Annotated in this window: 46 protein-coding genes, 1 other RNA gene and 1 pseudogene; 39 read left to right on the top strand and 9 right to left on the bottom strand. The window is 45.6% G+C overall.

Annotation, left to right across the window (positions count from 1 at the left end; genetic code table 11):
- Positions 1–72: 72 nt before the first annotated feature.
- A complete protein-coding gene (locus Q0Z62_RS04025; RefSeq protein ID WP_298051137.1) occupies positions 73–882 on the bottom strand; it encodes a type II secretion system F family protein in 810 nt (269 codons plus the stop codon).
- Positions 864–1,052, bottom strand: coding sequence for a hypothetical protein (locus tag Q0Z62_RS04020; RefSeq protein WP_298051127.1), 189 nt, complete (start codon positions 1,050–1,052; stop codon positions 864–866). Before Q0Z62_RS04020 ends, Q0Z62_RS04025 begins: the two co-directional genes overlap by 19 nt.
- 924 nt (positions 1,053–1,976) lie before the next feature.
- Between Q0Z62_RS04020 and Q0Z62_RS04015 the strand changes: the two genes are divergently transcribed.
- From Q0Z62_RS04015 to Q0Z62_RS04005, 4 genes and pseudogenes are all read left to right on the top strand, one after another.
- Positions 1,977–2,741, top strand: coding sequence for an HNH endonuclease (locus Q0Z62_RS04015; RefSeq protein WP_298051135.1), 765 nt, complete (start codon positions 1,977–1,979; stop codon positions 2,739–2,741).
- A 112-nt stretch (positions 2,742–2,853) separates the two neighbouring features.
- Positions 2,854–3,405, top strand: coding sequence for a hypothetical protein (locus Q0Z62_RS04010; protein ID WP_298051123.1), 552 nt, complete (start codon positions 2,854–2,856; stop codon positions 3,403–3,405).
- A 585-nt stretch (positions 3,406–3,990) separates the two neighbouring features.
- Positions 3,991–4,224, top strand: coding sequence for a DUF4236 domain-containing protein (locus Q0Z62_RS10720; RefSeq protein ID WP_367180521.1), 234 nt, complete (start codon positions 3,991–3,993; stop codon positions 4,222–4,224).
- 125 nt (positions 4,225–4,349) lie between these two features.
- Positions 4,350–4,511 (top strand): annotated as a pseudogene (locus tag Q0Z62_RS04005) (IS3 family transposase); the annotation flags it as partial.
- A 170-nt stretch (positions 4,512–4,681) separates the two neighbouring features.
- Here Q0Z62_RS04005 and ssrA read toward each other — a convergent pair.
- Positions 4,682–5,050, bottom strand: a transfer-messenger RNA (tmRNA) gene (gene ssrA, locus Q0Z62_RS04000).
- A gap of 147 nt (positions 5,051–5,197) precedes the next feature.
- Between ssrA and sstT the strand changes: the two genes are divergently transcribed.
- Positions 5,198–6,421, top strand: a complete 1,224-nt coding sequence (gene sstT / locus Q0Z62_RS03995; protein ID WP_298051118.1) for a serine/threonine transporter SstT — start codon at positions 5,198–5,200, stop codon at positions 6,419–6,421.
- A gap of 74 nt (positions 6,422–6,495) precedes the next feature.
- On the opposite strand, the gene Q0Z62_RS03990 is transcribed toward sstT, so the two are convergent.
- The 3 genes from Q0Z62_RS03990 to ompA form a co-directional block, all read right to left on the bottom strand.
- Positions 6,496–7,161 carry an HAD-IA family hydrolase gene (locus tag Q0Z62_RS03990; protein WP_298051110.1) on the bottom strand — a complete coding sequence of 222 codons (666 nt, stop codon included), beginning with the start codon at positions 7,159–7,161 and terminating at the stop codon, positions 6,496–6,498.
- Positions 7,154–7,882 carry a bifunctional 2-polyprenyl-6-hydroxyphenol methylase/3-demethylubiquinol 3-O-methyltransferase UbiG gene (gene ubiG / locus Q0Z62_RS03985; protein ID WP_298051107.1) on the bottom strand — a complete coding sequence of 243 codons (729 nt, stop codon included), beginning with the start codon at positions 7,880–7,882 and terminating at the stop codon, positions 7,154–7,156. Before ubiG ends, Q0Z62_RS03990 begins: the two co-directional genes overlap by 8 nt.
- Before the next feature lie 92 nt (positions 7,883–7,974).
- Positions 7,975–8,571 carry an outer membrane protein OmpA gene (gene ompA, locus Q0Z62_RS03980; RefSeq protein ID WP_269901640.1) on the bottom strand — a complete coding sequence of 199 codons (597 nt, stop codon included), beginning with the start codon at positions 8,569–8,571 and terminating at the stop codon, positions 7,975–7,977.
- A 433-nt stretch (positions 8,572–9,004) separates the two neighbouring features.
- On the opposite strand from ompA, the gene gyrA reads away from it, so the two are divergent.
- The 14 genes from gyrA (at position 9,005) to cysM (ending at position 23,930) form a co-directional block, all read left to right on the top strand.
- Positions 9,005–11,674 carry a DNA gyrase subunit A gene (gene gyrA, locus Q0Z62_RS03975; protein ID WP_298051102.1) on the top strand — a complete coding sequence of 890 codons (2,670 nt, stop codon included), beginning with the start codon at positions 9,005–9,007 and terminating at the stop codon, positions 11,672–11,674.
- Positions 11,675–11,704: 30 nt separating this feature from the next.
- Positions 11,705–12,814 (top strand): 3-phosphoserine/phosphohydroxythreonine transaminase, encoded by a 1,110-nt coding sequence (serC, locus tag Q0Z62_RS03970; protein ID WP_298051098.1) that lies wholly within the window; start codon positions 11,705–11,707, stop codon positions 12,812–12,814.
- The gene (gene pheA / locus Q0Z62_RS03965; protein WP_269901643.1) at positions 12,807–13,895 is read left to right on the top strand and encodes a prephenate dehydratase; all 1,089 of its coding nucleotides are present in this window, start codon (positions 12,807–12,809) and stop codon (positions 13,893–13,895) included. The genes serC and pheA overlap by 8 nt, the downstream gene beginning before the upstream one ends.
- Positions 13,896–13,898: 3 nt before the next feature.
- The gene (locus tag Q0Z62_RS03960) at positions 13,899–14,792 is read left to right on the top strand and encodes a prephenate dehydrogenase/arogenate dehydrogenase family protein (protein ID WP_298051091.1); all 894 of its coding nucleotides are present in this window, start codon (positions 13,899–13,901) and stop codon (positions 14,790–14,792) included.
- Positions 14,789–16,108, top strand: coding sequence for a 3-phosphoshikimate 1-carboxyvinyltransferase (aroA, locus tag Q0Z62_RS03955; protein ID WP_298051088.1), 1,320 nt, complete (start codon positions 14,789–14,791; stop codon positions 16,106–16,108). Before Q0Z62_RS03960 ends, aroA begins: the two co-directional genes overlap by 4 nt.
- Before the next feature lie 13 nt (positions 16,109–16,121).
- Entirely contained in the window at positions 16,122–16,793 is a 672-nt protein-coding gene (gene cmk, locus Q0Z62_RS03950; RefSeq protein WP_298051085.1) for a (d)CMP kinase, read from the top strand.
- Between the two features lie 113 nt (positions 16,794–16,906).
- Positions 16,907–18,625 carry a 30S ribosomal protein S1 gene (gene rpsA, locus Q0Z62_RS03945; RefSeq protein WP_269901647.1) on the top strand — a complete coding sequence of 573 codons (1,719 nt, stop codon included), beginning with the start codon at positions 16,907–16,909 and terminating at the stop codon, positions 18,623–18,625.
- A gap of 3 nt (positions 18,626–18,628) precedes the next feature.
- On the top strand, positions 18,629–18,934 hold the full coding sequence (locus Q0Z62_RS03940; RefSeq protein WP_269901648.1) for an integration host factor subunit beta: 306 nt from the start codon (positions 18,629–18,631) through the stop codon (positions 18,932–18,934).
- 114 nt (positions 18,935–19,048) lie between these two features.
- Positions 19,049–19,372: a lipopolysaccharide assembly LapA domain-containing protein gene (locus Q0Z62_RS03935; protein WP_298051080.1), complete on the top strand. Its 324-nt coding sequence runs from the start codon at positions 19,049–19,051 to the stop codon at positions 19,370–19,372.
- A gap of 12 nt (positions 19,373–19,384) precedes the next feature.
- Entirely contained in the window at positions 19,385–20,599 is a 1,215-nt protein-coding gene (lapB, locus tag Q0Z62_RS03930) for a lipopolysaccharide assembly protein LapB (RefSeq protein WP_298051077.1), read from the top strand.
- Complete coding sequence (gene rfaE1, locus Q0Z62_RS03925; protein WP_298051074.1) at positions 20,599–21,528, top strand: D-glycero-beta-D-manno-heptose-7-phosphate kinase; 930 nt, start codon at positions 20,599–20,601, stop codon at positions 21,526–21,528. Before lapB ends, rfaE1 begins: the two co-directional genes overlap by 1 nt.
- Complete coding sequence (rfaD, locus tag Q0Z62_RS03920) at positions 21,525–22,505, top strand: ADP-glyceromanno-heptose 6-epimerase (protein WP_298051070.1); 981 nt, start codon at positions 21,525–21,527, stop codon at positions 22,503–22,505. Before rfaE1 ends, rfaD begins: the two co-directional genes overlap by 4 nt.
- A gap of 113 nt (positions 22,506–22,618) precedes the next feature.
- Positions 22,619–22,957 carry a DUF655 domain-containing protein gene (locus Q0Z62_RS03915; RefSeq protein ID WP_269901653.1) on the top strand — a complete coding sequence of 113 codons (339 nt, stop codon included), beginning with the start codon at positions 22,619–22,621 and terminating at the stop codon, positions 22,955–22,957.
- A 67-nt stretch (positions 22,958–23,024) separates the two neighbouring features.
- On the top strand, positions 23,025–23,930 hold the full coding sequence (cysM, locus tag Q0Z62_RS03910; protein WP_269901654.1) for a cysteine synthase CysM: 906 nt from the start codon (positions 23,025–23,027) through the stop codon (positions 23,928–23,930).
- Positions 23,931–24,027: 97 nt separating this feature from the next.
- Here cysM and mltB read toward each other — a convergent pair whose 3' ends face one another.
- The gene (gene mltB / locus Q0Z62_RS03905) at positions 24,028–25,200 is read right to left on the bottom strand and encodes a lytic murein transglycosylase B (RefSeq protein ID WP_269901655.1); all 1,173 of its coding nucleotides are present in this window, start codon (positions 25,198–25,200) and stop codon (positions 24,028–24,030) included.
- Positions 25,201–25,211: 11 nt separating this feature from the next.
- On the opposite strand from mltB, the gene Q0Z62_RS03900 reads away from it, so the two are divergent.
- The 7 genes from Q0Z62_RS03900 (at position 25,212) to Q0Z62_RS03870 (ending at position 31,355) form a co-directional block, all read left to right on the top strand.
- The gene (locus tag Q0Z62_RS03900; RefSeq protein ID WP_298051064.1) at positions 25,212–26,144 is read left to right on the top strand and encodes a histone deacetylase family protein; all 933 of its coding nucleotides are present in this window, start codon (positions 25,212–25,214) and stop codon (positions 26,142–26,144) included.
- Positions 26,145–26,229: 85 nt separating this feature from the next.
- Entirely contained in the window at positions 26,230–26,979 is a 750-nt protein-coding gene (locus Q0Z62_RS03895) for an electron transfer flavoprotein subunit beta/FixA family protein (RefSeq protein ID WP_269901657.1), read from the top strand.
- On the top strand, positions 26,980–27,909 hold the full coding sequence (locus Q0Z62_RS03890; protein ID WP_298051058.1) for an electron transfer flavoprotein subunit alpha/FixB family protein: 930 nt from the start codon (positions 26,980–26,982) through the stop codon (positions 27,907–27,909). It abuts the gene before it with no gap.
- Between the two features lie 57 nt (positions 27,910–27,966).
- The gene (locus tag Q0Z62_RS03885) at positions 27,967–29,763 is read left to right on the top strand and encodes an acyl-CoA dehydrogenase (RefSeq protein WP_298051054.1); all 1,797 of its coding nucleotides are present in this window, start codon (positions 27,967–27,969) and stop codon (positions 29,761–29,763) included.
- Positions 29,764–29,883: 120 nt separating this feature from the next.
- Positions 29,884–30,057 carry a hypothetical protein gene (locus Q0Z62_RS03880; RefSeq protein WP_269901660.1) on the top strand — a complete coding sequence of 58 codons (174 nt, stop codon included), beginning with the start codon at positions 29,884–29,886 and terminating at the stop codon, positions 30,055–30,057.
- Positions 30,058–30,184: 127 nt separating this feature from the next.
- Positions 30,185–30,562 (top strand): 50S ribosomal protein L19, encoded by a 378-nt coding sequence (gene rplS, locus Q0Z62_RS03875; protein ID WP_269901661.1) that lies wholly within the window; start codon positions 30,185–30,187, stop codon positions 30,560–30,562.
- Between the two features lie 52 nt (positions 30,563–30,614).
- Positions 30,615–31,355 (top strand): CoA pyrophosphatase, encoded by a 741-nt coding sequence (locus tag Q0Z62_RS03870; protein WP_298051049.1) that lies wholly within the window; start codon positions 30,615–30,617, stop codon positions 31,353–31,355.
- Between the two features lie 24 nt (positions 31,356–31,379).
- On the opposite strand, the gene rsgA is transcribed toward Q0Z62_RS03870, so the two are convergent.
- Both rsgA and Q0Z62_RS03860 read right to left on the bottom strand, forming a co-directional pair.
- A complete protein-coding gene (gene rsgA, locus Q0Z62_RS03865; protein WP_298051045.1) occupies positions 31,380–32,321 on the bottom strand; it encodes a ribosome small subunit-dependent GTPase A in 942 nt (313 codons plus the stop codon).
- A complete protein-coding gene (locus Q0Z62_RS03860) occupies positions 32,308–33,567 on the bottom strand; it encodes a M48 family metallopeptidase (RefSeq protein WP_298051042.1) in 1,260 nt (419 codons plus the stop codon). Before Q0Z62_RS03860 ends, rsgA begins: the two co-directional genes overlap by 14 nt.
- A 35-nt stretch (positions 33,568–33,602) precedes the next feature.
- On the opposite strand from Q0Z62_RS03860, the gene orn reads away from it, so the two are divergent.
- From orn to uvrC, 13 genes are all read left to right on the top strand, one after another.
- Complete coding sequence (orn, locus tag Q0Z62_RS03855; protein ID WP_269901665.1) at positions 33,603–34,151, top strand: oligoribonuclease; 549 nt, start codon at positions 33,603–33,605, stop codon at positions 34,149–34,151.
- Between the two features lie 184 nt (positions 34,152–34,335).
- Positions 34,336–35,334: a 1,2-phenylacetyl-CoA epoxidase subunit PaaA gene (gene paaA / locus Q0Z62_RS03850; RefSeq protein ID WP_298051037.1), complete on the top strand. Its 999-nt coding sequence runs from the start codon at positions 34,336–34,338 to the stop codon at positions 35,332–35,334.
- 15 nt (positions 35,335–35,349) lie between these two features.
- The gene (gene paaB / locus Q0Z62_RS03845; RefSeq protein ID WP_269901667.1) at positions 35,350–35,634 is read left to right on the top strand and encodes a 1,2-phenylacetyl-CoA epoxidase subunit PaaB; all 285 of its coding nucleotides are present in this window, start codon (positions 35,350–35,352) and stop codon (positions 35,632–35,634) included.
- Positions 35,635–35,642: 8 nt separating this feature from the next.
- A complete protein-coding gene (gene paaC, locus Q0Z62_RS03840; RefSeq protein WP_269901668.1) occupies positions 35,643–36,407 on the top strand; it encodes a 1,2-phenylacetyl-CoA epoxidase subunit PaaC in 765 nt (254 codons plus the stop codon).
- Positions 36,408–36,421: 14 nt separating this feature from the next.
- A complete protein-coding gene (paaD, locus tag Q0Z62_RS03835; RefSeq protein ID WP_269901669.1) occupies positions 36,422–36,907 on the top strand; it encodes a 1,2-phenylacetyl-CoA epoxidase subunit PaaD in 486 nt (161 codons plus the stop codon).
- 2 nt (positions 36,908–36,909) lie between these two features.
- Positions 36,910–37,992: a 1,2-phenylacetyl-CoA epoxidase subunit PaaE gene (paaE, locus tag Q0Z62_RS03830; RefSeq protein ID WP_269901670.1), complete on the top strand. Its 1,083-nt coding sequence runs from the start codon at positions 36,910–36,912 to the stop codon at positions 37,990–37,992.
- Between the two features lie 82 nt (positions 37,993–38,074).
- Positions 38,075–39,751, top strand: coding sequence for a phenylacetic acid degradation protein PaaN (gene paaN / locus Q0Z62_RS03825; protein WP_298051028.1), 1,677 nt, complete (start codon positions 38,075–38,077; stop codon positions 39,749–39,751).
- A gap of 11 nt (positions 39,752–39,762) precedes the next feature.
- Positions 39,763–40,545, top strand: a complete 783-nt coding sequence (gene paaG / locus Q0Z62_RS03820) for a 2-(1,2-epoxy-1,2-dihydrophenyl)acetyl-CoA isomerase PaaG (RefSeq protein WP_269901672.1) — start codon at positions 39,763–39,765, stop codon at positions 40,543–40,545.
- 1 nt (position 40,546) lies between these two features.
- Positions 40,547–40,996, top strand: coding sequence for a hydroxyphenylacetyl-CoA thioesterase PaaI (gene paaI, locus Q0Z62_RS03815; protein WP_298051024.1), 450 nt, complete (start codon positions 40,547–40,549; stop codon positions 40,994–40,996).
- A gap of 23 nt (positions 40,997–41,019) precedes the next feature.
- Positions 41,020–42,336, top strand: coding sequence for a phenylacetate--CoA ligase PaaK (gene paaK, locus Q0Z62_RS03810; protein WP_298051021.1), 1,317 nt, complete (start codon positions 41,020–41,022; stop codon positions 42,334–42,336).
- 101 nt (positions 42,337–42,437) lie between these two features.
- Positions 42,438–42,869, top strand: a complete 432-nt coding sequence (gene acpS, locus Q0Z62_RS03805; RefSeq protein WP_298051016.1) for a holo-ACP synthase — start codon at positions 42,438–42,440, stop codon at positions 42,867–42,869.
- Between the two features lie 33 nt (positions 42,870–42,902).
- On the top strand, positions 42,903–43,925 hold the full coding sequence (gene nagZ / locus Q0Z62_RS03800; protein WP_298051132.1) for a beta-N-acetylhexosaminidase: 1,023 nt from the start codon (positions 42,903–42,905) through the stop codon (positions 43,923–43,925).
- Positions 43,864–44,730, top strand: an 867-nt coding sequence (gene uvrC / locus Q0Z62_RS03795; RefSeq protein WP_298051013.1) for an excinuclease ABC subunit UvrC, incomplete at its 3' end; no start/stop codon positions are given. The genes nagZ and uvrC, both read left to right, overlap by 62 nt.

The following is a 44,730-nucleotide window of genomic DNA, read 5'->3' as shown; positions in this document are numbered from 1 at the left end:
CAGCAGGAACCCACCGAAGCGACTCAGAGGCGGCTCAATGCCGCGCCTGAGCGCCGTAGGAATCCTTGCCCTTTAGGCGGGGAGGATGTCAAGTAAAGCAACCCCTAATGAGCTGCCTTCACGTACATGTAAGGTGGCCTCATTGACGGCTTGACGCAGATAGGCATTTTGAATGGTTTTATTGGCAGCATCCAGAGCTTGGAGTAAGGGCACACTACTATTTGTGAGTATAGCTAATGTGGATGCAAAACGAGCCACATCTAAACCTTGAATATACTGGCCTATCAACGGTGCTTGCAAGCATTTTTTATCCCAAGCTAAGCGCAGCGATGGTTGTCGCAATGCCATGCGCCACACGATGATGGCAAGTGCCGTGAGTAGACCCAGTAGCCAGCCCCATTGCTGGATTAAATCACTGACCCAAAGCATCACTAGGGTCAAGGGGGGGAGGCTTTGCTTGGTTTGCGTAAAGGCGCCTACCACTTGAGGAACCACGTAGCTTAGGAGAAAAATAATAATCGCTACTGAGACAATACTGACAATAATGGGGTAAATAAACGCTGATAGCAGTTTATTGCGCAAGGCATTGCGCTGTTCAATGTAGTCAGCGAGACGCGTTAAGATCTGATCGAGCTCTCCAGATTGCTCGCCCGCATCAATTAAGGCACAGTAGATAATAGGAAAAATGTGAGGGAATTTGGCTAAGGCTTCTCCAAAACGATGCCCACCTCGGACTTCACTTCGTATAGAGCTCAGAACATCACGAATGTGTTTTTGTTCGCTTTGTTCAATAATTGCGGTGAGTGCTGCCTCTAATGGTAGTTGAGCACTTAATAAACTAGCTAGTTGACGTGTGAGCCAACCTAGGTCTTTATCCTTGATTTTTTTTGAGAACTGAGGGTGAAGACGCGGTGGCGAGCTGCTAAGTGTAATGGCAGCAAACCTTGCTGCTGTAACTGTAAGTGAGCGGTATCGATGGACTCTGTTTCGATAAAGCCTTTATGTTTTTTACCTTGGGCATCTAGCGCGTGATAATAAAAGCGTTGCGTCATATCAGCTCTCATCCATACGCGTCACACGCTTTAATTCCTCTAGCGAGCTAATGCCTTGTTCAACCCAGCGCAAACCATCTTGATACAGGCTGTGCATACCGTGTTGCTGAGCGTAATGACGTAATTGGCTTTCATCGGCACCAGCACCAATTAAACGACGTAATTCATTACCTAATACAAAAAGTTCATGAACGCCTGTTCGTTGGCTGTAGCCTGTATGTGCACATTTCTCACACCCTTGACTTAGCCAACGCGCGGTCTGATCGGGGGCAGGCGTTTTGCAACTGGGGCAGAGTTTACGTAGTAAGAGTCAGATTGACAGTATTAGGCTTTGATTATTTTTCTCATGGGCCTGTGAGCATTGGCAGGTTTAGCTGTACTGAGGCTAAGTAAGATAGGCGTAAAAAAGCCCCTGTTGGAAATGGGCGGATGTATTGGTGCAATTTGAAATCAAAGCACTGAGCCTAGGGGTTTGTGAGTTATTTATCAGTCCCTGTGGCTTTTATATAAATCTCAACATTGTTTTTTATTTTTTTGAGCTATGGAGAAAACGTTTATGCGTGTCACCAGTATAGAGCACATTCCTAGACCTTTTTTCTACACAAGTGTGATTTAAAATCGAGAAAATTAGTGGTATGAACCGTAATAAACAGGCTCAGGTGGGATAGGGCATTTATGTAATAAGCACAGCAGCTCTAAAAATTCAGAATAATACATCACAATCTACTGTAATCGACATTACTGAATAGCAAATTCGTCATATTAGATATATACGTAGTTTCTGAAGGACCATAAATTTTGGATAAAAGCCTAACCTATAGATTAAATACTTATAGATTTGCTATTATGTTGTAATAAGATAAGCTCTTATTCCTAAGATCAGATAAGTAAATTTAGAGTATTTGGAGATAAATTTTGAGTATTATGAGATATAGTTTTGACCCACGCTTTGTAAGTTGTAATAATGCTTTTCTTGTAACAGGAAAGGCTCAGGACGAAGAGTTAGATAAAAAAAATAGAAAATTACTAAAGCAAAATAAGACAGGTCACTGGGAAGTAAAAGAGGATCGTATCAACAAGGGCGATCTGATGTTTTTAATTTTACCAGATCAAATAGCAAAAGACGGCTACCCAAGAAAGCTATATGGTGGGAAAGTAAATCATGTTGAGTATAGCTTGGCTGACGGAGTGGTTTTTTCTGTTGATAAGTTTTTTTATTTAGAGACGATTTATAGTCATTTAAAACAGTTTCTTCTAGGAAAAGTCCCAGCTCAAGGTAATCATGTGCTTGGGGTATGGAGTGGGCCTATAAATTTAGATGCTTTTGGATTATTTGAAAATCTAGGGGGTTACCAGTTTGAGTCTGCTGAAGGAAAGAAAAGGTTAGCCATGCATGTTGTGATTGAGAGAAATGCATATTTAGCTAGGCGAAAAAAAGATTTAGTACTTAAAAAAAATGGCAAGCTATCTTGTGAGGCCTGTGGCTTTGATTTTGCAGGTTTCTATGGAGAGATTGGGCAAAGATTTTGCGAGATACACCACAGAGTGCCCTTGTCAAAGTCTAGGGAAACAGTCACAACTCTAAATGATCTAGCTGTTCTTTGCGCAAACTGTCATAGGGTTATTCATCGTACCCATCCTATGATTACTGTTGAACAGTTAGCAGAAATAGTAGCCAATAAAGATTAGGGATGGTCACGTCTATCGAAATCATCAATTTTTGATATAGACTTTAGAGTAATTAGTTATTATTAAATATGACTGAAGTTTTTTATAGAAATTAATTTTTAGGTATTCAATTATGGGATTAGATAAAGAGACGGATGTTAGTGATAAAAAACTTGATTTTTTGAGGTATGAAGTTGGCTTGTTATCCTTGCAGGCTGCGCTTTCTACTAGAAATAAGAATTATCCTATTTATAGTGACAACTGTTCAGGAAGCAGCAAAAAAATTTTAAAAAAAAGGTTGAGACAAGAGCTTTATAACCTTGAGGTAAAATATATTGATGGTAAGGTTACGTCTGATCAGCACTGTAATAATATTGAATTATTAAGTAAAAAAATTACAGAAGAATTTAAAGATATATTGTACGGAAATTGTTTTCGTTTTGGTGTTTCACAAAAAATACTTAATCTTTATCTAAAGTACTTGTGGACAATGGGAATTATTGCTGAGCCTCCTCATTGTCCTCTTGATGGTATTATTAGTACTAAGGCTGATTTATATTATATATGGACAGAGAGTGATAGTAGGATTGATTACGAGTCCATCATATTTGATTTTTCGAAAATTGCTTATCCTAAAAGTTGTGCTGTTTGGGAGCTGGAAAATTTTAAGCGTAGAGATCAGTAAAAATATCTTAGCAAAGCGGCTCTTAAATACATCAGTAATAAAAAATTATCTACTATTGACTTAGGTTTTAGGATGACTAGTTCTAATTGGTTATGATTATATTTCTACACAATAATATTATTTAAAAGGAGCTGGTCATGAGTGGTATTGCTAATTTTTTACCGCTTTAGCCGATTTTGGAGAAATACTCGCTGCTGTTGTAGCTTATTTAGCTTTATATAGAAAATCTAAGCCACAATTTCTGATTTATTACAGACGAAATCCAAATTACCAAACTATTATTAATTTAGTTATGGAAATATAGGGCAGGGAAGTGCAATTAATATTACTTTCTCAATTGATATTCCAGTTGGCTGTTATGGGCTTGCTAGCTTAGATTGGAAAGGTAGATTAATGCCAAGAAAAGGATTTACTATGTTGGCCCCATGTCAAAAATAAATTTTTGATGGAGGGCCATTTTTGGGTATTCAGAGGGAATTCAACGGTAGCCTAATAGTTCGGGCTTCATATGAGTACAAAAATCCTATTGGTTGCTTAAGCAATGACAGCGAAAGCTTTACCCTTAGTGTTGATCATCTAGTAAGCATGTCAATTAGAAAAAGCGCGGGGCCATTTCGTTTTAATTTATCTAAATCTGGTGTAGATATTTCAGTTGGTGTAAAAGGATTGAGGCTTGGCACAGGGCCTAGGGGTAATTATGTTCATATGAGACGGAACGGTATTTACTGTAGAGCCACTTTATCTTCTGAAAAAATGCACCATCTGTTAGGAAATTCAATGAAAAAATCCCGTTGTACCGATAGCCAAGCCAAATCATGACCATTTTGAAGCCAGCTGAAGCCGATTCCAGGGCTGTGCCTGAGCAATATAACGTTTTATAAATGGCGCAATGTGCTGTGCGGCACTACAATGTGAGAATTCGTCTGGTCTGTATGGTATTTAGTATTAAACAGATCTGGCCGGTGGGTTTTATGCATGATCAGCTAGCGGATGGTCGGAGTATCCGACTATTTAACGTCGTGGATGATTTTAACCGTGAAAGCTTGGGTATTAAAGTGTATCTCTCCTTACCTGCCGAACGGGTTATACATGCGCTAGATCAAATAAAGGGGGTATTTAACTATTCGGAAAAAAGCGCCTCTAGCTTAACTCGGCTGTTCCTTGTCGGAAGTGAGAAAGCTGACCAAAATGCTGACCAAACCACCCCAAATAGCCCAAAAAAAAGCCAACTTTCTCAGTTGGCGATTTTTTAAGGTATTGATTTTGCTAGGGTTTTTGGTGGAGCCGGGGGGAATTGAACCCCCGTCCGCAAGCCCTCTGCAGGCAGTTCTACATGTGTAGTCGAATTATTTTAAGTTTTAGCCGCAAGCCATGCCATTCAACAGGCCATCTTTTGGCGATCCACATCGTTTTAGGTCTAGTTCGTGTGGCCCGAATTAGACCGATTCTTTGTGAATGACGCTGCTGTTAGTTTCCTAACCTAACCCAAAGACAAATTAGTGCAGCGACTCTGAACCGGTTATTAAGCGGCTAGAGCGAAACGCTCATCATTTGCGTTTATAGTTTTCCAGTGGATTTACGAGCGAACTGGTGCTCGACATGCCCTGCTCTGTTTCGTGACCCACGTCGAAGCCAGGTCGGCCCCATGTGTTCATTATCTAGCAGATATATACATTGTACGTGAAAAATGACGGTTTGTCTAAATTAGCAGTGCTATTATGCGAACACGTCGGGTGAAAACACCATTATTTATTTTTTGGCCTTTAAGGGCTATTTTTGTACGGAGCTAGACATGAGTACGTCTGCTAACCACGGGCCGGTGCTGCGTTATATTAAGCATGGCAGCTTAGTAAGCCAAATTGCACTGGGCTTAGTTGCTGGTATTGCCTTAGCTTATTTTTTTCCTAGTGCTGCCCAGTCTGTAGCGTTGCTGGGGGAGCTATTTGTTCGAGGCTTAAAGTCTGTTGCACCGCTATTGGTCTTTGTTTTAGTGTTGTCCTCCATTGCTAATCACCGCAAAGGAACCAATAGCAATATGGGGCGGGTAGTGGCTTTGTATTTAGTCGGGACCTTTCTAGCAGCCTTGCTGGCCGTGGTAGCCAGTTTTTTATTTCCTGTGACAATTCAGCTAAAAGAGGTGGAGCAAATCCTAACGCCTCCGGAAAGTATTAGCGAGGTCTTGCTCACCGTATTATTAAATGTGATTGATAACCCAGTTCATGCGTTATTAGAAGCAAACTACATGGGGATTTTAGCTTGGGCGATTGCATTAGGAATTGCTTTGCGTAGTGCGGGAGAAACCACTAAAGAGGTGGCGCGTAGTCTCAGTGATGCGGTGACTTTTGTGGTGCGTCTGGTGATTCGTTTAGCGCCCTTAGGTATTTTCGGCTTAGTTGCAAGCACCATCGCGACCACTGGTTTTAGTGCATTAAAAGATTACACCTTGGTACTGTCTTTGCTATTGGCGTGTATGGTTGTTGTGGCGTTGGTAATTAATCCGTTGATTGTATGGACTCAGATTCGTCGCAATCCATATCCTTTGGTCTTTACGTGTTTGCGTGAAAGTGGGGTTACGGCATTCTTTACGCGTAGTTCTGCTGCGAATATCCCCGTTAATATGGCCTTATCCAAACGCTTGCGATTAAACGAGGACATATATTCCGTTTCTATTCCTCTCGGTGCCACGATTAATATGGGTGGGGCTGCAATTACGATCACAGTCTTAACGTTGGCCGCGGCTAATTCGTTAAATATTACGGTGGATATGGGTACGGCTTTGTTACTGAGTGTGGTCGCAGCTGTAGCGGCTTGTGGGGCTTCAGGCGTAGCTGGTGGTTCATTGTTGCTTATTCCGTTAGCGGCTAGTTTGTTTGGTATGCCCAATGAAATTGCTATGCAGGTCGTAGGGGTTGGCTTTGTGATTGGGGTAGTGCAAGATTCGGCGGAAACCGCACTGAACTCATCCACAGATGTATTGTTTACCGCTGCGGCTTCTATCCATGAAGAACAGCGTTAGTTGATGTTTTAGTCATTTAAAATAAAAAAATGCGATAGTGCCAAAGCTATCGCATTTTTTTATTTAAACCCAAATTATTTTTGAATCCATTCAAGTACAAAGGGTAGGATTTCATTTGCGTGGTTGGCTACGCTATCAGCCTGCCATGAAGGTATGGCCTGATCAAAATTACAATATCCATAAGCGGCGACTAAGGTTGTCATGCCAGCGGCTTTTCCGGCTACGATGTCACGCTCATCGTCGCCTACATATATGCAGTTGGCGGGCTGAACTTTAGTTTTCTCACAAGCGAGAAATAAAGAGGCTGGGTGGGGTTTTAGGTGTGCAGTACAGTCTCCCCCTACCGTGACAGCACTGCTTTGATCTAAGCCAAAATGGGTCATAATAGGTTGAGTGAGACCGAGTGCTTTATTGGTGACTACACCCCAAGCAATACCCATGTCGTTTAATTGCCCAATTAGCTCGTCTACGCCATCAAATAAAGTGCTGTTGATCGTGGAATTAGCGGCGTAATGTTCAAGAAATAGGTGTTTTTGGATTTCAAAGTCCGGGTGGTCTGTATCGAGGTCCAGAGAGGCCTTTAGCAAGCCGCGAGCCCCCATAGAGGCGTAAGGGCGTAGAAAGTCTAAAGAGAGAGGCTCTAGGCCTTGTAGGGTACGTAAATAGTTGGCACTAGCAGCAAGATCGGGGGCTGAGTCCACCAGCGTGCCATCGAAATCAAAGAGAACAAGTTTAGTCATGGGATTCGCTTTTTGCCTTTGGTTTTTGAGTTGCCATTAAATAGTTCACTGAACTGTTTTGGCTCAAGGTGTAGTGTTTGGTTAGCGGGTGATATTCCAAACCTTTGAGCTCGTGCATAACCAAACCGCTTTGACGCGCAGAGCGAGCAAGCTCACTGGGCTTGATAAATGTCTCGTAGTGATGTGTTCCTTTGGGAACTAAATTCAACAGATACTCAGCCCCTACGATGGCATATAAAAAAGATTTGGGATTGCGGTTCAGAGTGGAGAAAAAGACCCAACCACCTGGTTTCACCATTTGAGAGCAGGCTCGAATGATTGAGGCGGGGTCAGGGACGTGCTCTAGCATTTCCATGCAGGTCACTACATCAAAGGCCTCTATGTGCTCTGCGGCCATGCTTTCTGCACTGATGTGCTCGTATTTCACTTTAACGCCAGACTCTAAACTGTGTAAGCGAGCAATTTTTAGGGATTTTTCGGCTAAATCTATGCCGGTGACGTCAGCCCCTTTAGCTGCCATTGATTCCGTAAGAATTCCGCCTCCGCAACCTACATCAATAATTTTTTTGTTCTGTAATCCACCTGCTGTTTGGCTGATCCAGTCTAAGCGAAGAGGATTGATTTCGTGTAGGGGCTTAAATTCGCTGGTAGGGTCCCACCACCGTGAGGCTAAAGCACTGAATTTCTCGATTTCAGCAGGATCAACGTTTACAGTAGACATAATACAGACCTATAAAAAGAATAAAGGCTCCTGATTAGGAGCCTTTATTGTATCGCTTTAAGCGAAAACAGTGCCGTTAAAACTGAAACGGATTACTGTTTGCGCGAACCAACGATTTCGATCTCTACGCGACGGTTTTGTGCGCGGCCTTCACGTGTAGCGTTAGTTGCTACAGGCTCAGATTCGCCTTTACCTTCTGTGTAGATGCGATCTGCAGGAATACCTTTAGAAACTAGGTACTCTTTAACAGAGTTAGCACGACGCTCAGACAATTTTTGGTTGTAAGCGTCAGGACCTGTTGAGTCAGTGTGACCAGTAGCAATCAATGTTTCTAATTCAACTGCGGAGGCTTGCTCAGCAACTTGGTTTAGAACTTGACGGCCTTCAGGCTTCAGTGTGGCTTTGTCGAAGTCAAAGAAAGTGTCGGCATTCAAAACAACTTTAGTTGATGTAGGAGCGACAACAGGGGCTTCTGGAGCTTGCGCTACAGGAACGCCGTCACAACCGGCGATGCCTGTTGCAGGTGTCCAGAAGTTGTTACGCCAGCACAATTCGTTTGTGCCGTTTTTCCATACGTCGCCAAATGGGTTTTGCCAGTTATTGACTTCACCGGTCTGTGCGGACACAGCACCAGTGGCTGTGGCTGCCGCAAAGGCGAGTGCAAGTGCGATTTTGGAGGGTTTATTCATGTTTCTCCTCGTTTGAGCTGATGCTGTTAAGTGACCGCAGCGAACCCCTGCCGCTTAAATTCAATGGTCGTTAAACGGTACCAGTTTAGCAACGCTAAGATTGGATCAAAGAATTGCGCTGGGTTTCATGCGTGTTAGCCAGAATGTTAAGACATTTCTGTCCAGTTCGCTAAGCGCAGAGGTGGTATATCGTGCAGATCGACCTAATAATGGTCGATAATTGGCATTATTGTTGGTTTTAGGCAACAAGGCAAGCTCTGAACAAATAATGAGCAGTTATTCACTTTTTTTGGTGTTTTTTGTCTACAGCCTTCCTTTTTTACGGCAAATTTTGGGGGTAGTACAATCAAGTACGAGTGTGATGGTAGAATTTCTTATTCGCCCTTATACGGCCTGCATCTTGCTTAACTTATATCTATAAAGACAAATTAATATGGATTCCTTTGCTAAGGAGACCCTTCCAATTTCACTGGAAGAGGAAATGCGTCGCAGTTATTTAGATTACGCGATGAGCGTAATCGTAGGGCGTGCGCTACCCGATGTGCGTGATGGCTTAAAGCCCGTGCATCGCCGTGTCCTGTATGCGATGCACGTGCTCAATAATGATTGGAACCGCGCTTATAAAAAATCAGCGCGTATTGTCGGTGACGTAATTGGTAAATATCACCCTCACGGTGACTCCGCTGTATACGACACCATTGTGCGTTTAGCCCAAGACTTCTCCATGCGTTACATGCTGGTTGATGGTCAGGGTAACTTTGGCTCTATTGACGGCGATGGCGCAGCGGCTATGCGCTACACCGAGATTCGCTTAGCTAAGATTTCTCACGAGATCCTGGCAGATATAGACCAAGAAACCGTAGATTTTGTGCCCAACTATGATGGCGCAGAAACTGAACCCGCCTTATTGCCTTCTCGTTTGCCTAACCTATTGGTGAACGGTAGCTCCGGTATTGCTGTGGGGATGGCCACGAATATTCCCCCCCATAATCTGTCCGAAGTCGTAAGCGGGTGTTTGTACTGCTTAGAAAATCCAGATTGCACGGTAGATGATTTATTTGAGTTCATCCCAGCTCCTGATTTCCCTACTGGCGGTATTATTTACGGTATGTCAGGGGTACGTGAGGGTTACCGTACTGGCCGAGGCCGTGTCGTCATGCGTGCTAAGGCGCACTTTGAAAACATGGATAAATCAGGCTCGCGCCAGTCCATTATCATTGATGCGCTACCGTACCAAGTTAACAAAAAAACACTGCAAGAGCGTATTGCTGATCTCGTTAACGAGAAAAAGGTCGAAGGGATTTCTGATATTCGGGATGAGTCCGATAAAGATGGTATGCGTTTGGTGATTGAGCTAAAACGCGGCGAAGTCCCAGAGGTAGTATTAAATAATCTCTATAAAAATACTCAGCTTCAAGAAACGTTCGGCATGAACATGGTGGCATTGGTGGATGGTCAGCCACGCCTGCTTAACCTAAAGCAGCTTGTTGAGTATTTCTTATTCCACCGTCGCGAAGTAGTGACGCGTCGTACCGTATTCCAATTACGTAAAGCTCGTGAGCGGGGCCATGTCCTAGAAGGTTTGGCTGTGGCACTGGCAAATATTGATGAGTTCATCCGCATTATTCGCGCCGCTCCTACTCCTCCTGACGCCCGTCGTGAACTCTTAGCTCAAAGCTGGGATGCGCAAATTGTGCGTGATATGTTGGCTCGTGCTGATGATAGTCAGATTCCGGGTGGTCGTTTGGCATATAGGCCTGACAATCTAGAGGATCATTTTGGCTTGCAGGCCGATGGTATGTATCGCTTAAGCGAGACGCAAGCTCAAGAAATTCTAAACATGCGCCTACAGCGCTTAACCGGTTTAGAGCAAGATAAAGTGATGGGTGAATATAAAGATGTCATGGAGGTCATTGCTGACCTCTTGGATATCTTGGCTCGTCCTGAAAGAGTCACTCAGATTATTGCTGATGAGCTGACATCACTTAAAGATGAGTTTTCCACTGAAAAAGACGTTCGCCGTTCAGAGATTGAGTTTAATGCGACTGAATTGGATGCGGAGGATTTAATTACGCCCATGGATATGGTGGTGACGCTATCCCACGAGGGCTACATTAAGAGCCAGCCACTTTCCGAGTACCGAGCTCAACGTCGTGGTGGTCGAGGCAAACAAGCAACCACAATGAAAGAAGATGATTGGATTGATAATTTATTTATCGCCAATACGCATAATTTCTTACTGTGTTTCTCTGATAAGGGTCGCGTGTACTGGCTCAAAGTCTGGGAGGTTCCACAGGGCTCTCGTAATTCGCGTGGTCGTCCTATCGTCAATATGTTCCCCTTAGAACAAGACGAGAAAATCACGGTGGTGTTATCCGTGAAAGAGTTTAGCGATGATCAGTTTGTGTTTATGGCCACATCCCAAGGCACAGTTAAAAAGACGCCTTTATCTCATTTCTCAAATCCACGTAAGGCGGGCATTATCGCAGTGGGCTTAGATGAGGGGGACTATTTAATTGGTGCCCAGCTAACCGCTGGTGAACATGATGTGATGTTGTTTTCGGATGCGGGTAAAGCCGTGCGTTTCTGCGAAACTGATGTGCGTCCAATGGGCCGTACAGCACGCGGTGTACGAGGCATGAATCTAGACGAAGGCCAGACCGTTATTTCGTTATTGGTGGCCGAAGATGAAACGCAGTCCGTACTCACCGCCACAGAGAATGGCTTTGGTAAACGCACTTCAATCAATGAGTACACCCGTCATGGGCGTGGCACTAAAGGCATGATCGCGATTCAAGGTTCAGACCGTAATGGTCACTTGGTGGGGGCGGTGCTGGTGCGTGAAAGTGATGAAATTATGCTGATCACTAACGCTGGCGTGTTGGTTCGCACTCGTGTTGAGGAAATCCGCGAAATGGGTCGAGCCACTCAAGGTGTAACGCTGATTAATGTGGATGAAAATAGCAAGTTATCAGGTATTTACCGAGTGGCTGAAAGCGATGTGGATCTCGAAGACGAAGATACAGAGCTAGAGGACACTTCTGCTGATGACTCTTTAACACCACCCGTAGCTCCTGACGCCGATACACAGGCAGATGAATAACTTATTGATGATGAAGGAATAGATAACATTATGCGTCCTTGGAATTTTTCTGCTGGTCCCTCGGCTCTACCCTTAGCTGTATTGGAACAAGCTGCGGCGGAAATGACGAATTGGCAGGGCTCTGGCATGTCGGTGATGGAAATGAGTCACCGTGGTGCTGAGTTTATGCAGATTCGTGATGAGGCCGAGCAAGATCTACGTGACTTGCTCAATGTGCCTGATGATTTTGCTGTGTTGTTTATGCAAGGCGGTGCTCAGGCACAAAACGCGATTGTTCCAATGAATCTATTGGGGCTGGCAGGACATAATCAGGCGGACTACGTAGTCTCTGGTAGTTGGTCTAAAAAATCATTCCAAGAGGCGCAACGTTATGGTGATGTGGCTTTGGCCGCTAGCTCGGAGTCGGAACAACGTATTAACGGTCAAGACCAACAGGGCTTGACTTGGTTTCCCGCTCCTAGCACGTGGCAAATTCGACCTACAGCCTCTTATTTGCATGTTTGTTCTAATGAAACGATAGGGGGCGTCGAGTTTAATGACTGGACGGCTATTGATATTCCATTAGTGATCGATGCCTCTTCTAATATTTTATCCCGCCCCATTGATTTCAATAAGGTGGATATGGTGTATGCGGGGGCACAAAAAAATGCAGGGCCTGCAGGTATAACACTGGTTATTATTCGCAAAGATTTGTTGGGTGCGGCCTCAGCTCACTGTCCTAGCGCTTTTAATTATGACGTGGTCGCCAAAAACGACTCCATGTTTAATACGCCACCAACCTACCCCATTTATATAGCGGGACTTATGTTTAAATGGCTCAAAGCGCAGGGTGGGGTAGCGGCAATCGAACAAGCTAATATCGCTAAAGCAAACCTGTTTTATGATTACTTAGACGGCTCTAACTTCTACCGTAATACCGTAGAGACAACAGCACGTTCACGCATGAATATTCCTTTTCTATTAGCTAAACCAGAGCTAGATAAGCTATTTTTGCAACAGGCTGAAGAGGCAGGTTTATTGCAATTAAAAGGTCACAAGAGCGTAGGGGGGATGCGCGCCTCCATTTACAATGCGCTACCTATCGAGGCCGTGCAGGCATTAATTGCTTTCATGAAAGGGTTTGAGGCGAGCCATGGCTAAGACGCTTTTAGAACAGCTAGGTCCTTGGCGTGAGCAAATTGATGCTTTGGATCAGCAGATTTTAACGCTGCTTAATCAGCGTGCTCACGCAGCCCTAGAAATTGGCAAAATTAAAGAAAGCTTGAATGCGAATGACAGCATTCTAAAGCCAGAGCGCGAAGCGCAAATTATTACTCATTTACAAAGCATGAATAGCGGGCCGATTACTGACGCATCTGTAAAAGCAGTTTGGGCAGAGGTTATTTCGGCCTGTCGCGGCTTGGAGCGGCAGTTGCGAGTGGCATTTTTAGGGCCTCAAGGCTCATTCTCAGAGCAAGCCGCCCTAGAGCATTTCGGTCATTTTGTGCAACCTGTTGCCTGTCAGAATTTTGATGAGGTCTTTAGGCTTGTAGAGGTAGGTGAGGCCGATGTGGGCATGGTTCCTGTAGAAAATTCCACCGAAGGTGCTGTTAACCGGACGTTGGACTTGCTGCTGAACTCATCATTGAAAGTATTGGGCGAAAGGTCCTTAGCTATTCATCATAATATTTTGACGCAGCAAGGCACTTTGGACGGGATAAGCCGGATTATGGCGCACCCTCAGGCTTTAGCACAGTGTCAAAACTGGCTCGCAAGGCATTATCCTCAGATTCAACAAGATGCGGCCTCTAGCAATGCCGAAGCCGCTCGTATAGCTGCCTCAGATCCTACTGTAGCCGCAATAGCTGGTCTTAAGGCTGCGGAGCATTGGGGGCTTCAGGTTGCGCATGCCAGCATTCAGGATGATGCTCAGAATCGTACACGGTTTTTAGCCATAGGGAATATAGAATCATTACCTTCTGGTAATGACAAGACGAGTGTGATTTTAGCTGTACCTAACCGCTCAGGTGCGGTGCATGAAATGCTCGCTCCTTTTGCCCAGCATCAGGTGTCTATGACACGACTAGAGTCACGTCCAGCTCGTACGGGCCAGTGGGAGTATTATTTTTATGTCGATTTACTAGGGCATCAAAATGAGTCATCCGTACAAAGCGCACTAGCACAAATCAAACAGCAAGTCGCTTTTTGTAAAGTGCTTGGCTCCTACCCACGTCAGGCGTAATCAATGACGAGGCAGAACAATGCATTTTTCATTCCTGTTTTAGTAGTCGTTGGTCCTGGACTAATAGGTGGTTCGGTGGCGGCAGCTCTAAAACAGGCTGGCTGTGTGGGCAAGGTAATTGGTGTTAGTCGTCAACCCAGCACCACAGCTCAGGCTTTGCATTTAGGGTTAATTGACGAAATAGCTGATTTAGTGACAGCTACGCAGCAGGCAGATGTCATTTTGCTTGCGACTCCCGTACGTGCTACCCGGACTTTGTTAAAACAAATTCAACCGCACTTGCAACCGCATACGGTGATTACCGATGCGGGCAGCACAAAGGCGGATGTGCTGGCAGATGCTTTGCAGGTTTTAGGCGATCAGGCCGCGCAATTTGTCCCAGGGCATCCTATTGCAGGTGCAGAAAAAGCAGGCCCTGATGCGGCTTTTGCTGAGCTTTATAGAAACCGTATTGTTATTTTAACGCCTCATAAAAATAATACGAAGTCTGTTAGGCAGCAAATGACACAGTTATGGGAAGCGTGCGGAGCGCGAGTCATGCTGATGCCTGCTCAGGATCATGATCGGGTGTTGGCCTCTGTTAGCCATGTGCCCCATTTTTTATCCTCTGTGTTTATGTGGCAAGTGGCTAGTGCTGCAGATGCTGATGTGCGTTTACATGTAGCAGGCAGTGGTTTTAGGGACTTTACACGTATTTCTGCCGGTTCAGCAGAGGTTTGGCGAGATATTTTTCTGAGTAATCGCGAGGCGGTGCTCTCTGAATTACAGCAGATTCGTCACGCTTTTGAGCAAGCTGAAACGGCATTACGAGAGGCAGATGAAACCGCCTTATCTGAGTTTTTAGAAAAAGCAGCGTTGGCTCGTCGTCTGTGGGGCCAAAGGAGTGGACTGGAATGAGTATAGAACAATTGGTTTTGAACCCTGTCAAAAAAGCCCAAGGTGTTATCGATCTACCTGGCTCTAAAAGTATTTCGAATCGGGCTTTGTTGCTGGCCGCTATCACTCCAGGGCTAACCACGTTAACGGGGTTGTTGGCTTCAGACGATACAAAAGTCATGCTAGAGTCATTGCACAAGATGGGTGTTAAAACCAAACTTCTTTCTGTCGATAGCTATGAAATCCATGGGGGAACTCCCTTTGAAAATACCACTGCGGATTTATTCTTAGGTAATGCTGGAACAGCGGTACGCTCATTGACAGCTGCATTGGCATGGATGGGGGGGGATTTCACTCTCTCTGGGATTGAGCGTATGCACGAACGACCCATAGGGGATTTGGTGGATGCCTTGCGTTTGGCTGGGGCTGACATACAGTATTTAGGTAAAGAGGGCTACCCTCCCTTAAAGATAGCTCAACCTACTTTAGATTTATCCCAGCCCATACGGGTTAAAGGCTCGGTGTCTAGTCAGTTTTTAACAGCCTTATTGATGGCCGCTCCGATTGCAACGGCGCAGATGCAGACTGATTTGGTGATTGAGGTTGAGGGGACATTGATCTCACAGCCTTATATTGCTATCACTGTAGATATGATGGCTCGCTTTGGTGTAAAGGTTGAACATGATACGAATTGGCAGCGCTTCACGATTGATCGTGCTGCTCAGTATCAATCCCCAGGTGTTTTGCACGTAGAGGGTGATGCATCATCAGCTTCGTATTTTCTTGCTTTAGGAACAATAGCAGGAGGGCCGATCGAGATTCAAGGGGTAGGCTCGCTTTCCGTTCAAGGTGATGTGCAGTTTGCCCAAGTTATGCAGAAAATGGGGGCTAAGGTTGAGTTTCAACCGAACTCCATGCGAGTTACAGGTAAACAAGTAGCGCAAGGTGAAAAACTACACGCTTTTGATTTAGACTTTAATTTAATACCCGATGCGGCGATGACGGCGGCAGCCTTAGCTATTTATGCTGATGGCCCGTGCTTATTACGCAATATTGCAAGTTGGCGAGTAAAGGAAACAGACCGTATTGATGCAATGCAGAACGAATTGCGCAAGCTGGGGGCGAAAGTAGAGTCTGGACCTGATTGGTTACGAGTACATCCCATAGCTGACGGAGCTTGGAAACCTGCTGTGATTGAAACCTATGATGACCATCGAATGGCTATGTGTTTATCATTAGCAGCCTTTGGTCCAGTACCTGTCACGATTGTAGATCCGGGTTGCGTTAGCAAAACTTTCCCGCATTATTTCTCTGTGTTTAACCAACTAGTTGATTAAAAAGAAAAAATAAATGAATAACAACGCCATGACACCTGTTATTACGATTGACGGACCTACCGCCTCGGGTAAGGGTACTATAGCAACGCAAGTTGCACAAAAACTGGGTTGGCAGATTCTAGATAGTGGGGCGTTATATCGACTAACTGCCTTAGTTGTAACGCGACAAGAGATTAACGAGGACGATATGGCGGCTGTTGCTCAAGCCGCTCGTCAGCTAGATGTTCGCTTTGTTGATGGCTGCTGTTTATTAGCCTCAGAGGATGTAACGCAAGCCCTTCGTGCCGAAGAAATTGGGCTGCTAGCATCTAAAATAGCGGCATACCCGGCCGTTAGAGACGCTTTGTTGGCGCGCCAGAGAGATTTTCGGCAGGGTACAGGGTTGATTGCGGATGGCAGGGATATGGGAACGGTGGTTTTTCCTGATGCCCCACTTAAAATATTCCTTGTTGCAGATGTGCAATCACGCGCACAAAGACGCTATAAACAGTTGATAGATAAGGGCGTATCTGCTAATCTTTCGGATCTATTAGCTGATTTGCAAGCGCGTGATTTACGTGATAGCAGTCGGGCGGTGGCTCCTTTAAAGGCAGCCCCAGACGCATACACGATTGACTCCTCTGCCTTATCTATTGATGATACGGTGGCACAGGTGCTGCAATATTGGGCTAACTTACAGAATTGATTGGTGTCGTAAAAAGACGGTTTTATTAGTCCTATACGATGTGTTTTCACTCCACCGGGCAATGGTGCCTGGTGTGCATTTACTAAGCCAGTAATGGCTGATGGATTTATTTAATGTCCTCCATCTCTACTACCGATGTATTAGGCGGCGAAAGCTTTGCTGACCTATTTGAAGCCAGCCTTCAATCTCAAGACCTAAAATCTGGCGAAGTTATCTCCGCTGAGGTCTTGCGTGTTGACCACAACTACGTTTTAGTTAACGCAGGTTTGAAATCTGAGTCCATGATTCCTATCGAGGAATTCTTGAATGATCAAGGCGAACTCGAAGTCGAACCCGGCGATTACGTTTCCGTTGCTATCGATGCATTCGAAAACGGTTATGGCGACACTATCCTGTCCCGCGATCGCGCTAAACGTCTATCGGCTTGGTTGTCTCTAGAACAAGCCTTGGAATCAGGCGAACTCGTTACCGGTACCATCACTGGCAAAGTCAAAGGCGGTATGACTGTAATGACCAACGGTATCCGTGCATTCTTGCCCGGTTCTTTGGTTGACTTACGTCCTGTTAAAGACACCACCCCATACGAAGGCAAAACCGTTGAGTTCAAAGTGATCAAACTTGATCGCAAACGTAACAACGTCGTTTTATCCCGTCGCGCTGTTCTTGAAGCCAGCATGGGCGAAGAGCGTCAAAAACTACTCGAAACACTCACCGAAGGTATCGTTGTTAAAGGTATTGTTAAAAACATTACTGATTACGGTGCATTCGTTGACTTGGGCGGTATCGATGGTCTATTGCACATCACTGACATGGCATGGCGCCGTGTACGTCACCCATCCGAAGTACTTCAAGTGGGTGAAGAAATCGAAGCTAAAGTTCTTAAATTTGACCAAGATCGCAGCCGCGTATCCTTGGGCGTTAAGCAACTAGGCGAAGATCCTTGGATCGGTCTATCCCGTCGTTACCCACAAAGCACACGCTTGTTCGGTAAAGTAACTAACTTGACTGATTACGGTGCATTCGTCGAAGTCGAAGACGGTATCGAAGGTTTGGTACACGTTTCCGAAATGGATTGGACCAACAAAAACGTAGACCCACGCAAAGTAGTTACTTTGGGTGAAGAGGTCGAAGTTATGGTTCTTGATATTGACGAAGATCGTCGTCGTATCTCCCTAGGTATGAAACAATGTCGTGCTAACCCATGGGAAGAGTTCGCATTGAACTTCAAACGTGGCGATAAAGTACGTGGCGCAATCAAATCCATTACAGACTTCGGTGTATTCGTTGGTCTAGACGGTGGTATTGATGGTCTAGTTCACCTATCTGATCTATCTTGGACTGACAGTGGCGAAGAAGCTGTTCGCAACTACAAGAAAGGCGACGAGGTTGATGCCATCGTTTTAGGTATTGATACAGACAAAGAGCGTATCTCCTTGGGTATCAAACAACTTGAAGGCGATCCTTTCAACAACTACGTATCCGCTAACGATAAAGGCGCACTAGTTAAAGGTACAGTTAAATCCGTCGAAGCTAAGGGTGCTGTTGTGACCTTATCTGTAGACGTTGAAGGTTACCTACGTGCATCTGAAATCTCTGCTGGCCGTGTCGAAGACGCGACAACTGCAGTTAAAGAAGGCGACGAAGTCGAAGCCATGATCATTAACGTTGATCGCAAAGCCCGTTCTATTCAATTGTCTATCAAAGCGATTGATAACGTTGAAACAGCACAAAGCATGCAGCGTATCTCCGATGCTAGCGCATCCGCAGGTACTACAAACCTAGGTGCATTGCTACGCGCTCAGCTAGAACAACAGCGTGAAGACGCTGAATAAGGTGTGACAAAGTCAGAGCTTATAGCACTGTTGGCCAGCCGCACTACGCAGCTGGCTCAAAAGGACACCGAGCTAACGGTTAAGACTATTCTTGATGCAATGACAACAGCCTTGGCTAATGGTCAACGCATCGAGATCCGAGGATTTGGTAGTTTTTCTTTATCTACTCGGTCTTCTCGGGTTGGTCGTAATCCGCGCTCAGGGGAACAAGTCCTAGTGCCCGCTAAACAAGTACCACACTTTAAAGCTGGTAAGGAATTACGTGAACGGGTTGATAATGCTTTTTTAGCACAGCAAAACGTAAACTAATTACTTATTTAGTTCAAAAAAACAGGCTCTTCATGAGCCTGTTTTTGCGTCTGTGCTAATTACCTCATTTGCCTTTACAATTGAGGGATCAAATACATTTGTTGGAGCCTGTTTATGCGCTATCTAGTTTGGGTGTTGCGATTATTAGTGTTTGTAGTGGTGCTGTTGTTTGCGCTCAAAAACACCGAGCCGGTTCAGGTTAGTTTTTTTGCTAATTATGCTTTAGCTAACGTCCCTCTTATTGTGGTGATGTTGGTGTCTTTCTTGTTGGGTTTGTTATTAGGTTTGTTATTGATGATTTTGACTATTATGCGTAAAAATCGTGAAATAGCTAAATTAAAACGTGACGTTGCCCGTTTGGAGGATAACTTAAAAAACCCGGTAACTCCGACAGACCCAGTGGCAGCAGAGACGATTGCGCCTTTGGCTCCACTCTAATCGAGGTGTAGTGTGGATTTTGAACCATGGTGGCTGTTAATTGTGCCCGTGCTGTTTGGTTTGGGCTGGATTGCAGCTCGGGTCGACTTTAAACAAATGCTCTCCGAAAGCAAGCAATTACCTGATTCTTATTTTAAAGGGTTGAATTTCTTGCTTAACGAGGAGCCCGATCAGGCGATTGATGCTTTTGTTGAGGTCGCTAAACTCGATCCTGAAACCACAGAATTGCATTTTGCTCTGGGTAGTTTATTTCGACGTCGAGGTGAAATGGAGCGGGCGATTCGAGTGCATCAAAGTTTATTAGCTCGCACAGATTTGCCACAGACAGATCGTGAAAATGCTCAGTTTGAAATAGCACAGGATTTTCTTAAGGCTGGGATGCTAGATCGAGCCGAAGAGGCTTTCGAGGCCGTATCCACAGGACGCCATGCCATACTGGCGGTACGATCTTTGATTCATATTTATGAGTCAGGTCATGACTGGCCTAAAGCCATTGAGGCAGTACGCCGTTTGCGAAGCTTGGTCGAGGAACCTGTGCCTCAATTGGTGCACTATCAATGTGAGCAAGCTGATGCGGCCCTAATGCGCAGAGAGCCTGATATAACGGCAGCAGAGGCAGCGTTGAACGAGGCCGAGCGAGCGGCAAAGGCACTGGGTGAAAAAGAAGGGAGCCGGGCTTCTAGCGCTCGTATCTTTATGCTAAGAGCTAAATTGGCAAAGATGCAGCAAGACTACCCTTTGCAACAGTTCTATTTGCTTGAGGTTTTGCGTGTGGCTCCTTTATATGGAGGCTTAGTCGCTGCTGATTTAATGCAGTGCTATGAACAACAAGGCCAAGTGCAGCTAGGTTTGGTTGAACTTCAAAAACACTATGAACGCTATCCTTCCGTAGATGTCTTTGCACAGGTATTTAAAGGGCTACGAGAGCAACAAGGCGCTGATGCGGCATGGACTTTTGCACGCCAAGCCTTAGAGCAATCTCCCTCACTACTGGGGTTGGATCGCAGTTTGCAATTGGAATTACAACATCCGGATAATCCTGCCGCAGAGCATGTGCTGGGTGGTGATCTCGCCTTATTACGTACGTTGGTACACAAGCATACTCAGCGCTTAGATCGTTATGCTTGCCAACAATGTGGCTTTGAGGCTAAGCATTTTTATTGGCAGTGTCCCGGATGCACGCATTGGGAAAGCTATGCTCCCAAGCGATTAGAGGAGATGCAGTAATGGGTTTTCCTACCTCAGAGCAACTCGCACAACTACGAATTCTAGTGGTAGGCGATATTATGTTGGATCGCTATTGGTTTGGTGAGGTAAATCGCATCTCACCAGAGGCTCCTGTTCCTGTGGTGAAAGTCGTACGAAAAGAAGATCGACTAGGGGGAGCTGCTAATGTGGCGCGCAACTGTGTGGCATTAGGTGCTCAGGCCAGTTTAATCGGCTTAATTGGTGCTGACGAGGCTGGTGCAGCAGTGCAAGAGCTTTGCCAGACTGATGGGGTAAGACCTTATTTATGTAAAGACCCGTCTGAACCTACCATCTTGAAATTACGTATATTAGGGCGTCAGCAGCAATTGTTACGGGTTGATTTTGAAAATCCGCCCAGTGCGGCAGTATTAGAACAGTTGCATCAACATTTTTCAGATGTTTTGGCTTCACATGATGTGGTTGTGTTATCTGATTATGCAAAAGGCGCTTTATCTCAAGTTGAGATGCTGATTACACAGGCTAGAGAAAAAAACATTCCTGTCTTGGTAGACCCTAAGGGTGATGATTACTCTCGTTATAAAGGCGCGAGCAGCATCACGCCTAATCGAGTAGAGATGCAGCAAGCCGTCGGAAAATGGATCTCAGAGGATCAGTTGACGCAAAAAGCTCAGAACTTACGGGATCAGTTGCGTCTAGAAGCTCTATTAATCACACGCTCCGAACAAGGAATGACCATTTATACAGATCAAGGTCGGGCTCATGCCGGAGCTCAGGCTCAAGAGGTCTTTGATGTGTCAGGAGCCGGAGATACGGTATTAGCGACTTTGGCAGTAGCTAGAGCCGCAGGGCTAAGCTGGAATGAATCAATGAACTGGGCAAACAAGGCAGGTAGTATTGTGGTGGGTAAATTAGGTACATCCACCGTAACCGCAGAGGAATTACAATGATAGTAGTTACAGGTGGAGCAGGCTTTATTGGTAGCAACCTACTAGTAGGTCTAAATAAAATTGGAATCAATAATATTTTGGTGGTAGACGATCTGCTTGAGGGCGATAAATTCCATAATTTAGTACAGGCAGACATTGCAGACTATATGGATAAGGATCAGTTTAGAAAGCTGCTATTAACAGGTGGACTACCTAACATCAGTGCGGTATTGCACCAAGGGGCTTGCTCGGATACAACAGAGCGCGACGGCCGATATATGATGGATAATAATTATCGTGTCACGCTTGAGTTATTTGAGTATTGCCAAACGTACAGAATTCCTTTTGTGTATGCCTCTTCAGCGGCTGTTTATGGGGCCGGGCCTAATTATGTTGAAGATATTCATAATGAGTCCCCATTAAATGTATACGGCTATTCAAAGTTCCTGTTCGATCAGGTGTTGCGTCGTCACTTAGGTTCACTTACGGCCCCTGTGGTGGGCTTGCGTTATTTTAACGTGTATGGCCCACAAGAAAACCATAAAGGACGTATGGCTTCGGTTGCTTTGCATAATATGAACCAGTATAAAAATGAGGGCTTTGTTCGTCTATTTGGTGGTTGGGATGGCTATCCTAATGGTGGGCAACAACGTGATTTTGTCTATATTGATGACGTAGTTAATGTAAATCTTCATTTTTTACAGAGAGAAAAATCCGGTATTTTTAATTGTGGTAGTGGCCGAGCCCAACCTTTTAACGATGTGGCGCATACGGTGGTGAATACTATGCGAGAGCTAGAGGGGTTGCCTAGCTTAGATCTAGCGCAAATGGTAGAGCAGCAGTTATTACAATACATTGATTTCCCTGATGATTTAAAGGGACGCTATCAAAGTCATACTCAAGCTGATTTGCGTCAGCTTAGAGCTGCTGGATATGAGCAGGACTTTGTTGATGTCCAAACAGGTGTGCGTGATTATGTATTAAAACAAAACGCGTAACCGGAAGATATTGTTGAAACTACGCAGAGGTTAACCCCTGCGTATATATACGAGCTAGGCAAAAAGATAACCATAGGTAAAGCTAACTAGACCTTTATCCTACGGAGATCATCATGCCTTTAGCTCGTTTTTTATTTACGCCTTTGTTCCTGGCGCGATGTATTGTTTTATGTGTGATTAGTTTTATGGCTTTGCAGGCTGTAGCTGTGGATTTGAATAAAGCGACACTTAATGAGTTACAACAAATCAAAGGTATAGGCCCCAAGACAGCAGAGCGCATTATCGAAGAACGTGAACGTAGTGGCCCTTATGACTCATTGAAAGACCTATCAGAGCGGGTAAAAGGCATTGGACCTAAACGTTTAGTGACTCTTCAGGCTTTGGGCTTGCATACGGGTGATGCTTTGCCGTTGATTCCTTCGGACAAAAACACAAAAAACAGCCCTAAATAGTGACTTAATTAGTATTATATAGGGATGAGTAGGCCATTTTGGGCCATAGGTGTTTATAGGGCTTTATATGAAAAACTATCCAACCATCGAAGACACGATTGGCATGACGCCATTGGTGCGATTACAGCGTTTGCCTGAAATCTACAATGTGGGGCGTGGCAATGTGATCCTAGCAAAATTAGAGGGTAACAATCCCGCAGGCTCCGTTAAAGACCGTGCCGCTAGCTCTATGATTCGTATGGCAGAGGCTCGTGGCTTGATTAAGCCAGGTGATACGCTCATTGAGGCAACCAGTGGTAATACAGGTATTGCGTTAGCCATGATCGCTGCTGTACGTGGCTATAAGATGATCCTGATCATGCCTGATAACTTATCAGTAGAGCGTCGCGCATCAATGACCGCATACGGCGCAGAGCTGATTCTGACGCCAGCCTCCGAAGGAGGTATGGAGTATGCGCGTGACTTAGCCCTGAAAATGCAAGCCGCAGGAGAAGGCCTAGTTCTTGATCAGTTCTCTAATGATGACAACCCTCTAGCACATATTCAAGGCACAGGCCCAGAGCTTTGGGATCAAACCTCTGGACAAATTACTCACTTCGTAAGTGCCATGGGTACTACTGGTACGATTATGGGTGTGGGTTCTTATTTAAAGTCTAAAAACCCAGATGTCGTAGTGGTAGGTGCTCAGCCCGAAGACGGGGCGCAGATTCCAGGTATTCGTAAATGGCCTGTAGAGTATCTGCCTAAAATTTATGATGCGTCTAGGGTTGATGTGGTGGAATCCATAGAGCAAGCCGAGGCCGAGCATATTGCTCGCGAGCTTGCCTCTAAAGAAGGTATTTTTGCCGGTATTTCATCCGGAGGGGCGTTGGTGGCAGCATTGCGCATTGCACAACGCACCGAGAACGCCACTATTGTGTTTATTGCATGTGATCGTGGGGATCGCTACTTGTCTACAGGCGTTTTTAAATAAACGTTGAGTTACGCTATTAAACAGGAAAGCCCTCTAGATGAAATAAATACAGGTCCATTCAACACAGACTGTCTATTTCATCTAGAGGGCTATTTTTTTAGTTATGGTGTCTTGTTGCAAGTATCTCTGCAAAATCAGCCACAGTGGTGGCGTAAAAATAGCTGCGGTTGTACGAGGTAATGGCAAAAAAGTTAGGGGTGGCTACCCGGTATTCAGCTGTGCCTTGGCTTTCCTCGGCTAAATCAATAATTCCTAACGGGGCTTGTGTCCACGTTGCTTTGCCGCTGTCTACTCGTGTGGCCGCTTGTGCTTGTTCAATTTGTGACCAGCTTAATAGGGGTTTTAGTCCTCCATCAACTAGTTTTTTTGCCGTAGTATCATTGACGGTGGTTGGGGCAAAAACGGGGAGGCCAGGTTGCCAGCCATGTTCGATAAGAAAGTTAGCTACAGATGCGATAACGTCCGGAATCGAGTGATGTAAATCAATACGACCATCGCCATCAGCATCTACGGCAAAACGCATTAAACTTCCGGGCATAAATTGTGGTAGTCCCATCGCGCCAGCAAAAGAGCCCGTCGCACTAGACGCATGTAGTTTGCCTTGATGGTCAAGCACAATCAGATCAGCAAGTTGGTCTCTAAATAATTGCCCTCGCTCGGGGCGACTATTATCAGGATAGCTAAAACCCAGTGTTAACAGGGCATCTATGACTCTAAAGTCGCCAGTGTAATTACCATATATAGTCTCTACACCAATAATAGCTACGATGATTTCTGGCGGTACACCATATTGGGCAGCAATACGGTCAATAGTAGAGGCGTGTTTATCCCAAAACTCTAGACCCGCTTTTATGCGTATAGGCTCAATAAAGCGGTTTTTATAAGTAGACCAACTGCGTTTAATGCGACCTTTGCTAGGGGCCATGAGTCGTGCGACTTGGGCATTATAAGACGCTGACTTCAGCAAGGTTTCAATGTTTGCTAACGGTATGGATTGAAGTTGGGCTAGCTCATTGGCCCAGTGTTGTAAATAAGGACTGAGTGATCCGTCGGCTTGAAAATAATCCTGTCTGCCTTGAATAGAGTCACCACTCTTGGGGTGAGAGTCTAGGGCTTTTACGACTGGTGTATTTGTTGTGGCGGTGTTATCTATAGTAACTGTTGCAGTATTAACCGGGGTAGTGTATTGCGTTGTTGTATTCGAAGTCGCGCAACCTGCTAAAAGTAACCAGTAAAAACTAGCTTGTATTAGGCGTGTTTTTCTTAACATAATTAGACCTTATGGAGACAATATATATCACTCACCCTCTATTTCGTTTACACGAAATGGGGGCAGAGCACCCTGAGGCTCCTTTTCGTTTAGATGCTATAGACACGCAATTACAACGTACTGGATTAGCTGATTTACTGCGATTTTTGCAGGCAAAAAAAGCCACGGATGAGGATTTGCTACGGGTGCACAGCCTACATCATATCGCTAATTTAAAGCAGAATGCGCCTCAGGATGGTTATTATTCTATTGATGCCGATACCCGTTTAAATGTGCATACCCTAGAGGCCGCATATCATGCGGCAGGTGCTGGGCTTTTGGCAGTAGACGAGGTTTTTTCTACGACCTCTAGGACGGCTTTTTGTGCGGTACGCCCGCCAGGGCATCATGCCTGTTTTGACCAAGCCATGGGTTTTTGTTTTTTTAATAACATAGCGGTTGCTGCAGCATATGCTTTAGAAAAATATGAATTAGATCAAGTCGTTATTGTTGATTTTGATGTGCATCATGGAAATGGAACTGAGGATATATTTGCACATAATGATAAAGTGCAGATGTTTGGCTTTTATCAGCATCCTTTATTTCCTGGCTCACGTCATTCGCCACCGGCTGCTAATATGTACAATGAACCCGTGCCAGCTGGCGCAGATTCTGCCACAATACGCCATATAGTAAACACCTATTGGCTGCCGCAGCTGCGTCAACTAAAACCAAAGTTGTTGTTAATTTCAGCAGGGTTTGATGCACACCAAGACGACGAAATGGGGCAGCTGCAGTTAGGTGATGAGGATTTTGCATGGATAACTCAGCAGATAATGCAGGCCACCACAGAAAGCACACAGGGCCGTGTTATCAGTATGCTTGAGGGTGGTTATGACCCCGCCTCATTATCTCGTAGTGTGCAAGCGCACCTTCAGGTGCTAGCTGGTCTAGTCAATGGGTAGGTATTTTTTTACGTTCAGATTTTGCATGGCGCATATAAACTAATCTGAGACGATCTATTTTTTTAGCTAAATTGGAGATAACCTGATGAAGGTTCTGGTACCCGTAAAGCGTGTAGTTGACCATAACGTCAAGGTACGCGTGAAATCCGACCAAACTGGTGTGGATATTGCTAATGTCAAAATGTCGATGAACCCGTTTGATGAGATCGCCGTCGAAGAGGCTATTCGTCTAAAAGAAAAGGGGGTAGTCACAGAGGTTGTCGCCGTATCATGTGGGGAAAAACCTTGCCAAGAAACATTGCGTACTGCAATGGCAATTGGTGCTGACCGTTCTGTACAGGTAGAGACCGATGCAGAATTACAGCCTTTAGCCGTGGCTAAATTATTAAAAGCCGTTGTTGATAAAGAGCAGCCACAGCTGGTGTTGTTAGGTAAACAAGCTATTGATGATGATGCTAATCAAACAGGTCAAATGTTAGCGGCTTTACTTGATTGGCCTCAGGCCACGTTTGCTAGTGCCGTTCAGGTAGAGGGTGATCAGGTTAAGGTTACGCGCGAGGTTGATGGCGGCTTAGAAACCATTGCATTGGCCCTACCTGCAGTGATTACAACGGATTTGCGCTTAAATGAGCCACGTTATGTCACTTTGCCCAACATCATGAAGGCAAAAAAGAAAACCATTGATGTGATGACGCCTGATGAGTTGGGTGTAGATGTGAGTCCACGTATTAAGACGCTAAAAGTTGCAGAACCAGCTGCACGTGCTGCTGGGGTGATGGTAGCGGATGTTGCGACTTTAATTGAAAAACTAAAAAACGAAGCAAAGGTGATTTAAATGTCGATTTTAGTCATTGCAGAACACGATAACGTAGAGCTTAAAGGCGCCACATTAAACACCGTCGCCGCTGCTGCAAAATTGGGTGCTGATATCCATGTGTTAGTTGCGGGTGAAAAGGTAGATGCTGTAGCCGCTGCAGCTGCACAAATAGCGGGCGTTACTCAGGTCCTCGTTGCGGATGGGGCCTCTTTAGCGAATGGTCTAGCCGAGAACGTAGCCGCTCAGGTGCTTGCTATAGCTGGGGATTACAGTCACGTGTTATTTGCTGCGACTGCTGCAGGTAAAAACGTAGCACCACGTGTTGCTGCTAAGCTGGATGTGGCTCAGATCTCTGATGTCTTGTCTGTAGAGTCATCGGACACATTTACCCATCCTATTTATGCTGGTAATGCGATTGCTACAGTGCAGTGTGCAGATAGCAAATTAGTATTAACAGTGCGTCCTACCGCATTTGATGCGGTTTCTGCTACGGGGGGTAACGCTACCACTGTGACAGTAGATGCGGTTGAGGCTAGCTCTAAGTCCTCTTTTGTCAGCCGTGAGGTTGCAGCCAGTGATCGACCTGATTTAGCTGATGCGACGGTTGTAGTGTCTGGAGGTCGAGGCTTAGGCAGTAAAGAAAATTTTGCCTTAGTTGATGCTTTGGCCGACAAGCTAGGTGCGGCAGTGGGTGCATCTCGTGCGGCGGTTGACGCGGGCTACGCCCCTAATGACTGGCAAGTGGGTCAGACGGGTAAGATCGTCGCCCCCCAGTTGTATATCGCAGTAGGTATTTCGGGTGCGATTCAACATTTGGCTGGTATGAAGGACTCTAAGGTTATTGTTGCGATCAATAAGGATCCAGAGGCCCCTATATTCAGTGTGGCAGATTACGGTTTGGTTGCTGATTTGTTTGAGGCATTACCCGAGCTAACCCAAGCTCTATAATGTTGATTAAGCCTGCAGATTGCTGCAGGCTTTTTTATTTATATCATCGGAGACTGTATGAGTTATCGTGTACCGCGTTCAGATATTCATTTTTTGCTCGAACATATTATTGATACACCTGCTTTGTTTGGTTTGCCAGGTAACGAAGAGCTATCACTGGATCTGTTCCATGCCGTATTGGATGAGGCCGCTCGTTTTATTGAGCAAGAGGTTGTGCCACTGAATCAGGCTGCGGACTTAACTCCTCCTCAGCTCCAAAATGGGGTGGTAACGACTACCCCCGGCTTTAAAAACGCTTTTTCTAACTTTGGTCAGGCAGGGTGGCAGGGTCTGCAGCATGATGCAGCGATTGGTGGTCAGGATTTATCAAAGTTGATGGGGGCTATTTTTGGCGAAAACATGAGTGCCGCGAGTGCCGCATTCGCTTTATGTCCTTTATTAACCGATTCAGTGATAGAGACGTTCACCGAGGCAGCGACACAAGAACAAAAAGACACTTATTTGCCTGCGATGCTCGAAGGTCGTTGGACTGGCACAATGAATCTCACAGAATCACAGGCTGGTTCTGATTTATCAATGGTAAAGTCAGTGGCAACGCCCCAGAATGATGGTTCATATCGAGTCCAAGGAGAAAAGATTTTTATCTCTTATGGTGATCATGACCTAGCTGAAAACATTATCCATTTAGTGTTAGCCCGTACTCCTGATGCGCCAGCAGGTATACGTGGTTTATCTTTATTTATTGTGCCTAAGTTTTTGGCACACGATCAAGGTGAATATAAAAAAGGGGCTCGTAATGATGTGTACTGTGCCTCTTTAGAACATAAGTTAGGTTTGCATGGTAGCCCAACTGCTGTGATGCTGTATGGGGACAATAAAGGCGAGGTTGGCCAAGGCGCGATAGGCTATTTAATAGGCGAGCTACATCGAGGCCTAGAGTATATGTTTATCACGATGAATGCGGCTCGTTACGCAATTGCTCTACAAGGCTTAGCGGTAGCTGATCGTGCGTTATTTAGTGCCCAATCCTATGCTGCCGAGCGTAAACAAGGGGGCGACTTAGAGCGTAAACTGCCTGCTCCTGTTTCAATTGAGTATCACCCTGATGTTGAGCGCATGTTGCAGACGATGCGAGCCTTAACAGAGGGCACTAGAGCTGTTGCCTATCACGCAGCCTGGTTGAAAGACATGGCATTAAAAACAGAGGATGAGACGCAACGACAAGACTATCAGACGCAATATGAGTTTTACGTACCTATTGTCAAAGGCTTTGCCACTGAAATGGTGAATGAGGTGACGTCCTTGGGTGTACAGGTACACGGTGGTATGGGTTTTATCGAAGAGACGGGCGTAGCGCAATATATGCGTGACTGCCGTGTTTTTTCAATCTATGAGGGTACGACGGCTATTCAGGCCAATGATCTGATTGGTCGTAAAGTGGTACGAGATGAGGGGGCGGTGGCTTTGAGTTTGGTGCAACACATTCGAGACGCCTTGCCGTTGTTGCAGCAACAGCCTAATCACAAAGCTCTCGCTTTTATAGGTTTACGTTTAGAGCAAGCTTGTCAGGCATATGAGCAGGCGGTAGCGTCATTGGTTACTTTGCATAAAGATCAGAACCCACAAGCGGTGTATTTGGGAAGTGTGCCGTTTTTGATGTTATCGGGTGTGTTGTTAGGTGGCTGGAAGATGGCGCAGTCTGCTTTGGTATGCGCAGAGAGTGCTGATCCGTTTGCAGTACAAAAAATGAGTACGGCAGTGTTTTATGCTGCGCAAATTCTACCTAGAGCATCTATGTATAGCAGCGCTATTAGTGATGGAGAGGTATTAAGTCTCTATCCTATGCCCAAGTAAATTTCGATTAAGTATTTGTTTGTCTATCAAAACCCGTTGCTTTAGTAACGGGTTTTTTTGTGGTTAATCGGCTGCAACTCGACTTGCATTAAATGCTGTATGGATATACAGTATATTTTAATGATGATACGAAATGTCGGAGATCTTATGCACAGTATGTCGTTTGCCCACTATTTCTTACGTTGTAAGGCGAATCCCTCATTGGCACATAAAAGCGCTTTTGATATGTACCGTCGTTATCAACGCGCTCAGGCACGTCCCCGTTGGGTTAATGCGTTGTTATTGTGGCGTTAAAAGTGTTTTATCCTTGGTTTTATCTTCTTTAATTTTTATTTTGGTGCTAGAATAATCGGTTCATCCTCTGGCGGGCTTATTTAAAAACAATTGTGTTGCCCGTATATGATGTTATTTGGAGCTCATTGTGAATATTATCGATATCCTAGAACAGGAAGAAATGCAGCGTCTAACCGCTGAAAGCCCACGTCCTGAATTCAACCCTGGTGACACCGTGGTTGTAAACGTAAACGTGGTTGAAGGTACACGTAAACGTGTACAGGCTTACGAAGGCGTTGTTATCGCTAAGCGTAACCGTGGTTTGAACTCTTCTTTCATCGTTCGTAAGATTTCTTCTGGCGAAGCCGTAGAGCGTACTTTCCAATTGTACTCTCCACAAATCGCAACCATCGAAGTCAAACGTCGTGGTGCGGTTCGTCGTGCTAAACTGTACTACCTACGTAGCCGTTCGGGTAAAGCAGCGCGCATCAAAGAAAAATTGGTACGCAAAAACGTGGCAAAATAATAGCCACGTTTTAAAAGCACCCGAAAGGGTGCTTTTTTTATATGTGTAGCTTATGTCCTCTTCTCTTTTACTGAATGATCTGGCACGTATAGAGGCCTCTCGTTTAGGCTTTAACCCCCAAACACAGCCTGTAATTGATATTCCTCTTTTGCCTGGTATTGATCAGTCTTATTTAGGATCTGAGTTTATACAGACCGCATTTAGCCATCCCGTGCAGTGGGGGGTAGAGCCCTTATTTGCAGATTGGTTTGTGCCTAGTTTCGAGCAATATCCCCAAGGAATCCAATCAGCGGTATGTATCCCTCTGGTGCAGCGGCCTACAGGGCTACATGTGTTATTGACTCGAAGGGCGGGGCATTTATTAAGTCACGCAGGCCAAGTCTGTTTTCCTGGTGGGCGCATAGAGGCCGCAGATCATAATGCTGTGCAGGCCGCTTTGCGTGAAACACACGAAGAGGTCGGGATTGCGCCTCACTATATTCAACCCTTAGGCGAGCAGCCGATTTTTATTACGAATTCTCGGTATGCGATGCGTCCTGTGGTGGGGCTGCTTAAGCAAGGCTTTGCTATTAACCCTGATCCAGCCGAGGTAGCACAGGTCTTTGAGGTGCCATTGTCTGTACTGATGAATCCTCACTATCATCGCTTGCATCGTTTGCCCACTAAAGAGGGCAATGAGCGCTATTACTTTTCCATAAGTTGGGAAGAGCATTTTATTTGGGGTGCTACTGCTGCCGTAATTCGTAATTTCTATCATCACTTAGCTGCTGCGGCCCAACAACTAGGGCGCTAATTAGCGCCCCGTTATATGATTTGATTAGTATTTAGGTTGATTTTCTAATTCGGTCAGTAGTCGTTGATATAGCGCGTAACGATCAGGGTGGATATGTCCATTCGTTAAGGCATTAACTACACCGCAGCCTGGTTCGTGTCGATGTGTACAGTTATAAAACTTACACTCCTGAATGGCATCGTGAAACTCGCTAAAGCCCCGAACAATATCTTCGGCCGTTAAATGAGCTAATCCAAACGCTTGAAATCCCGGGGAGTCTATGATGGTTCCTGTGCTATTTGGAACATGATAAAGTCGGGTACTGGTTGTAGTGTGTTTTCCTGCTCCTAGCGCAGCAGAGTGGGCTTGGGTGTGGGCTTTTGCTTGGGGTACTAAGGCATTTAAAATAGTCGATTTCCCCATACCGCTTTGACCCAGTAACAAGCTGGTTTTGTCTTTTAGCAATTCCCCGAGCTGTAGATGGACCTGCTCCGTATTAAGTGCACTAATTTCAATGATAGGCACACCTAAGTCTGTCAAAGGCTGTAGACGTTGACGCGCTAAAGTCACAGAATCTAAATCCACTTTATTTAAAAGAATAATTGGGTCTATACCTGCTGTGCCAGCTGCCACCAGAGCTCGACCTACTAGGTCTTCTGAAAACATCGGTTCAGCGGCTAAAACGATAAAAAGCCTGTCTATATTAGCGGCAAATTGCTTGGTACGCATTTCGTCTGATCGATACAGTAAATTACGTCGGTCATGAAGCCGTTCGATGGCAGCACGCTCTCCTTGGGTACTGATATCGACCCAGTCACCTACACAAATACCGCCTCGTTTACCACGAGGGAAGCATTTAATGACCTCACCTGATGTTAGCTCTACAAAATAATGCCTACCGTGAGCAGAGATGACTTGGCCCGTTTCAGTTTGAGCAGTGGTGTTTTCTGTGTTGACGGTTAAGCGGTGAGGTTTAATGCGTTTCATAAAATTGTTTTAAATAGTGAACTCGTTGAATAGCGGCTGGGTGGCTGTCATAGTAGGCAGAGTAAAGGGGATCTGGAGTTAATGTGGCTGCATTATCGTCATAGAGTTTGAGCAATGCTTGCACCAAGTGTTTTGGGTCACTTTGTTTTGCAGCATAGGCATCAGCCTCGTACTCATGTTTTCTAGATAAATAACTAAATAATGGGCCTACCCAAAAAGTGAAGGTGGGAATGACTAAAAAGAAAAGAATCAGCGCTAAACCATCGTTAGCACGTCCTAATTGTGGGTTAACTCCTAGCTCAGTATAAAACCACACTTGCTGGGAAAGCCAACCTAATAATAGGAAAAAAATAAGGGATAGAGCAAATGAGCGAAGCATGCTTTTTAGTATATGGCGGTGGGCAAAGTGTCCTAGCTCGTGAGCTAAGACAGCTTCGATTTCAGCCTCATTTAATTTACTCAGTAGAGTGTCAAAAAACACGATACGTTTATGACGACCTATACCCGTAAAATAGGCATTACCATGGGCAGAACGTTTTGAGCCATCCATGACAAACAAGCCATTTAGCGTAAAGCCACAACGCTCAGCCAGCGATTGAATACGTGATTTTAAGCTGTCACTGTCTAGAGGTTTGAATTGATTGAATAGCGGGGCGATGACAGAGGGGAAGAGCCACATCACAAATAGGCTAAAGCCAATCCAAATCACCCAAGCCCACCATGGCCAATAAGAACCTGCGGTAGCCATGAGCCACAGTACAGCACAAAGTAATGGAGTACCTAATAGAACGCCAACCAGTATGCCTTTGAGTTGATCGCTTATGAATAGTTTTGGAGTGATGCGATTAAAGCCAAAGCGTTGCTCTAGCTTAAAGGTGCGCCATACACTAAACGGGAGCTGCACTAAAGCGGTGAGAGCAAAAATACTAGCTATTAGTAGAAGCTGGCGTAGTAGCTCATGTTCGATGTGTCTGGCCCAAAACAAGTCAATAAATTGTAAACCACCTAATAATGTGAGAGCGATAAGAACAGTGGCCTCGCTCAAGGTTTCAAATAAACTAAGTTGAGTGCGTGCGACGGTGTAATCTGCTGCACGTTGATGGCTGTGTAAGCTAATATGGTGGCTGAAATCATTGGGGACCTGAGCTCGGTGCAAGCGTACATATCGCATTTGGCGTAAAGCTAAATAGCTACGAATGCTAGTATTGAGAAGCAGGAAAGCAACGAATAATATGAGCAATGTCATAAGGCAGTGCCTACATTTTTAAAGGATTAATTGTAATGACAGTCAAGGATCAACGCCTTGTATGGTTGGACATGGAAATGACCGGCCTAGACCCTGAAAAAGAACGCATTATCGAAGTCGCCGTTGTAGTTACTGAGGCTGATTTAACCTTAGTCGCAGAGGGGCCTGTATTGGTTATACACCAAAGCAATGAGTTATTAGATGCGATGGATAATTGGAATAAAGGCACACATGGGCGTAGTGGCTTGATTGATAAAGTAAAAGCCTCTGTATTAACTGAAGCCGAAGCAGAAGATATTTTACTGGATTTTCTAAAAGAACATGTGCCAGCAGGTAAATCACCATTATGTGGTAATACGATAAGTCAGGATCGTCGATTTATGTATAGGTACATGCCACGCTTTGAGCAGTTTTTTCACTACCGAAATTTAGATGTCAGTACACTGAAAGAGTTGGCGTTGCGTTGGAAGCCTGAGGTTGTAAAAAGTTTTGTGAAGCACAGCAAACACGAAGCGCTTGCTGATATTTATGAGTCGATTGATGAGCTTAAGCATTACCGTCATCATTTCATGAAGCTTGATTAAAAACAGCACAAAATAACAGCGTAATCTATAGGTATTTCAAGGTGTACGCTGAGTGGACGTTACCGTGCTAGGGGAAAATCCCTAGCGCCGTGACGTATTTTTACGAGGTAATATGATACTAATTATTGATCTCTATCAGTAAAACTGTGTAGTATCAAATTTAACAGCTATAACGGAGGCGTATATGTATGCCCAGCTAGTAGATACCGGATTGAGCCGTGTGCAGACTGATGCGGATTTATCCGAGTTAGAAAAAAATTTCCAAGATCGCATTGATGCGGGTGTACGTATGGAGTCCAAAGATTGGATGCCTGATGCGTACCGTCGCACATTGATTCGTCAAATTTCTCAGCATGCGCACTCAGAGGTAGTTGGTATGTTGCCAGAGGGCAACTGGGTTACTCGTGCGCCATCTTTAAAACGTAAATCCATTTTGCTCGCAAAGATTCAAGACGAGGCTGGGCACGGGTTGTACTTATACAGTGCGGCTGAAACCCTAGGCGTAGAGCGTGAAGACCTAATCGCAGAGTTACATGCTGGCCGAGCAAAATACTCCAGTATTTTTAATTACCCAACGCTCAATTGGGCGGATATTGGCATGATTGGTTGGTTAGTAGATGGCTCAGCCATTATTAACCAGATTCCCTTGTGTCGATGTTCATATGGGCCGTACGCTCGTGCCATGGTACGTGTCTGTAAAGAAGAATCCTTTCACCAGCGTCAAGGCTACGATTTATTGCTTGAAATGTGTTTGAATGGCACGCCAGAGCAAAAGCAAATGTGCCAAGACGCCTTCGAGCGTTGGTGGTGGCCCGCTTTGATGATGTTTGGTCCCTCTGATGGCGAGTCCATTCATAGCGCTCAGTCCATGAAATGGCGCATTAAACTGTTCTCCAATGATGAACTGCGTCAAAAGATGGTCGATCAAACGGTTCCTCAAGCCGAATACCTAGGCTTAAAAGTACCTGATCCTGATCTGCGTTGGAACGAAGAGCGTGGTCATTATGATTTCGGTGAGATTGACTGGGATGAGTTCTGGGCAGTATTAGCAGGCAATGGTCCTTGCAATAAAGAACGTTTGGAAACACGGGTTAATGCCCATGAAAACGGTGCGTGGGTACGTGATGCCCTAATGGCTTATGCCGATAAGCAAGAACAAAAACAAAGCAAGCAAGTTGCTTAAAACTAGGAGAGAACAATGAGTCAAAAAAATTGGCCTTTATGGGAAGTTTTTATCCGCAGCCAACATGGTCTAGCGCATAAACACGTAGGTAGCTTGCACGCATCGGATGAGCAAATGGCCGTAAATAATGCCCGTGATGTTTACACCCGTCGCAATGAAGGCGTCAGCATTTGGGTAGTAAAAGCCGCTGACATTACAGCAAGTAGCCCTGGTGATAAAGATCCTTTATTCGAACCATCCAATAGCAAAGTCTATCGTCACCCTACATTTTTCCCGATGCCTGATGGCATCAAAATGTAGGAGTAGGCATGAACCAAGCTCTATTTAATTATTTATTACGTTTGGGTGATAGTGCTGTAGTTCTATCTCAGCGCCTATCCGAGTGGACCGGTCACGGTCCAGCCCTAGAGGAAGAGTTAGCCACTGCAAATACGGCCTTGGACTTAATTGGACAGGGACGTATGTGGTTAACCTTAGCAGGCACTATCGAAGGTAAGGGCCGCGATGAGGACGCCTTAGCTTATTTGCGTGATACCCACGATTATTTTAACTATCTGATCGTTGAGCGTAAAAACGGTAATTATGGGGACACCATGATGCGCCAGTTTTTATTTGATAGCTGGCACTACTTTCTTTTATTGCGTTTGTGTGAGTCTACTGATGCGGGTGTAAAAGAAATTGCAGAAAAATCACTCAAAGAGGTGACCTACCATGCTCGACGCTCTACAGATTTAGTTGTGCGTTTAGGCGATGGTACGGAGCAAAGCCATAACATCATGCAACAAGCATTGGTGGACACTTGGCCTTTTATCGGAGAGCTCTTTCTGGATGATGACGATACAAAAGCGCTGCATGCGCAAGGTATCGCTCCGTTACATGAGTCCTTGTGGGATGAGTGGTTTGAGCATGTGCAAAACATACTAACGGAAGCCACCTTGACTGTTCCCGCTAAAGAAGAGGGTTTTCATAAGGCTTACAGAGGTGGCACGCACGGCAAACATACCGAGGCTTTGGGCTATTTATTAGCTGAAATGCAGTATTTGCAGCGAGCCTACCCCGGCGCAACTTGGTAAGAGGTAGTACAGAGATGATCGATGCAAATACCATTATGCAGTGGCTAGATACAGTTCCTGACCCAGAAATCCCCGTGATTTCTTTGGTGGACTTGGGCATCGTGCGCGCAATTGATTGGGAGGACGATACCTGTGTGGTAACGATTACTCCCACTTATTCGGGCTGTCCTGCTATGTTCGAAATGGAGCAAAGTATCCTAAAGGCCTTAAGTGAGCACGGTGTCAAAGCACAGGTTAAGACCAGCTTGAGTCCTGCTTGGAGTACCGATTGGCTCAGTGAAAAGGGCCGAACAGCGCTACAGAATTATGGTATTGCACCGCCCTCTGAACAGGCAATTGATGTCTCTGGTATTACTCGTCGAGCCGGTCCAGTCGTAGCGTGTCCTCTCTGTCATGCAACCAATACCCGTGTTGTTAGCCAGTTTGGTTCCACTCCCTGTAAAGCGTTATATCGCTGTATGGCGTGTGGGGAACCCTTTGATTATTTCAAGGCGCATTAACCATGAGTCAATTTCATCCTTTAAAAGTGTCTTCGATAGAGCGCACCACGCGTGATGCGGTTGTCGTTGCCTTTGATGTACCCGAAGAATTAAAAGAAAAGTTTCATTTTCGCCCCGGTCAATACTTGAACGTGCGTACTCACATTGATGGTGAGGAACTACGTCGCTCGTACTCTATTTGTGCGGCCCCTCATGACAATTTATTGCGTGTTGCCGTCAAACGTGTCTTTGATGGTGCATTTTCGAACTGGGCGAATACAGAGCTTCAGTTAGGCGATACCGTTGATGTGATGCCACCAGATGGTAATTTCACTGTAGATTTTGATCCTAACGTGCAGCGAGGCTATGCCGCCTTTGCAGTAGGTAGCGGCATCACTCCTATTTTATCTCTGGTAAAAACAGCCCTAGATACCGAACCTGACAGCACATTTACCTTGTTTTACGCGAACCGTGCTTCGTCTTCGATTATGTTCCGCGAAGAAATAGAAGACTTGAAAAACCGTTATATGCAGCGTTTTTCAGTGGTCTACATCATGAGCCGTGAGCTACAAGATGTGGACTTATTTAACGGTCGTTTAGATGCCGAAAAAGTGGATCAACTGCTGAATGTTTGGTTGCCCGTGCAAAACATAGATTATGCCTTTGTATGTGGCCCCCATGATATGACAGAGCAGGTGGTCAGTACGTTAAAGGCAAAAGGGTTAACCAAAGAACAAATTAAATTTGAATTGTTTGGTGCGCCTAAAGGGCCTCGTACTACTGCTGCTGGCGAGGCGCCGCGTCGTGCTCCTGGGGCAGAGGAGTGTCATTTGACGATTGTTCAGGACGGCTTTACGCGTGAGCTGACCATTGCTAAAAATAATCTAAGTATTTTGGATGCTGCAATGGAGCAAGGGATTGAGCTGCCTTACTCATGTAAAGGGGGCGTTTGCTCTACCTGTCGTTGTAAAGTAGTCGAAGGTGAAGTGGATATGGACGCTAACTTTGCCCTAGAGGACTACGAGGTCAATATGGGTTTTGTGCTTAGCTGTCAGAGCTTCCCTGTAACCGATAAAGTGGTTATTGACTTTGATCAAGAAACCTAGTTTCACAGATGGGGCGTTGTCGCCCCATTCTGACATTGAATTGCTTGAAATATAAATAGTTAATCCCCAAAGGAGATTTAGCATGGCGACGGATTTTTTTAGTGCTCATAAAGACACCCTAGAGCGAGCCTTACAAGCCACGGCAAGCCGTGAATACTGGACACCCTTTCCAGAGATGCCTAGTCCGCGTGTATACGGTGAAGAAGCTGCCGCTCAAGGTCAAGCTGCCTTTGAGTCATACCAGAATGCTGGTTTTCCTCTAGAGATGGATGGGGCCAAAGCCAAGATAGGACAAGAGCGCTCACCTTATGGCTTTGACCTTAATGTGCGTTACCCGTCGGTAGATGCTCAAACCTTGATTGATCAGTCCTCTTTAGCATTAGATAGCTGGCGCGAAGCCGGGCCTAAGGCATGGGTAGGGGTGTGTTTAGAGGCATTACATCGTTTAAATGCGCGTAGCTTTGAAATTGCAAACGCAGTGCAGCACACCAGTGGTCAAGCATTCATGATGGCCTTTCAGGCCGGTGGCCCACATGCGCAGGATCGAGGTCTAGAGGCGGTTACCTACGCATGGCAAGATATGTCACGCATTCCTGAGCTAGCTAACTGGGTTAAGCCTCAGGGTAAAAATGATCCTATTGATATGCAAAAACAATTCACGATTGTGCCTAGAGGCATTGGTTTAGTGATTGGTTGCTCTACATTTCCTACTTGGAATAGTTACCCCGGACTGTTTGCATCCTTGGCTACAGGCAACACCGTTATTGTTAAGCCTCACCCTGGTGCAATTTTACCTTTGGCGATTACGGTAAAAATCCTACGCGAAGTGCTCGCCGAGGCAGGTTTTAATCCAAATGTAGTGTTACTTGCCGCCCATGAGGCCGAGAGCGATTTGGCGCAACAGCTGTCAATGCATCGTCTGGTTAAAATTATTGATTACACAGGTAGTAGTGCTACGGGTAATTTCCTAGAGCAAAATGCGCGTCAAGCATTGGTCTATACCGAGAAGGCTGGGGTGAATCAAATTATTATTGATTCTGCTCCTGATATCAAAGCTGTTGCACGCAACTTAGCTTTCTCTTTTGCGCTGTACTCCGGTCAAATGTGTACTGCACCACAGAATATTTATGTGCCTAAAGATGGCATTAAAACAGCAGACGGTACGCTGAGCTTTGATGAGGTATGTGCCGCGTTAGGGCATGCTGTAGAGCGTCTTTGCTCTGCTCCTGAACGTGCCGTTGAAATTACCGGTGCGATTCAAAATGAATTAACAGCACAACGTATCCAAGAGGCTAAGGCTCTAGGTTTAGAGGTGATCGTAGATAGTCAGCCATTGGCGCATCCTATGTTCCCTGAAGCTCGTACTGCCACGCCCTTGCTTTTGAAAACAGACGCATCTAATCCTCATATTATGCAGGAATGGTTTGGCCCTATTATTTTTGTAGTCGCGACAGACTCAACCGAGCACAGTATTCAATTGGCTGGTGATAGTGTATTAGAGCACGGCGCATTGACCTTGTCTGCATATACATCGGATGCGCAAACCGCAACGGCAATTCGCAAAATGGCAGAGCGTAGTGGTGTGTCGTTGTCTTTAAACCTGACGGGTGCTGTTTTTATTAACCAGACGGCGGCTTACAGTGATTTCCATGGGACAGGGGCGAACCCAGCAGCTAATGCGGCGTTGTCTGACAGTGCGTACGTATCCAACCGTTATCGTGTGGTGCAAACCCGCTGGCATTCTGAGCAAACACTATAAGGGCTGAGATCATGAGTTACGAATGTATTAAGTTTGAGTTGACGGATACTACAGCACGTATCAGTTTAAATCGTCCTGATAAGCTCAATAGTTTTAGCGTACAAATGCATAAAGAACTGGCTGATGCTTTGACTCAGGTAGAGGCCCAAGGGGTGCGAGTTCTGTTATTAACAGGTGAAGGTCGCGGTTTTTGTGCCGGTCAAGACTTGTCCGAGCGTCAAATGAGTGAAGGCGCGGTCGACCTAGGTCATACCGTAGAGACTTTTTATGCGCCCCTGGTACGACGTATTCGAGCCATGCCGTGGCCAGTCGTAGTTGGGGTCAATGGGGTTGCAGCTGGAGCCGGAGCTAATTTAGCTCTAGCCGGTGACATCGTTATTGCCGCCGAATCCGCCAGTTTTATTCAACCCTTTTGTCGATTGGGCTTATTGCCTGACACCGGTGGTACCTACTTTTTACCCCGTTTAGTGGGTGAGGCTCGGGCCAAAGGGCTCGCCTTATTAGGCGATAAATTATCAGCAACCCAAGCCGCGCAGTGGGGCTTGATTTGGGAATGTGTGCCCAATGATGATTTTCAGGCGCGTTTAGATGCGCTATGTACTCACTTTGCTAGCGCGCCAACTCGCGGTTTAGCTGCCTCTAAGCAAGCTATTCAAGTTAGCCTCAATAACACGCTAGATCAGCAGTTGGACTTAGAGCGGGATCATATGCGGGCTCTAGGTGCGAGTGCGGACTATGCCGAAGGGGTGGATGCATTTATGAATAAACGTCAGCCACAGTTCAAAGGGGAATAGGATGACTTTGCCCACAGATGCTCAACAGTTAGCTGAACAGGTTTCAGCACATATGTATGCTAATGATGCGGCTTCGCAGGCATTAGGTGCAACGGTTTTATCGGTAGAGCCAGGCAAAGCCCGTATGGGAATGACGGTACGGGCCGATATGTTAAATGGACACAAAACATGTCATGGCGGTTTTATTTTTGCGCTGGCAGATAGCACGTTTGCCTTTGCATGTAATTCCCGTAACTTACCCACAGTAGCCGCAGGCTGCTCTATTGACTACGTGGCGCCTGCTTTTGAAGGTGATCAGCTCGAAGCCATTGCAACAGAGTACAACTTAGCTGGACGTACAGGGGTGTACGACGTGGAAGTCCTTAATCAGAATGGACAACGCATAGCGATATTTCGTGGGCGATCATACCGTTTGCGCGGAGCCGTTGTCGAAGAATCTCAATCTAATTAGTAAAGCAGCGCAGGAGACAAGAAATGCCAGCATCAACACAACAAGTCGGTAAAGATCATATTGAACATGCCAGCCGTGATGAAATTCAGGCTTTGCAACTAGAGCGCCTGAAATGGAGCGTAAAACATGCTTATGACAATGTGCCTCATTACCGTAAGTCTTTCGATGAGGCTGGCGTTCATCCCAGCGACTTAAAACAGTTATCAGATATCAGTAAGTTTCCTTTCACAACGAAACAAGATTTACGTGATAACTACCCCTTTGGCATGTTTGCTGTACCTCGCGAGCAAATTTCCAGAATTCATGCCTCGAGTGGTACTACTGGTAAGCCGACCGTTGTGGGTTACACCGCGAATGATATTTCCAATTGGGCGGATCTTGTGGCGCGTTCGTTATGGGCTGCCGGTGGTCGTCCAGGGCACATTGCTCATATTGCATACGGCTATGGTTTGTTTACGGGCGGCTTGGGTGCGCATTATGGTGCAGAACGCTTAGGTTGTTCTGTAGTACCGATGTCAGGTGGCCAGACAGAAAAACAGGTCCAGTTGATTACAGACTTCAAGCCAGATTTAATCATGGTGACTCCTTCATACTTCTGCAACATTCTTGAGGAAATGGAGCGTCAGGGCATGGACCCTAGAGACAGTTCTTTGCGCATTGGTGTCTTTGGTGCCGAGCCGTGGACAGGTCAGATGCGTGCAGACATTGAGGCGCGTGCGGCCTTGGATGCGGTTGATATTTATGGTTTATCCGAAGTCATGGGGCCTGGGGTTGCGATGGAGTGTGCTGAGACCAAAGACGGCCCAGTCATTTGGGAAGATCATTTCTATCCAGAAATTATTAATCCTGAGACAGGTGAGCCGGTTGAGGATGGCGAAGAGGGCGAATTGGTTTTCACCTCCTTAACGAAAGAAGCCATGCCTATTATTCGTTACCGCACCCGTGACTTAAGTCGTTTATTAGCTCCGACAGCCCGTAGTATGCGTCGTATGGGTAAGATCACTGGTCGCAGTGATGACATGATTATTATTCGCGGTGTGAACTTATTCCCCACTCAGGTCGAGGAATTAGTATTGGCGATTCCAGAGTTAGCGGCTCAGTACCAACTGGTAGTAACGCGAAACGGTAACATGGATGAGTTAGAAATCCTGACCGAAATTCGTGCCGAATATGAGCATTTTGATCTTGATCGTCGTGATGCTCTGGTGTCTCGCTTACGCCAAGCGATTAAAAACAATATTGGTGTAACTGCCCGTATTCAATTACGTGATCCAGGCTTAGTCGAGCGCACAGTAACAGGTAAGGCACGTCGAGTCGTGGATTTACGTCCTAAATCCTAATTCATCGCCAATAAAAAAACCGGTATGTCTGTACAGGCATATCGGTTTTTTTGTGTCCGCAGGTTATGATGAGAGCTTCAATGAATTAAAAAGAGAGTAGTGTGTCGGCAATAGCGGGTATAGGAACGGATATTATCTATATTTCACGTATAGAACATTCTTACCAGCGTTTTGGTGAGCGGTTTTTAGTGCGTATTTTAGGCGAGCAAGAGCGTTTGATTTTTGCTCGTCGTTATCGACTAAATCCTCAAAGAGGCATTCGGTTTTTAGCAACACGATTTGCTGCCAAAGAGGCTTTTTCTAAAGCGATTGGTTTAGGTATGCGTATGCCTATGGCTTGGTCAAGAATGCAAACGCTCAATGCGCCCAGTGGCAAACCGATGGTTGTGCTAAATGATGAGTTAAGATCTTGGTATGAAACTCGCTTTGGTGCTGCTCACATTACGTTAACAGATGAATCTGATTTGGTAATGGCATTTGCCATCGTCGAGTCCTTAATGGGTTCATCAGCGACAGATCACAAGGAAAACTAAGTGGTAGATCACTATCTGGCCCCTGGCCCTGTGATGGTAGACGTAGAGGCGTATACACTCACAGAACAAGAAAAAAAACGGTTGCAGCACCCCTTGGTGGGTGGGGTGATTTTGTTTGCGCGTAACTTCCAAAACAGAGAGCAGCTACAGCGTTTATGTGCCGAAATTCGTGCCGTTCGTCAGCCCGCGTTATTAATTGCCGTAGACCACGAGGGCGGACGAGTACAGCGTTTTAAAGACGATGGCTTTACGCATCTTCCTGCTATGCGCGATTTAGGTCGTATCTGGGATAGCGATCCCTCATTAGCCGTCAAATTAGCCAATGCGATTGGCTATATTTTAGCCGCTGAACTACGCGCCTGTGGTGTGGATCTTAGTTTCACGCCCGTGTTGGATTTGGATTACGAATGCAGCGCAGTAATTGGTAATCGCGCTTTTCATTCTGACCCACAAACCGTAGCTCGTTTAGCTGAAGCCTTGTCTCATGGATTACAGCAAGCCGGTATGGCCGCCTGTGGTAAACATTTCCCGGGTCATGGCGCCGTAGAGGCCGACTCTCATCACGAAATCCCCGTGGATAACCGGGATTTGCAGACGATTTTAGATCACGATGCTGCGCCCTATGGTTGGTTGGGTGGTACTGTGATTCAGGCTGTTATGCCTGCTCATGTTATTTATCCTCAGGTAGATGATAAACCGGCTGGTTTTTCCCCCTATTGGATTCAACGTGTGTTACGTCAGGCCTTAGCCTATAACGGTATGGTTTTTTCAGATGACTTAACCATGGAAGGTGCAACCGTTGCTGGCGATATCTTAGCCCGAGCCAATGCGGCTTTAACAGCTGGTTGTGATATGGTTTTGGTCTGTAATCGCCCTGATTTGGCCGATGAACTCTTAGCGCGACTCGACTGGACCATGCCAGAGGATGCATTACAGCGCCTTAATCATTTACATCCCATTGATCCCGCTTTAGATTGGGACTCCCTACAAGCCGATGAGCACTACCAGCAAGCCCAGCAACTTCGATCTGAGTACTTTTCTACGCCAGCTGCCTAATCTACCGGGTGTATACCGGCACATTAATGAGCAAGGCGAAGTGCTTTATGTAGGCAAGGCGCGTGATTTAAAAAAACGCGTCTCGTCTTATTTTCAAAAAAACCTAAGCAGTCCGCGTATTGCTCAGATGGTCAAGCAAATAGCGCGCATAGAAATTACGGTAACTCGCTCTGAGGCCGAGGCTTTAATTCTTGAAAATAATCTGATAAAACGCTTGCAGCCGCGTTACAACATTTTATTCAGAGACGATAAATCCTATCCTTATTTAATGTTTAGTGCGCACGAGATTCCGCGCATTGCCTATTTCCGAGGCAATACTAACCAGCCGGGTAGTTTTTATGGGCCTTACCCAAATGCGTGGGCCGTGCGCGAAAGCATGCAGATTTTACAGCGTGTTTTTCGGTTACGTAGCTGTGAGGATGGTGTGTTTGCGAATCGCTCTCGTCCTTGTTTACTGCATCAAATCCGCCGATGTTCAGCGCCTTGTGTGGATTTAATTAGTCCTTTGGAATACCACGCTGATGTATTACGTGCTCAACAGTTTTTAGATGGTGATGCGGCAGGAGTCATGGGGCAGATAGAGCAACGCATGCTCATCGCCTCAGAAAACTTAGCATTTGAACAGGCCGCTATTTTTCGCGATCAAATGAAGGCGCTGGCCTCTATATTGCAACAGCAAAATATGGAGAGCACCCATCGCAATGAAGACGTCGATATTATTGCTGTGGTCGCAGCAGGTGGGCGTGTCTGCGTTAACTTAGCGATGGTGCGTGGTGGGCGCCATTTAGGTGATAGGGCTTTTTTT

Source organism: uncultured Paenalcaligenes sp. (genome assembly GCF_947630565.1).
GTDB classification, from domain to species: Bacteria; Pseudomonadota; Gammaproteobacteria; order Burkholderiales; family Burkholderiaceae_B; genus Paenalcaligenes; species Paenalcaligenes faecalis.
The sequence above is the reverse complement of the archived record's forward strand: the minus strand, read 5'-3'. Positions and strand labels throughout refer to the sequence as shown.

Excerpts from the sequence above, each read along its gene's own strand:
- Q0Z62_RS04020 (WP_298051127.1), bottom strand. The coding sequence starts at position 1,052 with ATGACGCAACGCTTTTATTATCACGCGCTAGATGCCCAAGGTAAAAAA.
- Q0Z62_RS04015 (WP_298051135.1), top strand. The coding sequence starts at position 1,977 with ATGAGATATAGTTTTGACCCACGCTTTGTAAGTTGTAATAATGCTTTT.
- Q0Z62_RS04010 (WP_298051123.1), top strand. The coding sequence starts at position 2,854 with ATGGGATTAGATAAAGAGACGGATGTTAGTGATAAAAAACTTGATTTT.
- Q0Z62_RS10720 (WP_367180521.1), top strand. The coding sequence starts at position 3,991 with ATGTCAATTAGAAAAAGCGCGGGGCCATTTCGTTTTAATTTATCTAAA.
- sstT (WP_298051118.1), top strand. The coding sequence starts at position 5,198 with ATGAGTACGTCTGCTAACCACGGGCCGGTGCTGCGTTATATTAAGCAT.
- Q0Z62_RS03990 (WP_298051110.1), bottom strand. The coding sequence starts at position 7,161 with ATGACTAAACTTGTTCTCTTTGATTTCGATGGCACGCTGGTGGACTCA.
- ubiG (WP_298051107.1), bottom strand. The coding sequence starts at position 7,882 with ATGTCTACTGTAAACGTTGATCCTGCTGAAATCGAGAAATTCAGTGCT.
- ompA (WP_269901640.1), bottom strand. The coding sequence starts at position 8,571 with ATGAATAAACCCTCCAAAATCGCACTTGCACTCGCCTTTGCGGCAGCC.
- gyrA (WP_298051102.1), top strand. The coding sequence starts at position 9,005 with ATGGATTCCTTTGCTAAGGAGACCCTTCCAATTTCACTGGAAGAGGAA.
- serC (WP_298051098.1), top strand. The coding sequence starts at position 11,705 with ATGCGTCCTTGGAATTTTTCTGCTGGTCCCTCGGCTCTACCCTTAGCT.
- pheA (WP_269901643.1), top strand. The coding sequence starts at position 12,807 with ATGGCTAAGACGCTTTTAGAACAGCTAGGTCCTTGGCGTGAGCAAATT.
- Q0Z62_RS03960 (WP_298051091.1), top strand. The coding sequence starts at position 13,899 with ATGACGAGGCAGAACAATGCATTTTTCATTCCTGTTTTAGTAGTCGTT.
- aroA (WP_298051088.1), top strand. The coding sequence starts at position 14,789 with ATGAGTATAGAACAATTGGTTTTGAACCCTGTCAAAAAAGCCCAAGGT.
- cmk (WP_298051085.1), top strand. The coding sequence starts at position 16,122 with ATGAATAACAACGCCATGACACCTGTTATTACGATTGACGGACCTACC.
- rpsA (WP_269901647.1), top strand. The coding sequence starts at position 16,907 with ATGTCCTCCATCTCTACTACCGATGTATTAGGCGGCGAAAGCTTTGCT.
- Q0Z62_RS03935 (WP_298051080.1), top strand. The coding sequence starts at position 19,049 with ATGCGCTATCTAGTTTGGGTGTTGCGATTATTAGTGTTTGTAGTGGTG.
- rfaE1 (WP_298051074.1), top strand. The coding sequence starts at position 20,599 with ATGGGTTTTCCTACCTCAGAGCAACTCGCACAACTACGAATTCTAGTG.
- rfaD (WP_298051070.1), top strand. The coding sequence starts at position 21,525 with ATGATAGTAGTTACAGGTGGAGCAGGCTTTATTGGTAGCAACCTACTA.
- Q0Z62_RS03915 (WP_269901653.1), top strand. The coding sequence starts at position 22,619 with ATGCCTTTAGCTCGTTTTTTATTTACGCCTTTGTTCCTGGCGCGATGT.
- cysM (WP_269901654.1), top strand. The coding sequence starts at position 23,025 with ATGAAAAACTATCCAACCATCGAAGACACGATTGGCATGACGCCATTG.
- mltB (WP_269901655.1), bottom strand. The coding sequence starts at position 25,200 with ATGTTAAGAAAAACACGCCTAATACAAGCTAGTTTTTACTGGTTACTT.
- Q0Z62_RS03900 (WP_298051064.1), top strand. The coding sequence starts at position 25,212 with ATGGAGACAATATATATCACTCACCCTCTATTTCGTTTACACGAAATG.
- Q0Z62_RS03895 (WP_269901657.1), top strand. The coding sequence starts at position 26,230 with ATGAAGGTTCTGGTACCCGTAAAGCGTGTAGTTGACCATAACGTCAAG.
- Q0Z62_RS03890 (WP_298051058.1), top strand. The coding sequence starts at position 26,980 with ATGTCGATTTTAGTCATTGCAGAACACGATAACGTAGAGCTTAAAGGC.
- Q0Z62_RS03885 (WP_298051054.1), top strand. The coding sequence starts at position 27,967 with ATGAGTTATCGTGTACCGCGTTCAGATATTCATTTTTTGCTCGAACAT.
- Q0Z62_RS03880 (WP_269901660.1), top strand. The coding sequence starts at position 29,884 with ATGATGATACGAAATGTCGGAGATCTTATGCACAGTATGTCGTTTGCC.
- Q0Z62_RS03870 (WP_298051049.1), top strand. The coding sequence starts at position 30,615 with ATGTCCTCTTCTCTTTTACTGAATGATCTGGCACGTATAGAGGCCTCT.
- rsgA (WP_298051045.1), bottom strand. The coding sequence starts at position 32,321 with ATGAAACGCATTAAACCTCACCGCTTAACCGTCAACACAGAAAACACC.
- Q0Z62_RS03860 (WP_298051042.1), bottom strand. The coding sequence starts at position 33,567 with ATGACATTGCTCATATTATTCGTTGCTTTCCTGCTTCTCAATACTAGC.
- orn (WP_269901665.1), top strand. The coding sequence starts at position 33,603 with ATGACAGTCAAGGATCAACGCCTTGTATGGTTGGACATGGAAATGACC.
- paaA (WP_298051037.1), top strand. The coding sequence starts at position 34,336 with ATGTATGCCCAGCTAGTAGATACCGGATTGAGCCGTGTGCAGACTGAT.
- paaB (WP_269901667.1), top strand. The coding sequence starts at position 35,350 with ATGAGTCAAAAAAATTGGCCTTTATGGGAAGTTTTTATCCGCAGCCAA.
- paaC (WP_269901668.1), top strand. The coding sequence starts at position 35,643 with ATGAACCAAGCTCTATTTAATTATTTATTACGTTTGGGTGATAGTGCT.
- paaD (WP_269901669.1), top strand. The coding sequence starts at position 36,422 with ATGATCGATGCAAATACCATTATGCAGTGGCTAGATACAGTTCCTGAC.
- paaE (WP_269901670.1), top strand. The coding sequence starts at position 36,910 with ATGAGTCAATTTCATCCTTTAAAAGTGTCTTCGATAGAGCGCACCACG.
- paaN (WP_298051028.1), top strand. The coding sequence starts at position 38,075 with ATGGCGACGGATTTTTTTAGTGCTCATAAAGACACCCTAGAGCGAGCC.
- paaG (WP_269901672.1), top strand. The coding sequence starts at position 39,763 with ATGAGTTACGAATGTATTAAGTTTGAGTTGACGGATACTACAGCACGT.
- paaI (WP_298051024.1), top strand. The coding sequence starts at position 40,547 with ATGACTTTGCCCACAGATGCTCAACAGTTAGCTGAACAGGTTTCAGCA.
- paaK (WP_298051021.1), top strand. The coding sequence starts at position 41,020 with ATGCCAGCATCAACACAACAAGTCGGTAAAGATCATATTGAACATGCC.
- nagZ (WP_298051132.1), top strand. The coding sequence starts at position 42,903 with ATGGTAGACGTAGAGGCGTATACACTCACAGAACAAGAAAAAAAACGG.